54 protein-coding genes and 1 tRNA gene (1 of these 55 running past the window's edge) are annotated in these 55916 nt (G+C 67.6%); 20 read left to right on the top strand and 35 right to left on the bottom strand.

Going from position 1 to position 55916, the window contains the following annotated elements; all coding sequences use genetic code 11:
• The 5 genes from ACFWU5_RS17835 to ACFWU5_RS17815 form a co-directional block, all read right to left on the bottom strand.
• Positions 1-864, bottom strand: partial view of a lipase family protein gene (locus tag ACFWU5_RS17835; protein ID WP_379267967.1) — the 5' portion only. The gene continues 294 nt to the left of window position 1, outside the view; the window shows 864 of its 1158 coding nt (coding positions 1-864); its start codon is at positions 862-864; the stop codon falls past the left edge of the window.
• Between the two features lie 98 nt (positions 865-962).
• On the bottom strand, positions 963-2120 hold the full coding sequence (locus tag ACFWU5_RS17830; RefSeq protein ID WP_379267966.1) for a lipase family protein: 1158 nt from the start codon (positions 2118-2120) through the stop codon (positions 963-965).
• A gap of 240 nt (positions 2121-2360) precedes the next feature.
• The gene (locus tag ACFWU5_RS17825; RefSeq protein WP_379267965.1) at positions 2361-3485 is read right to left on the bottom strand and encodes an alpha/beta fold hydrolase; all 1125 of its coding nucleotides are present in this window, start codon (positions 3483-3485) and stop codon (positions 2361-2363) included.
• Positions 3486-3641: 156 nt separating this feature from the next.
• Positions 3642-4769 carry a transglycosylase family protein gene (locus ACFWU5_RS17820; RefSeq protein WP_379267964.1) on the bottom strand — a complete coding sequence of 376 codons (1128 nt, stop codon included), beginning with the start codon at positions 4767-4769 and terminating at the stop codon, positions 3642-3644.
• Positions 4770-4941: 172 nt separating this feature from the next.
• A complete protein-coding gene (locus tag ACFWU5_RS17815; protein WP_379267963.1) occupies positions 4942-5781 on the bottom strand; it encodes a TatD family hydrolase in 840 nt (279 codons plus the stop codon).
• 16 nt (positions 5782-5797) lie between these two features.
• Here ACFWU5_RS17815 and metG point away from each other — a divergent pair, with 16 nt between their 5' ends.
• Positions 5798-7366 carry a methionine--tRNA ligase gene (metG, locus tag ACFWU5_RS17810; RefSeq protein ID WP_379267962.1) on the top strand — a complete coding sequence of 523 codons (1569 nt, stop codon included), beginning with the start codon at positions 5798-5800 and terminating at the stop codon, positions 7364-7366.
• Between the two features lie 87 nt (positions 7367-7453).
• Here metG and rsmI read toward each other — a convergent pair whose 3' ends face one another.
• Positions 7454-8281, bottom strand: a complete 828-nt coding sequence (gene rsmI / locus ACFWU5_RS17805) for a 16S rRNA (cytidine(1402)-2'-O)-methyltransferase (protein ID WP_379267961.1) — start codon at positions 8279-8281, stop codon at positions 7454-7456.
• Positions 8282-8445: 164 nt separating this feature from the next.
• On the opposite strand from rsmI, the gene ACFWU5_RS17800 reads away from it, so the two are divergent.
• Entirely contained in the window at positions 8446-10050 is a 1605-nt protein-coding gene (locus ACFWU5_RS17800) for a dolichyl-phosphate-mannose--protein mannosyltransferase (protein ID WP_379267960.1), read from the top strand.
• On the opposite strand, the gene ACFWU5_RS17795 is transcribed toward ACFWU5_RS17800, so the two are convergent.
• Together ACFWU5_RS17795 and arcA are read right to left on the bottom strand one after the other, a co-directional pair.
• The gene (locus ACFWU5_RS17795) at positions 10047-10406 is read right to left on the bottom strand and encodes a GntR family transcriptional regulator (protein WP_379239828.1); all 360 of its coding nucleotides are present in this window, start codon (positions 10404-10406) and stop codon (positions 10047-10049) included. The two genes, ACFWU5_RS17800 and ACFWU5_RS17795, sit on opposite strands and share 4 nt — an antisense overlap.
• Positions 10406-11647, bottom strand: coding sequence for an arginine deiminase (arcA, locus tag ACFWU5_RS17790; RefSeq protein ID WP_379267959.1), 1242 nt, complete (start codon positions 11645-11647; stop codon positions 10406-10408). The genes ACFWU5_RS17795 and arcA overlap by 1 nt, the downstream gene beginning before the upstream one ends.
• 155 nt (positions 11648-11802) lie before the next feature.
• On the opposite strand from arcA, the gene soxR reads away from it, so the two are divergent.
• Together soxR and ACFWU5_RS17780 are read left to right on the top strand one after the other, a co-directional pair.
• Positions 11803-12288: a redox-sensitive transcriptional activator SoxR gene (soxR, locus tag ACFWU5_RS17785; RefSeq protein WP_379267958.1), complete on the top strand. Its 486-nt coding sequence runs from the start codon at positions 11803-11805 to the stop codon at positions 12286-12288.
• Between the two features lie 32 nt (positions 12289-12320).
• Entirely contained in the window at positions 12321-13073 is a 753-nt protein-coding gene (locus tag ACFWU5_RS17780; RefSeq protein WP_379267957.1) for an isocitrate lyase/phosphoenolpyruvate mutase family protein, read from the top strand.
• Between the two features lie 101 nt (positions 13074-13174).
• On the opposite strand, the gene ACFWU5_RS17775 is transcribed toward ACFWU5_RS17780, so the two are convergent.
• From ACFWU5_RS17775 to ACFWU5_RS17750, 6 genes are all read right to left on the bottom strand, one after another.
• Positions 13175-14302, bottom strand: coding sequence for a glycosyltransferase (locus ACFWU5_RS17775; protein ID WP_379267956.1), 1128 nt, complete (start codon positions 14300-14302; stop codon positions 13175-13177).
• Positions 14303-14678: 376 nt separating this feature from the next.
• Positions 14679-15677, bottom strand: coding sequence for a GAF domain-containing protein (locus ACFWU5_RS17770; protein WP_379267955.1), 999 nt, complete (start codon positions 15675-15677; stop codon positions 14679-14681).
• 8 nt (positions 15678-15685) lie between these two features.
• Entirely contained in the window at positions 15686-17503 is a 1818-nt protein-coding gene (locus ACFWU5_RS17765; RefSeq protein WP_379268001.1) for a putative bifunctional diguanylate cyclase/phosphodiesterase, read from the bottom strand.
• 68 nt (positions 17504-17571) lie between these two features.
• Entirely contained in the window at positions 17572-19716 is a 2145-nt protein-coding gene (locus ACFWU5_RS17760; protein ID WP_379268000.1) for an Rv1355c family protein, read from the bottom strand.
• Between the two features lie 333 nt (positions 19717-20049).
• Entirely contained in the window at positions 20050-20490 is a 441-nt protein-coding gene (locus ACFWU5_RS17755) for an AraC family transcriptional regulator (protein ID WP_379267954.1), read from the bottom strand.
• On the bottom strand, positions 20487-20930 hold the full coding sequence (locus tag ACFWU5_RS17750; protein ID WP_379267953.1) for a GyrI-like domain-containing protein: 444 nt from the start codon (positions 20928-20930) through the stop codon (positions 20487-20489). The genes ACFWU5_RS17755 and ACFWU5_RS17750 overlap by 4 nt, the downstream gene beginning before the upstream one ends.
• Before the next feature lie 189 nt (positions 20931-21119).
• On the opposite strand from ACFWU5_RS17750, the gene ACFWU5_RS17745 reads away from it, so the two are divergent.
• The gene (locus tag ACFWU5_RS17745; RefSeq protein ID WP_379267999.1) at positions 21120-23294 is read left to right on the top strand and encodes a hypothetical protein; all 2175 of its coding nucleotides are present in this window, start codon (positions 21120-21122) and stop codon (positions 23292-23294) included.
• 7 nt (positions 23295-23301) lie between these two features.
• Here ACFWU5_RS17745 and ACFWU5_RS17740 read toward each other — a convergent pair whose 3' ends face one another.
• On the bottom strand, positions 23302-24231 hold the full coding sequence (locus ACFWU5_RS17740; protein WP_379267952.1) for an alpha/beta hydrolase: 930 nt from the start codon (positions 24229-24231) through the stop codon (positions 23302-23304).
• Between the two features lie 326 nt (positions 24232-24557).
• Here ACFWU5_RS17740 and ACFWU5_RS17735 point away from each other — a divergent pair, with 326 nt between their 5' ends.
• Complete coding sequence (locus ACFWU5_RS17735) at positions 24558-26033, top strand: MDR family MFS transporter (protein ID WP_379267951.1); 1476 nt, start codon at positions 24558-24560, stop codon at positions 26031-26033.
• Between the two features lie 60 nt (positions 26034-26093).
• Here the strand turns inward: ACFWU5_RS17735 and ACFWU5_RS17730 are convergent, their stop codons facing one another.
• The 6 genes from ACFWU5_RS17730 to ACFWU5_RS17705 form a co-directional block, all read right to left on the bottom strand.
• Positions 26094-27683, bottom strand: a complete 1590-nt coding sequence (locus tag ACFWU5_RS17730) for a glycosyltransferase family 39 protein (RefSeq protein WP_379267950.1) — start codon at positions 27681-27683, stop codon at positions 26094-26096.
• 562 nt (positions 27684-28245) lie between these two features.
• Positions 28246-28318, bottom strand: a tRNA-Ala gene (locus ACFWU5_RS17725).
• Between the two features lie 97 nt (positions 28319-28415).
• The gene (gene glpR, locus ACFWU5_RS17720; RefSeq protein WP_379267949.1) at positions 28416-29414 is read right to left on the bottom strand and encodes a gephyrin-like molybdotransferase receptor GlpR; all 999 of its coding nucleotides are present in this window, start codon (positions 29412-29414) and stop codon (positions 28416-28418) included.
• A gap of 136 nt (positions 29415-29550) precedes the next feature.
• Positions 29551-30201 carry a GNAT family N-acetyltransferase gene (locus ACFWU5_RS17715; RefSeq protein WP_379267948.1) on the bottom strand — a complete coding sequence of 217 codons (651 nt, stop codon included), beginning with the start codon at positions 30199-30201 and terminating at the stop codon, positions 29551-29553.
• Positions 30202-30213: 12 nt separating this feature from the next.
• Complete coding sequence (glp, locus tag ACFWU5_RS17710; protein WP_379239813.1) at positions 30214-31473, bottom strand: gephyrin-like molybdotransferase Glp; 1260 nt, start codon at positions 31471-31473, stop codon at positions 30214-30216.
• Positions 31474-31512: 39 nt separating this feature from the next.
• Positions 31513-32439 (bottom strand): UTP--glucose-1-phosphate uridylyltransferase, encoded by a 927-nt coding sequence (locus tag ACFWU5_RS17705; RefSeq protein WP_379267947.1) that lies wholly within the window; start codon positions 32437-32439, stop codon positions 31513-31515.
• 138 nt (positions 32440-32577) lie between these two features.
• Here ACFWU5_RS17705 and ACFWU5_RS17700 point away from each other — a divergent pair, with 138 nt between their 5' ends.
• From ACFWU5_RS17700 to ACFWU5_RS17690, 3 genes are all read left to right on the top strand, one after another.
• Entirely contained in the window at positions 32578-33195 is a 618-nt protein-coding gene (locus ACFWU5_RS17700) for a 5-formyltetrahydrofolate cyclo-ligase (protein WP_379267946.1), read from the top strand.
• 71 nt (positions 33196-33266) lie between these two features.
• Positions 33267-33593 carry an FmdB family zinc ribbon protein gene (locus tag ACFWU5_RS17695; protein ID WP_379239810.1) on the top strand — a complete coding sequence of 109 codons (327 nt, stop codon included), beginning with the start codon at positions 33267-33269 and terminating at the stop codon, positions 33591-33593.
• An 89-nt stretch (positions 33594-33682) separates the two neighbouring features.
• Positions 33683-34351 carry an SAF domain-containing protein gene (locus tag ACFWU5_RS17690; RefSeq protein ID WP_379239809.1) on the top strand — a complete coding sequence of 223 codons (669 nt, stop codon included), beginning with the start codon at positions 33683-33685 and terminating at the stop codon, positions 34349-34351.
• 113 nt (positions 34352-34464) lie between these two features.
• Here the strand turns inward: ACFWU5_RS17690 and ACFWU5_RS17685 are convergent, their stop codons facing one another.
• The 9 genes from ACFWU5_RS17685 to ACFWU5_RS17645 all read right to left on the bottom strand — a co-directional run bounded on the left by ACFWU5_RS17685 (position 34465) and on the right by ACFWU5_RS17645 (position 42620).
• Positions 34465-35139 carry an MspA family porin gene (locus ACFWU5_RS17685; RefSeq protein ID WP_379267945.1) on the bottom strand — a complete coding sequence of 225 codons (675 nt, stop codon included), beginning with the start codon at positions 35137-35139 and terminating at the stop codon, positions 34465-34467.
• A gap of 63 nt (positions 35140-35202) precedes the next feature.
• Positions 35203-35868 (bottom strand): MspA family porin, encoded by a 666-nt coding sequence (locus tag ACFWU5_RS17680; protein ID WP_379239807.1) that lies wholly within the window; start codon positions 35866-35868, stop codon positions 35203-35205.
• A 345-nt stretch (positions 35869-36213) separates the two neighbouring features.
• The gene (locus ACFWU5_RS17675; RefSeq protein ID WP_379239806.1) at positions 36214-36873 is read right to left on the bottom strand and encodes an MspA family porin; all 660 of its coding nucleotides are present in this window, start codon (positions 36871-36873) and stop codon (positions 36214-36216) included.
• A 66-nt stretch (positions 36874-36939) separates the two neighbouring features.
• Positions 36940-37620 (bottom strand): MspA family porin, encoded by a 681-nt coding sequence (locus ACFWU5_RS17670; RefSeq protein WP_379239804.1) that lies wholly within the window; start codon positions 37618-37620, stop codon positions 36940-36942.
• Between the two features lie 524 nt (positions 37621-38144).
• A complete protein-coding gene (locus ACFWU5_RS17665; RefSeq protein WP_379267944.1) occupies positions 38145-38366 on the bottom strand; it encodes a hypothetical protein in 222 nt (73 codons plus the stop codon).
• A complete protein-coding gene (locus tag ACFWU5_RS17660; protein ID WP_379239802.1) occupies positions 38363-38905 on the bottom strand; it encodes a molybdenum cofactor biosynthesis protein B in 543 nt (180 codons plus the stop codon). The genes ACFWU5_RS17665 and ACFWU5_RS17660 overlap by 4 nt, the downstream gene beginning before the upstream one ends.
• Positions 38905-40374, bottom strand: a complete 1470-nt coding sequence (locus ACFWU5_RS17655) for a trypsin-like peptidase domain-containing protein (RefSeq protein ID WP_379267943.1) — start codon at positions 40372-40374, stop codon at positions 38905-38907. Before ACFWU5_RS17655 ends, ACFWU5_RS17660 begins: the two co-directional genes overlap by 1 nt.
• Before the next feature lie 98 nt (positions 40375-40472).
• Entirely contained in the window at positions 40473-41924 is a 1452-nt protein-coding gene (locus tag ACFWU5_RS17650) for an ATP-binding protein (protein WP_379239799.1), read from the bottom strand.
• Positions 41925-41933: 9 nt separating this feature from the next.
• Positions 41934-42620, bottom strand: coding sequence for a response regulator transcription factor (locus ACFWU5_RS17645; RefSeq protein ID WP_379239798.1), 687 nt, complete (start codon positions 42618-42620; stop codon positions 41934-41936).
• Between the two features lie 323 nt (positions 42621-42943).
• On the opposite strand from ACFWU5_RS17645, the gene ACFWU5_RS17640 reads away from it, so the two are divergent.
• The 6 genes from ACFWU5_RS17640 to ACFWU5_RS17615 all read left to right on the top strand — a co-directional run bounded on the left by ACFWU5_RS17640 (position 42944) and on the right by ACFWU5_RS17615 (position 48651).
• Positions 42944-45772, top strand: coding sequence for an ATP-binding protein (locus ACFWU5_RS17640; RefSeq protein WP_379267942.1), 2829 nt, complete (start codon positions 42944-42946; stop codon positions 45770-45772).
• Positions 45769-46173 carry a roadblock/LC7 domain-containing protein gene (locus tag ACFWU5_RS17635; RefSeq protein ID WP_019049250.1) on the top strand — a complete coding sequence of 135 codons (405 nt, stop codon included), beginning with the start codon at positions 45769-45771 and terminating at the stop codon, positions 46171-46173. The genes ACFWU5_RS17640 and ACFWU5_RS17635 overlap by 4 nt, the downstream gene beginning before the upstream one ends.
• Positions 46174-46179: 6 nt before the next feature.
• Entirely contained in the window at positions 46180-46551 is a 372-nt protein-coding gene (locus tag ACFWU5_RS17630; protein WP_379239796.1) for a DUF742 domain-containing protein, read from the top strand.
• Positions 46541-47155 carry an ATP/GTP-binding protein gene (locus ACFWU5_RS17625; RefSeq protein WP_379240924.1) on the top strand — a complete coding sequence of 205 codons (615 nt, stop codon included), beginning with the start codon at positions 46541-46543 and terminating at the stop codon, positions 47153-47155. The genes ACFWU5_RS17630 and ACFWU5_RS17625 overlap by 11 nt, the downstream gene beginning before the upstream one ends.
• Positions 47148-47924 carry a hypothetical protein gene (locus ACFWU5_RS17620; protein ID WP_379267941.1) on the top strand — a complete coding sequence of 259 codons (777 nt, stop codon included), beginning with the start codon at positions 47148-47150 and terminating at the stop codon, positions 47922-47924. The genes ACFWU5_RS17625 and ACFWU5_RS17620 overlap by 8 nt, the downstream gene beginning before the upstream one ends.
• A 502-nt stretch (positions 47925-48426) precedes the next feature.
• Entirely contained in the window at positions 48427-48651 is a 225-nt protein-coding gene (locus ACFWU5_RS17615; RefSeq protein WP_379267940.1) for a hypothetical protein, read from the top strand.
• 174 nt (positions 48652-48825) lie between these two features.
• Here ACFWU5_RS17615 and rpmF read toward each other — a convergent pair whose 3' ends face one another.
• Both rpmF and mrf read right to left on the bottom strand, forming a co-directional pair.
• Entirely contained in the window at positions 48826-48999 is a 174-nt protein-coding gene (gene rpmF, locus ACFWU5_RS17610; RefSeq protein ID WP_379267939.1) for a 50S ribosomal protein L32, read from the bottom strand.
• Between the two features lie 3 nt (positions 49000-49002).
• Complete coding sequence (gene mrf / locus ACFWU5_RS17605; RefSeq protein ID WP_379267938.1) at positions 49003-50301, bottom strand: ribosome hibernation factor-recruiting GTPase MRF; 1299 nt, start codon at positions 50299-50301, stop codon at positions 49003-49005.
• A 103-nt stretch (positions 50302-50404) separates the two neighbouring features.
• Between mrf and rpmB the strand changes: the two genes are divergently transcribed.
• The 5 genes from rpmB (at position 50405) to ACFWU5_RS17580 (ending at position 51934) form a co-directional block, all read left to right on the top strand.
• On the top strand, positions 50405-50641 hold the full coding sequence (rpmB, locus tag ACFWU5_RS17600) for a 50S ribosomal protein L28 (RefSeq protein ID WP_379238964.1): 237 nt from the start codon (positions 50405-50407) through the stop codon (positions 50639-50641).
• 9 nt (positions 50642-50650) lie between these two features.
• Complete coding sequence (gene rpmG / locus ACFWU5_RS17595; protein WP_378913387.1) at positions 50651-50821, top strand: 50S ribosomal protein L33; 171 nt, start codon at positions 50651-50653, stop codon at positions 50819-50821.
• The gene (gene rpsN / locus ACFWU5_RS17590) at positions 50821-51126 is read left to right on the top strand and encodes a 30S ribosomal protein S14 (protein WP_379239788.1); all 306 of its coding nucleotides are present in this window, start codon (positions 50821-50823) and stop codon (positions 51124-51126) included. Before rpmG ends, rpsN begins: the two co-directional genes overlap by 1 nt.
• 27 nt (positions 51127-51153) lie before the next feature.
• Complete coding sequence (gene rpsR, locus ACFWU5_RS17585; RefSeq protein ID WP_379239787.1) at positions 51154-51411, top strand: 30S ribosomal protein S18; 258 nt, start codon at positions 51154-51156, stop codon at positions 51409-51411.
• Positions 51412-51496: 85 nt separating this feature from the next.
• The gene (locus ACFWU5_RS17580) at positions 51497-51934 is read left to right on the top strand and encodes a hypothetical protein (RefSeq protein ID WP_379267937.1); all 438 of its coding nucleotides are present in this window, start codon (positions 51497-51499) and stop codon (positions 51932-51934) included.
• Between the two features lie 50 nt (positions 51935-51984).
• Here ACFWU5_RS17580 and purH read toward each other — a convergent pair whose 3' ends face one another.
• Genes purH through ACFWU5_RS17565 form a run of 3 tightly spaced genes read right to left on the bottom strand, consistent with a single transcriptional unit; the run spans position 51985 to position 55765 of the window.
• On the bottom strand, positions 51985-53550 hold the full coding sequence (purH, locus tag ACFWU5_RS17575; RefSeq protein WP_379239784.1) for a bifunctional phosphoribosylaminoimidazolecarboxamide formyltransferase/IMP cyclohydrolase: 1566 nt from the start codon (positions 53548-53550) through the stop codon (positions 51985-51987).
• Positions 53543-54202 (bottom strand): phosphoribosylglycinamide formyltransferase, encoded by a 660-nt coding sequence (gene purN / locus ACFWU5_RS17570; RefSeq protein ID WP_379267998.1) that lies wholly within the window; start codon positions 54200-54202, stop codon positions 53543-53545. Before purN ends, purH begins: the two co-directional genes overlap by 8 nt.
• A gap of 57 nt (positions 54203-54259) precedes the next feature.
• Entirely contained in the window at positions 54260-55765 is a 1506-nt protein-coding gene (locus ACFWU5_RS17565; protein ID WP_379267936.1) for a DUF6350 family protein, read from the bottom strand.
• Between the last annotated feature and the right edge of the window lie 151 nt (positions 55766-55916).

Here is a 55916-nt window from a genome sequence, read left to right as displayed (position 1 = left end):
GCCCTTGGTCGAGACGAAGATTTCGTCGAGGCACTGGCCTCCCGCGGCGTCGACGATTTCCTTGCCGCGCGGCGTCAGGTAGGAGTCGATGTCGAGCTCGGGCTTGGTGGCGCGCAGGCCGGCCAGGATGCTGACCACGAACGAGGTGGTGGCGCTGGACATGCCGGGGATCGCCGGGGTGGTGGGGCCCAGCAGCGGCAGGATCTTCTCCACGTCCGAGGCCGGGTCGATCGCGGCGACACCACGGAAGTCCAGCTCAGGGGCGTATTCGGCCTGCACGTGCGCCGCGCTCATCGCCGCGTGCCCGCCCTGCGAGACGCCGATCGCGCTCCAGGTGCTCGACAGGTCGGGGTTGGCGGCGCGGGCCGCACGGACCAGATCGATGGTCGCGGTGGCCTCGCTGCGGACCTCGAGGTAGGGGTGCGGGCCGGTGTCGAAACGGCCGAGACCCAGGTAGTCGGGGCTGACCACGGCGTAGCCCTGGTCGACCAGACGCTTCAGCAGCCGGTCCTCCGCCGCGCGGTACTGCGGCAGGCCACCCAGTTCCGGGTCGGCCTGGCCGCCGCAGCCGGGGCCCGAGCCCGAGGTGCCGTGGGCGTAGGCCACCACGGGCCAGCCGCCTTCGGGGGCGTCGCCTGCGGGCAGGAACATCGCGCCGCTGGCTTTGCGCTGCGCGCCCGCCGAGTCGGTCATCCAGTATTCGACCGAAGATCCCCGATCGAGGCCGTGGAAGCCGGGGGCTTCGGCCTGCACCGAGATCAGGGAGCCGGGCGCTTCGGCGGTGGCAGGCGCGAAGCCCGCCGCCGCCATCGTGCTCGCTGCCAGCGTGGCGACGACGGTCGCCCGGATCGGGTTCTTCAGCACAGTCGACAGTCTCTCTACCAGGCGATCAAGATCCTGGACGAGTGTACAGTTCCGCCGCTGTTCTGGACCCGAATGCCGCGGATCCTGAGCTTGGATAATTACCGCTGCGGCGGGGTGGCGTTGATTCGCTCGATGAAGCTGTCGAGCGCGGTCCACATCTCCGGCGTGAGGGTGGTGTGCTGGCCGAAACCGGTCACCGTCTCGAAGTCCACACCGCCGACCGCGAACTGCGCGATCAGCGCGGCGTGCAGCGGCGACGGCACTACGGTGTCGGTCACGTTGACCAGCAACAGGATCGGGCGGTCGTAGCCCGAGGTAGGCAGGGTCATGTACTGCGCGAGCGCGCCGCGCAACGGGCCGTCCGACAGCGACCGGGAGAACAGGTCGCCGAGGCCGAGGCCCTTCACATCGGTGACGATCTCGTCGATGCACTGGCCGCCTGCCGCGTCGAGGACCTCTCTGCCCTTGGGCGTGAGATACGAATCGACCTGTGCCTCAGGGTGCGTGGCGCGCAGACCTGCCAGGATGCTCACGGTGAAACCGGTGAGACCCGCGGTGCCCTCCATCGCCGGAATGCCAGGGCCCAGCAGCGGCAGCACCTTCTCCACATCCGAGGCCGGGTCGACCGCGGCGGTGCCACGGAAGTCCAGCTCGGGCGCGTAGCTCGCCTGCACCGACGCGGTGCTCAGCGCGGCGTGCCCGCCCTGCGAGGCGCCCACCGCACTCCAGGTGCGGGACAGGTCGGGGTTGGCGGCGCGGGCGGCGCGCACGAGGTCGATCGTGGCCGTGGCCTCGCTGGCGACCTCGAGGTACGGGTGCGGGCCGGTGTCGTAACGGCCCAGGCCCAGGTAATCGGGAGCGACCACGGCGAAACCCTGGTCGACCAGGCGCTGGATCAGCTCGTCCTCGGCGGCCCGGTTGGCAGGCAGCGGGGCGATATCGGGATCGGCCTGGCCACCGCAGCCGGGACCCGACCCCATGGTGCCGTGGTCGTAGGCGATGATCGGCCAGCCGGTGGCGGGCGCGTCACCCTCGGGCAGGAACAGCGCGCCGCTGACCGGGCGTTCGGCACCCGACGAATCGGTGGTCGTGTACTCGATGACCGAGCCGCCGAGTCCGTGATGCCAGTCCGCGGCCTGCGGTTCCGTGGCGATCAGGGCGCCCGGCACCGCCGACGCGGGCGCAAAGGTGGCGGTCACCAGCGCGGCAGCGGTGAGTGTGGCCGCAAGGGCAGCACGGTTCATGGTTTTCGGCATCTGGGTGACCTTTCGGGCCTATCGGCACAACAACCTGGACGACCGTACAGGAGCAATTTTAAGAAAGTCGGCCGCTCGCAACACTTCGGCAATCTTCGAAAACGGCACTTGCGCAGTAGGTATATCGGCATTTCGTGGAGGATCGAAATTCTTAGTAACGCTGGCAAATTGTGAGCCGACTCGCAAAGCCGCAGTCTAGTGAGCTCGGGCGAGAACCCTTCTCGACAACCGTCCGAACCCTCAGCCGCGCGCCCGATTCAGGAAGTCGTCGACCGCTGACCACATGGCTGGATTCAAATCGCAGTGGTTGCCCGTTCCGAGCACGGGCGTGTAGTTGACGCCGCCCGCGGTGAACTGGGCTGCGAGCGCCGCGTGCAACGGCGAGGGCACCGTGCGGTCAGTGACGTTGACCAGCAACAGGATCGGCGCGTCGTAACCACTGGTCGGCACCGTCATGTACTCCGCCATCGCCGACCGCATCGGTTCCTCGCCCAGCGGCTTCGCCAACAACTGCCCCAACGTCAGGCCGGCCACCCGCGCGTCGATGTCGTCCTGGCACATCGTGCCGATCTCCTCGACCACCTGCTGACCGAGCGGACTGAGAAAGCTGTCCACCTGCGCATCCGGTCGCGACGCCCGCATCCCGGCCAGAATGCTGGCCGAGAACCCGAGAATCCCACCACCGAGCTGATCCGGATTACCGGGAACCAGCAATTGCGCGACCTTCTCCACATCCGATTCCGGGTCGATCGCGATGGTCCCGCGGAAATCCAACTCCGGCGCGTAACTCGCCTGCCGATGCCCGGTCCCCAACGCCGCCTGCCCACCCTGCGACATCCCCGCCGCCACCCACACCGGCGACAGATCCGACCGCACCGAGCGGGCCGCGCGCAGCAGGTCGATGGTGGCGGTGGCCTCGGTGTCGATGTCGAGATAGGGATGCGGGCCGGTATCGAAGCGACCCAGGCCCAGATAATCCGGCGCGACGACGGCGAAGCCCTTGTTCACCGCGCGGTGCAAGAACTCGTCCTGCGTCACCGGCCATGCCGTGCCGCCTTCATTCGACATCCCGCCGCAGCCCGACGCGAGCCCAGTGGTGCCGTGGTCCCACGCGACGATCGGCCATCCGCCCGCCGGGGCCTGGCCCGCGGGCAGGAACAACGCACCGCTGGCGGGCTGCGAAACCCCGCCGACGCCGTGCGTCCAGTAGTCGATGATCTGGGTTTCGCCCATTCCGCGGAACCCGTCGGCCTGCTCGACGCCGATCACGGATCCGGGGGTGTCGGCGTGCGCGACGGTTGTCTGGCCGCCGAGCGCGATCCCCGCCGTCAACGCCCCAGCAATAGCCGCCCGCCACGCCCGCATCGCAACCACCCGTCGACTCGTCCACGAGCCGAGCCCACCGCACGAGCACAGCGAACCCGGCGAAACCCAAGCAACCTAACGCGGGGACGCTGTTCCGCGACTCCAGGCGATCAGCGTGTCGTCGGGCAGTTCAACTTTGCGCGGCAGAGTCGGTTATCAGCTCAGGCCGAGGCGGCCGGTGCAAGCCGGCCAGGCGCCCCAACCCTGGCGAGCGCGGGTTACCTCCGCGATCGCGATCTGCTCTTCGCGGGTGGCCAGGTCGGCGCGGGGGGCGTACTTCAGACCGCCCTGGCGGGCCCACGTGCTCTCGTCGAACTGGATGCCGCCGTAGTAGCCGTTGCCGGTGTTGATCGCCCAGTTGCCGGTGGACTCGCACTGCGCCAGCGCGTCCCACACGGCACCGTCGCGGACCGGCGGGACCTCGGTGCCTGGCTTGGCGCCCTTGCGGATCGTCTTGGGTTGCGCGGGGGTGAGCACGTTCGAATTGACCTGCACGCGAGAGTCTTCCGCGCCGTTGACGATCTTCACCGCGAAGGTCGCCTCGTGCAGACCGGGCGCGCCCGGGTGCTCGACCACGGTGCGGCTCATGTTCATGGTGACGTCCTCGATCACCGTTTCGGCGGGGTCGAGGGGCAGGGTCTCGGTGCGGTGTTCGGTGCGCTGCCGGGTGACCACGACCTGCATGCCCTCGGCGAGCCGGGTGTCGGCAGCGGGGCTGGTGAAGTCCTCGTCCTTCAGGGGAACGCCTGCGGCGGTGAGGAATTCGCCGATGGTCGCGGCGGCGAGGCGCACGTCGATCGGGTCGTTGGCGCCGTCGACCAGCGAGATGTTGTGCGGGGTGTACACGCTGAGCGCGGCACCGTCCAGGGGCAGCTTCTCGGTGCGGGTGGGCACCACGTGGGTGTCGGCGGGGATCTGCATCGCCACCAGGGCGTCGCCGGCGGTGGCGCCGGTGGTCCACACCTTGCGTTCGATACCGTCGATGATCACCGTGATCTCGCGACCGCGGTTGTAGGTGATGGTCGCGCCGTCGCCGACCTTGGCGTTCGCGGCGGGGATCACCTCGTCGTGCTCGCCGACCTCATAGCCCGCGTCGGCCAGGATGGCGCGCACATCGCGGGACATGGTGGTGAGCTCGGTGCGCTCGCCGTCGATGACGATCGCGACCGTCTTGTGGTTCACAATCGCAAGCGAGGCGCCGACGAGCAGAATCAGCAGCATGGCCGCCACCGCTGCGAACAGCAGCGGTGAACGTGACGAGTTGATTCGTGCGAAAGCTGACATGGTTACAGAACGATAACGACAGGTTGCCCACTAGACAACACCAACCGGTCCGATCAGCGGGACAGCAGATCACGATTCGGCATAGACGCCGCTGGTAGATAACGACCCCAGCGCCGAATTGTGAGCCGAAACACGTTTAGTGTCCAGCCCCCTTCCGACCGGACGAAACGGACTACCGAATTCGGTAGAGCCTGCGTGCGTTCGCGGTGGTGATCTCGGCCAGCTCGGACGGGTCCTGCTCGCGCACTTCCGCCAGCGCGCGCACGGTGTACGGCAGGCAGTACGACTCGTTCGGCGCCCCGCGATACGGGTGCGGGGTCAGGTAGGGAGCGTCGGTTTCGACCAGGATCTGATCGTTCGGCACCAGCTTCGCCGCCTCGCGCAGTTCGTGCGCGTTCTTGAAACTCACGGTGCCCGAGAAACTGAGCACGTACCCCTCGGCCACGCAGGCCTGCGCCATCGTGGCGTCGGAGGAGAAGCAGTGGAAGATCACCGTGTCGGGCGCGCCCTCGTCCAGCAGCACCGTGAGCAGGTCGTGGTCGGCTTCGCGGTTGTGGATCATCAGCGGTTTGCGCACGCGTTTGGCCAGGTCGATGTGCCAGCGGAAACCCTCGATCTGGGTTTCGATATCGGCGCAACCGTCGAGCTTGCCGGGCCAGTAGTAGTCGAGACCGGTCTCGCCGATCGCGACCACGCGGGGGTCGGTGGCGAGGTATTCGAGCTCGGCCTTGGCCTTGTCGTCGAGGGCGTTGGCTCGGGTCGGATGCAATGCGACGGCGGCGTACACCCGCGGATCCCACTGCGCGGCCTGCACGGCCCACTGCGCGGCGGCCAGATCGTCGGCGACGGTCACCACATGGCCCACACCAGCCGAGGCGGCGCGATCCACGATGGCCGTCGTCGACGCGGCATCGGTTGCGCCACAGGCATCCAGGTGGGTGTGTGCGTCGATCAGCGGCGCGAGCGGCGGAGGGACGGGCGGAGCCGGACGATTCGTGTTTGCCACCCGCATTACAGTAATGGGCATCATGAGTGCAGCCGAAGGCGCCGAGGCGCCCGCCTTCTACGTCACCACGGCCATCGCGTACCCGAACGGTGCGCCGCATATCGGCCACGCGTACGAGTACATCTCCACCGACGCGATCGCCCGCTTCAAGCGACTCGACGGTTACGACGTGTTCTTCCTGACCGGCACCGACGAGCACGGTCAGAAGATGCAGCAGACCGCCGCCACCGAGGGCATCGGAGTGCAGGAGCTCGCCGCGCGCAACTCCGACGTATTCGAGGCGATGGACAAGGCCCTGGACATCTCGTTCGACCGCTTCATCCGCACCACCGACGAGGACCACCGCGCGGCCAGCGTCGCCATCTGGGAGAAAATGCTCGCCAACGGCGACATCTACCTGGGCAACTACTCCGGCTGGTACTCCGTGCGCGACGAGGCCTTCTACAACGAAGACGAAACCACGCTGCTGCCCGACGGCACCCGCGAGTCCACCGAGACCAAGACCCCGGTCACCTGGACCGAGGAGTCGAACTACTTCTTCAAGTTGTCGAAGTACCAGGACAAGCTGCTGGCCCTGTACGAGGACCGCCCCGAGTTCATCGCGCCGTCCACCCGGCGCAACGAGATCGTCAGCTACGTCAAGGCCGGCCTGCGCGACCTGTCGATCTCGCGCACCACCTTCGACTGGGGCATTCCGGTGCCCGGCGAACCCGAGCACGTGATGTACGTGTGGGTCGACGCGCTCACCAATTACCTGACCGGCGTTGGCTTTCCGAACACCGACTCCGCGTCGTTCGAGAAGTTCTGGCCCGCCAGTCTGCACATCATCGGCAAGGACATCACCCGTTTCCACACGGTGTACTGGCCCGCGTTCCTGATGTCGGCGGGCATCGAACTGCCGGACCGGGTGTTCGTGCACGGGTTCCTGTACAACAAGGGCGAGAAGATGTCGAAGTCCACGGGCAACGTCGTCGACCCGCTCTCGCTGGTGAACACCTACGGCCTGGACCAGGTGCGTTTCTTCCTGCTGCGCGAGATCTCCTACGGCCAGGACGGCAGCTACAGCAACGACGCCATCGCCGGCCGCATCAACGCCGACCTGGCCAACGAGTTCGGCAACCTGGTCCAGCGCAGCCTGACCATGGTCAACAAGAACTGCGACGCCAAGTCCCCCACCCCCGGCGAGTTCACCGACGAGGACCGCGCCCTGCTCGACCGCGCGAACGCCCTGCTGGACAAGTGCCGCGCCGAATTCGACGTCCAGCAAATGCATCTCGCCCTGGAAGCCATCTGGCTCACCCTCGGCGAAACCAACCGCTACTTCTCCGCCAACGCCCCCTGGGCCCTGCGCAAATCCGGCACCGAAGAAGACCTGGCCCGCATGGCCACCGTCCTCTACGTCACCCTGGAAGTAATCCGCATCGTCGCCATCCTGGTCCAACCGGTCATGCCAGGCTCCGCCGCCAAAATCCTGGACCTCCTCGCCCAGGAAGGCCGCACCTTCGCGGACATCGCGACTCCCCTAGCCCCCGGCCTGGACCTCCCCACCCCAGAACCCATCTTCCCCCGCTACCTCGAGCCCAAGGAATAGTTGGACGAATGATCACCACGCTCTCAGCGTGGGATTTCGGACAAATCACCGCACTGAGAGCGTGGTGATCGACTGTCCAGCTGGGGCTCAGGCCTCGGAGCGGGCGGCCAGGACTGCGTCGTAGAGGTCGCGGCGGGAGGCGCCGCGACCTGCGGAGACTTCGGCGCAGGCGTCTTTGAGGCGCATTCCGCTGGCCACCAAAGTTTCGACCTCGTCGACTAATTCGTGGGGTTCGGCCGAAACCGGTTGGGAGCCTTCGAGAACCACGGTGATCTCACCTCTGGCGCCGTTGGCGGACCAGGCGGCGAGTTCGCCGAGGGTGCCACGGACTACTTCCTCGTAGGTTTTGGTGAGTTCGCGGCAGATGGCGGCGCGGCGGTCGGGGCCGAGGACCGCGACGGCGTCGGCCATGCAGTCGGCCAGGCGGTGGGGGGCTTCGAAGAAGACCACGGCGCGTTGTTCGGATGCCAAGGTGCGGAACCACTCTCGGCGTTGGCCGCCCTTGCGGGGGGCGAAACCGTCGAAGCAGAAACGTTCTACCGGCAGGCCGGACAGGGCCAGCGCTGTGGTGACGGCGGAAGGGCCGGGCAGGCACGTGACGGGGAGGTTGCGTTCCACCGCCGCGGCGACCAGACGGTACCCGGGGTCGCTCACCGACGGCATACCCGCGTCGGTCACCAGCAGGACGGTCAGCCCGCTTTCGATGTCGTCGAGCAGGGCGGGGATGCGGGCGGTTTCGACATGGTCGTAGAAGCTGACGATGCGGCCGGTGATCTCCACGCCCAACGACTTCGCCAGTGACTTCGTGCGGCGGGTGTCCTCGGCGGCGACCACGTCGGCTGAACCGAGCGCGTCGCGCAGTCGCTGAGACGCGTCGCCGATGTCGCCCATCGGGGTTGCCGCTAAGACCAACACAGTGTTGTCCCGCCTTTCCGGTGTTGTGGGCCGCAGGCGAGCGGCAGGTCATGCCCGACCATTCTGTCAGGTCGCGGGGGTGCGGCGATCGACCGCATGTGACGGGGACCAGGGGTTGCGGTGTCGAGTCGGACTTCGTCGGTGGCACCGCCTACGATCGGGGCGTGATCCCGGTGACCGATGAGCGCGCGATGCCCCCGTCGCGACCGGCGCCTGCGTTGGTCAGTCCCGCACCGCTGCGCCCGGCCCCCGATTTCGGACCGTGGGACACCGCGCGCGGCTGGGTGGTCACCGCCGTGCTCACGTTCGTCGCCGCGCTCACACGGTTCGTGAACCTGAACTATCCCACCGACGCGCGCACTCCCGTCTTCGACGAAAAGCATTACGCCCCACAGGCTTGGCAGATGGTCACCAACGGCGGCGTGGAGGACAACCCCGCGTACGGCCTGGTCGTGCACCCGCCGGTCGGCAAGCAGTTCATCGCGATCAGCGAGGCGATGTTCGGTTACAACGCGTGGGGCTGGCGCGGCACCGCGGCGCTGGCGGGCACGATCCTGGTGCTGTTGGTGATCCGGATCGTGCGTCGCATGGCCCGGTCCACGCTGATCGGCGCGTTCGCGGGCGTGCTGCTCATCGCCGAGAGTCTGACGTTCGTCTCCTCGCGGATCGGCATGCTCGACATCTTCATGTCGCTGCTGGTCACCGCCGCGTTCGGCTGTTTGATCGTGGACCGAGACGACGTCCGACAACGCATGGCCCGCGCCGATCTGGCCGGGCGTGTCGGCATCTCGGAGTGGGGACCGCGGCTGGGCGTGCGCTGGTGGCGGTTCGGCGCGGGCGTGCTGCTGGGTCTGGCGTGCGGCACGAAGTGGTCGGGCATCTACTACATCATGTTCTTCGGCCTGATGAGCGTGGCTTTCGATGTCAGCGCGCGGCGCGCGTACGGGGTGCGCAGGCCGTGGGTGGGCACGATGGTGCGCGATGTCGGGCCCGCGCTGTATGCGCTGGTGGTGGTTCCGCTGGTGGTGTACCTGTCGTCGTATTGGGCGTGGTTCGCCAGCGAGAGCGGGGTGTATCGGTACGCGGTGGGCAACCAGGTCGGCAGCGGCGGGGTGTTCTCGTTCGTGCCCGGCGCGTTGCGTTCGCTGTGGTACTACCAGGGCGAAACCCTGGACTTCCATTCCAGTCTCACCAATTCCGCGGGCAACCATCACCCGTGGGAATCCAAGCCGTGGACCTGGCCGATGGGCCTGCGCCCGATGCTGTACTACTACGCCGACGGCACGGTCACCGGCTGCGGCGAAGCGCAGTGTGTGAAGGCCGTGATGGCGGTGGGCACGCCCGCGCTGTGGTGGCTGGCGCTGCCGTTGATCGGCTGGATGGTGTGGCGCGCGGTCGTGCGGCGGGACTGGCGGTACGCGGCGATCCTGGTCGGGTACGGCGCCGGTCTGCTGCCGTGGTTCCTGACCCTGGACCGGCAGATGTACTTCTTCTACGCCGTGGTGCTCGCGCCGTTCCTGGTGATGGGGATGGCGTTGGCACTGGGTGACATTCTCGGGTCGGCCAGGCCTGCCGGGATACCGCGCAGTCCGACGGGCACCTATTTACCGGCGCCGGTAAACGAGCGGTACGCGCTCGGATTGCTGATCGTGAGCATCTATCTGGGCTTGGTGATCGCGAATTTCGTGTGGTTGTGGCCGATTCTGACCGGTCAGGCGATCACGCCACAGAACTGGCAAGACCACTTGTGGCTCCCCAGCTGGCGTTAAGAATCCAGCGCACGGTTCACGAACTCGATCGCGTCCTCGTCGTGGAGGCCGAGTCGACGGATCGTTGCCACGTAACCGACGGCGGCGCGGCTGGCGATGTCACGGGTGGGATCCCCTGACGAAGCGATGAAAGATCCTTGGCGGCCACGGGTTTCGAGGACGCCGTCGGCTTCGAGTTCGCGGTAGGCGCGGGCGACGGTGTTGGGGGCGATGCCCAGATCCGCGGCCAACGCGCGCACGGTGGGGATCTTGGTGCCCGCGGTGAGCGTGCCCGCGCGGACCTGTTCGATCACCGCCATCCGCAGTTGCTCATAGGGCGGCTGGGTGGTGTCGGTGGACAGCTCGACGTGGAACATCACACCTCGTCTCGGGACAGCGGGCAGGACATGCAGCGGGGGCCGCCGCGGCCGGAGCCCAGTTCGGAACCGCTGATCGTGAGCACCTCGATACCGGCCTCCCGCAGTCGCGAATTGGTCATCTCGTTGCGTTCGTAGGCCACCACCACACCCGGCGCGAGCGCGAGGGTGTTGTTGCCATCGTCCCACTGTTCGCGTTCGGCGTCGGGTCCGTCGCGGCCGGTGTCGATCACCCTCAGTTTCGGGATGTCCATGGCCTTCGCCGCGGCGGGCAGGAACGGTTCGGGGCCGCTGATGCTGATGCGCTCGAGATCGCCGCGACCGGTGAAACCTTCTTCGCGGCGAATAGTGAACGCCTGCAAGGTGTCTCGCACGCCGGGGTACATCACCACCGCGTCGGTGTCGACCATCGTGCAGACGGTATCGAGGTGCATGGTCGCGCGATTCTGGGCGATCGGCACCACCAGCACGGTGTGGGCGAGACCGTCGTCGAACAGGCTGCGCGCCAACGCTTCCGCGCCAGCGGGTGTCGTGCGCTCGCCGACCCCCACGGCCACAACACCTTTCGACAGCAACAGCACGTCACCGCCCTCGATCGGCGCGGTGTGCGACTGGTACGCCCTTTTGACACCGAGGAATCGGGGATGGAACGCGTAAATCAGGTCGGTGAGGGCGGTTTCGCGAGTGCGGGCAGGCAGCGCCAGCGAGGTGATCGCGACCTTCGGGCCGACCCAGAACGAGGAGTCGCGCGTGAACAACAGATTCGGCAGCGGATCGATGACGAAATCGCCGCCGTGATGCATCCGCCGCACCAGCGAGGTGGTGTTCACGCCGTCGGGCAGTTCATCGAAAGTCATTCCCGCCATGAGGATTTCGGCCAGCGCCGGGGCATCGAACTTGCGCAGTTCGGCGGCGAGCTGGTCGGCCAGGTCGTGACCGAGCCTGCGAGCGTCGACCGCCGCCGAGATGCCCTGAATCCTGGCCGCCCCACTGGCACTGAGGGTTTCGGTCAGCAGATCTGCCAGTAACAGCACTTCCACGCCGCGCTCACGCAGTACGGTGGCGAAGGCGTCATGTTCTTCCTGTGCGCGTTCGACCCAGGGGATGCCGTCGAAAAGTAGCTGGTCGTTGTTGCTCGGGGTGAGTCGGCGCAGCTCAGCGCCGGGACGGTGGAGTAGCACCGTGCGCAGTGCGCCGACCTCGGACGTGACGGCCAGAGGTGAGTCGGGGGTGGTTCCCATCTGCAAAATGTAATCCGGGAACAGCGCGTCGGCATGTTCGACCCGCAGGCGTCGGCATGAGTGACCCGTGAAGTGCGCGCCCCGGTCCGCCCATTTTTCGTACACGACACGAATACCTGAAGTATTGTTGAGGTGGAAGTGGGAGGAGTTACATGATGACGACGGCCGATTGGCAAACGAAGGAGCTGACCCCCGGGCAGCTATCCGATCGTAGTGGAGTTGCAGTGTCCGCGTTGCACTTCTACGAACGCGAAGGTCTCATATCGAGCCGTCGAACCAGCGGCAACCAACGTCGATATTCGCGCGAAACGCTGCGCCGGGTCGCGTTCATCCGCATCTCACAGCGCGTGGGCATCCCACTCAGCGAGATCCGTTCGGCACTGGACCGCCTCCCCGAAGGCCGCACCCCCACCCGTCGCGACTGGGAGAACCTGTCCACGACCTGGCGCGAGGATCTCGACGACCGCATCACCCAGTTGGTGCGCCTGCGCGACAACCTGACCGGCTGCATCGGCTGCGGTTGCCTGTCGCTGGGCTCGTGCAAACTGGTCAACGAACACGACCGACTCGGCGCGGAAGGCCCCGGCGCGCGCGTGCTCGACGTGCACGTGAACTGCCCGCCCAAATCCGGCTGCGTCTAGATGTTGTCGGACACCTCGGGCATCATCGCGGTATGACTTCTCTGGACGCCTCGGCGAAGACCCTGCTCGAACTGCACGTTCCGGGAAACCCGGTGGTGTTGCCGACCGTATGGGACGCGTGGTCGGCCGATATCGCTGTGGCCGCTGGGTTTTCGGGTCTGACGCTGGGCAGTCATCCGGTCGCGGACTCGATCGGCCGCACCGACGGTGAAGGCATGACCTTCGACGAACTGCTCACCCGCGTCGCCCAGGTCACCGCTTCGGTGCAGGTTCCGGTCTCGGTCGACATCGAATCCGGCTACGGTCTCGAGCCGCTGCAGCTCATCGACGGCCTGCTCGCCGCGGGCGCGGTCGGTCTCAATATCGAAGACACCGTCCACAGCCAAGGCAAGCGCCTGCGTTCCCCGCAGGAACACGCCGACCTGGTCCGCGGCCTGCGCGAAGCCGCCGACGCGGCCGACGTGCACGTAGTGATCAACGCCCGCACCGACCTGTTCCTCCGTCAAGACGGCGACGCCTCCGACCGCGTCGACCGCGCCATCGCCCGCCTCGCCCTGGCCGCCGAAGCAGGCGCCGACGTCCTCTACCCGGTAGGCCGCCACCCCGACGCCGACCTACGCCGCCTCGCCACCGAACTCCCCCGCCCGATCAACGCCATAGCCCAACCCAACACCCCCACCAAGTCCCACCTAGCCGACCTCGGCGTAGCCCGCATCAGCTTCGGCCCATTCCTCCAACGGACACTGGGCGCCGAAGCGACCACCCTGCTGGCCGCCTGGAAGTAGACCTACCGACCCCCACCTGAGCTGGACAGTCGATCACCACGCTCTCAGTGCGGTGATTTGTCCGAAATCCCTCGCTGAGAGCGTGGTGATCACACGTCCAGTCAGCGGGCTAGGACGGCGAGCATGCCTGCTACTGCGCGGGGCCAGCCGAATTGTTCGGCTCGGGTTCGGGCGGCTCGGCGGCGGGTGGGGGTTGGCATGGCCAGGACGTTGGTTACGGCTTGGGCGAAGGCTCGGGGGCGGTCGGCTGAGATGGCTCCGCAGTCGGTGGTGACTATGTCAGCTAGGGCTGAGGAGCGGCTGGCTACTACGGGGGTGCCTGCGGCCAGGGCTTCCAGGGCGGCTAGGCCGAAGGTTTCGTGGGGGCCGGGGGCTAGTGAAACGTCTGCGGTGGCAAGAAGTTTGGCTACCATGGCGCGTTCGTTGATGAAGCCGGTGAAGTGGACCGCGGGTTGGCCGCCGGGCAGCGGTGACAGGGTGCGGGCTCGGCGTTCGAGGGATTCTCGGCGGGGGCCGTCGCCCGCGATGACCAGGCGGGCGGGCACGCCGGCGCGGTGTAGGGCCGCGACTGCTTCGATGCTGCGGTCGACGCGTTTTTCCACCGACAACCGGCCGCAGTGCACCAGCAGGGGGTGTCCTTCGACGCCGAGGTCGGCGCGTAGGCCGAGGTCGCGGCGGCGGGGGCTGAACAGGTCGAGGTCGACACCCAGCGGGACCAGTTCTACGTTCGGCGCGCCGATGCGGAGGAACTCCTCGCGCGCGAAATCGGTTGTGCACACGACCATGTCGTAGTCGTGGGCGGTGCGTCGGTTGGCGACGTCGGCGCAGCGGCGGGCGGCGGGGCCGGGCAGGAATTGGCCGAGGAGTCGGTCGAGGCGCTCGTGCGAGATCATCACACTGGCCACCCCGCGTCGCCCCGCCCATCGACCGAAGCCGCGCAGGGTGAGCCGGTCCGACACCTCGAGCACATCCGGGGACAGGCCAGACAGCACATCGGCCACCCGCCGCGGATCAGCAGCGCGATAGCCACCGGTCCACGGAATCCCCAACGCGGGCAAGGTGATTCGCAGCGCACCCGTCGGCAAGATCTCCTCCGAACGACGCGCCCCCGGCACGATCAGCACCACTTCGTGGCCTGCCGCCACATATCCCTCACCGAGGTGGTGCAGGGCAGTGCGCAGCCCACCCGATCGCGGGCCATAGAAATTGGCTAGCTGCACGATGCGCACACTGCCGATCGTCTCGCCGCGCGGGTTACCTACGGGTCATGCCCGCCGAACGGGGGGTGAACAGCGGCGAAAGACGCGACGAACCGGCCGCTGCGACGCCCTCGCGATGTACACGGTCAGCATCGAAAGACGCGACAAGCCAGCCACTGCGACACCCTCGCGACATACACGGTCAGCATCGAAAGACGCGACAAGCCAGCCACTGCGACACCCTCGCGACATACACGGTCAGCATCGAAAGACGCGACAAGCCAGCCACTGCGACGCTGTCGGGATGTACGCGGTCAACGCGTGGTGGGATCGTCGGGGCCCACGAAAAGGCCAGAATGCAGCCGCGATAACGATCAACCCTGAACCAAGGGTCGCAGCGATGAGATCAGAGGGCGTCGGTGGCCCCGGCATCGACTGCCCGGACTCGCAGTAGCCCGTGCCCGGTGGCAGCCGTGGTGATCGTCACCAGCTCGGCCTGCGCGCGGATCCACTCGCCCTCGGCGAACCGGACCCGCAGGTCGAGCCGCCGGGTGGCACCCGGGTCCGCGGCGGCGGCAGCGCAGGCGACCCGCAGCGCGGCGAAATCGGCGGGGTCGATGGTCGGGCGCTCCACCGCCCACCGGTCGAGGGGCGGTGGCGGATCCGCGGCCCATTCGTAGATGACCCCGCTGGACAACAGGATGATGCCGACACCGACACCGCTGCGTTGCGACACCGCGCGCAACATGGCGACGTCGAGGTCGACGGCCGTGGTGTCGTCGCGGAGTTCGGGGATGGCGTGCATCAGCGCGCTCACCCTGCGCTGGTCGGGCCGTGCCCTTGTCACCATCTGGAATCTGCGAACGCCGTCGTCGTCGCCGAGCATGTCGACCTCGCCCTGCCAGTGCCCGCCCGGTTCCAGCCGGGTAGCCATCTCGAAGTAGTCGACCCTGCCGTCGAAGCGAGCCATCCGCCCGAACGCGTCCGGTGGCGTACGCACCACCCGCACCTGATCGGACTCCCTCGCGAAGACGAGTTCCTCCAAACCCGGCCCGTGGTGGGCGAGTTCGGTGACCACGTCCCAGTCCCACGCCGCTACCCGCCGTCTCGGCCGCACCGGCGCGTACGCTGGACCCAGCCAGATCTGGACACCGTGGATTCCGTCGAATGCGCACCGAACCGGCTCGGCCACGACCACGCTGTCACCTACTTCGACGCGCTCGGAGTCCCCGCCGGCCGCGCATCGCCGGACCGCGTCGAGCACGACGCGGGCGCGCGCCGGACCGACGCTGCGGTGCAGTCGCGCGGCCTCGGTCCACGGTTTGGCGTGGGCGTCGTCAGCGACGAGTGTGGGCTCATGATCCCCGGTGAGGGACTCGAACAGCAGCCATCTACCGTGCGACATGTCCGCGATCAGCTCGGCGTGACGCCGCGTCCGGCGCGTGGCAGGTCGAGGTCGAGCGGGATGCGGCCCTCCCGTAATTGCGCTTCGACTTCCTCGGCGGGCATCGGCCGGGCGATCAGGAAGCCCTGTGCGCGATAGCAACCGAGCCCGACGAGCGTGCGCGCGGCCATCGCCGTTTCGACGCCCTCGCCGACCACGCCGAGTCCGAACGAACCGGCAAGGCCGATAATGGATTTCACGATCGCGAGGTCGTCGTTGCTGTCGCCGAGGCGCTGCACGAACCCGCGGTCGATCTTCACCGCGTCCACCGGCAGCGCCTTGAGGTGCGACAGCGAGCTGTAGCCGGTGCCGAAATCGTCGATGGCGATCTGCACGCCCATCCGCTTGAGCCCGCGCAGGGTCAGGCGGGTGCGGACCAGGTCTTGCACCACCACGTGTTCGGTGATTTCCAGGCACACCGAACTGCCGTCGATATCGAACAGGCGAAGGACATCTTCGATGCGTTCGACGAAATCCACCGAAACCAGCTGCACCGGTGAGACATTGATCCGGATCACCACGTTCGAGGCCAGCCCGCGCCTGCGCCAGTCGGCGAATTGCGAACAGGCGGAACGGATCACCCACCGGCCGAGTTCGCCCGCCAGGTTGGTGGCCTCGGCCACGGAGACGAACGCGCCGGGCGGCAGCAGCCCACGGGTGGGGTGTTGCCAGCGCACCAGCGCTTCCAACGCCACTATCCGGCCGGTGCGCAGGTCGACTTCGGGCTGATAGTGCAGCACCAGCGACCCGTCCGACACCGCGCTGCGCAGATTCAGCTCCACATCGTCCTGCAGTTCGAATTGGGCGCGCATGGCGTCGGTGAACACCGCGACCCCGTTGCCGCCGCCGGACTTGGCCGACAACAGCGCGTGATCGGCGCGGCGCAACACGTCCGAGACCAGAGTCTTTCCCGGAATGCCCAGTGCCACACCGACACTCACACCCCGGCTGACCGATTCGCGCCCCACCGAGACGCGCCGTCCGATGAGCTCCTGGATGCGGGCGGCCTCGAGTTCGGCGGCGACGGCCTCCATCGGCGCCGCGGGCACGATCACGAACTCGTCGCCGCCGAGGCGCGCGATCATGTCGCCGGGTTCCAGATTCTCGCGCAACCGGTGGGCCAGCGTGCGGATGAAGTTGTCGCCCGCGCTGTGGCCGAGGAAGTCGTTGAGCGCCTTGAGCCGGTCCAGGTCGAGGAAGAAGGTGGCGATCGGTCCGGGATTGCCCGGCTGCAGCCGCTGCTCCATGTATTCGAGCAGGGCGCGACGGTTGGCCAGGCCGGTGAGGTCGTCGTGCAGGGCGATGTAGCGCAACTTCTCCTCGGCCACCACGCGCGCCTGCAACTGCGCGAACAGCGCGGCGATCGCCTTGAGGACGTTGAGCTCGCGCTTGGTCCAAGCCCGGTCGCCCATCTTCACGAACCCGAGCACGCCGGTCGACTCACCGCGCGAGACCAACGGCACGCAGGCCATGGCCACCTCGGGGATGCCGGAGGACTTGCGGATCGTCTCCTGATAGTCGGCGCTGTCGGTGTCGGGTCGCACGATGATCGGTTCGACGGCGTGCTCGAGGGCACCGAAGACCGAATCGGCGTGCTCGAATTCGACCTCGCGCAGCGGATCGGGGTCGGGAATGTCGGCGCGCGGCGGCCACTCGGCGATGAGGACGGTCGAGCGCCGTGCACGGTCGGTATGGCGCAAATAGCTCACATCGACATCGAAGTGCTCGACCAGGGAGGCGAGCACACGCTCGCTCGCCGCCACCATGGTCGTGGCGTCGACACCCATCAACTCGGAGGCGACCTGGGTCACCAGTGAGTCGAGCGTTTGCCGAGGCACGTTGTCTCCGATCCGAGCTATGCGTCGTTGCTACTGCCGGGCACCGGCACAGTCCTACTGCCGGGCACCGGCAACCGTCGACTGCGAACGCTCGCAGCCGCGGCGTAGCTCAGACGAAGAACCAATGCCACGTTCTCATCCTCAGCGATTCCCAGCAGGTCCAGGAAACGTCTCTGAATGCTGGCAAGTGTATCTGTGAACTCGGGAGAAACGCTGCGCAAATCATCGGCCCGGTCGGCATAGAGGAACACCGGCGACACCGGCTGCACCGCGAGACCGAGCAGTTGCGCACGTAGCCACACTCTTTCCACCGCGGCACCGGCACGCGCATAGGCGGCCAGATCCGGTCTGCCGTCGCCGGTACCGAAGGTGATCGCCACCAGTGCTGAGCTGGCCAGTACCCGGTCGACGGTGAACTCTCCCAGTGCCGAACCCGCCGACCATTCACGCAATCGATCCATCACATCGGTGCGGCGACCGACCTGCATCTTCGCCAGTTCATCCGGGGCGGGTTCGAGCGTACGCACATCGATTCCCGTGCTGAGATCCTCACCCGGCCAACGCAATTCGGCGTAGATCTGTTCGTGTAGCTGCGGTGTGAGGTAGCGGACGCGGTCGCTGGCACCCAGCAGCAGCGCCGCCTCTGCCAACGCGTCGGCGCCGGTGATCGCGTGCACGCTCGCCCGCTCTGCCGCCGCGGCGACGGCCAGCGCGGGCAGCACCGTTGTCGGCAACGGCATCGCCATGCCGAGGCGGCGGTTGGTGTGTCGGGCCAGCGCGAGCGGATAGTCGGCGGCCAGGTCGGGGTCGGTGCCCGCGCGCAGTCGCAAGCGGGCGATCAAGGGTGCCGTCGGGTCGTCGACGATCAGTTCCGGATCCGCGAGCAGGTTGTGCGCGGCGGCGGCCGCCCTGGCGTTGTGCAGCGCGGCGCCCACCGCGACGGCGCTGCCACGCAGGTGCAGGTCCATGGCGGTGGTCGCGGCGGGATCGAGGGTGATGTCGATCGTCGCGGCGTCGCCGCGCAGCCGCCACGGCTGGACATTGCCGCCGGACGGCGCGCGCTGGGCGCAGGCGAGGATCGCCTCGACCGGGTCCGAGGGCGGCGGTTCGACGGGTTCGTCGACGAGGGAGTCGATGCCGTCGTCGAGGTAGCCGGGTTCGGCGAGGGAGTCCAGCGTGGCGTCGAGGTCGACGCGGGTGCGGCCCGACGACAGCTTGGCGCCCAGCCCGATCCGGCGCACGGCGGCGGTGACGATCGCGGCGCCCAACTGCACGTCGCTGCCCAATTGCGGCCAGGTGGTGATCGTCTCGCCGATCTCGGCGAGGCTGGCCGCCATCCGCGACGACAGCTGCCCGGGATCGAGGATGCGCAGCACGTGCGGCGCCTTGGCCTTGGTGTCGAGGTCGGCCAGCTGCGCACCGGTGGTCGCACCGAGCAGGCCGTGGAAGGGTTCGCGGTCGGGTTCGAGGTCGTAGCGTTCGACGTCGAACAGGCCGCGGTCGCTGGTCTCCATCAGCAGCGGCAGTCGGCGTCTGCGCGCGGCCTCGCGGACCGCGAACTTGATGTCGAGGGAATCGCATTCCTCCACCACCACCGACAGCCCGTCGAGGAACTCGTCGACCGTGTCGGTCAGCACGCCCGCGGGCCAGATCTCGACCGGCAGGAAGGGGTCGAGTTCGGCGATGCGGCGCGCGGTGACGATCGCCTTGTTCACGCCTACGTCGAACAGCCCGCCGGGCACCCGATTCAGATTCGACAGTTCGATCGTGTCGAAGTCGGCAAGGCGCAGCAGCCCGCAGGCCCCTTCGAGAGCGAGGGTGTAGGCGATCGAGTGGCCGACGCTCTGCCCGACGACGCCGACGGTCAACTGGGCCAGGCGCTGCTGCTCGTGCCTGGTGAGTTTGTTGCGGTTGCGGTCCGAGCGGATCGCCTGGAACGCGGCGGGCCCGAGGACCGCGACCAGCGCGCGCCGCCACGGGTAGTAGATCCAGCGTTCCTCGCGTGCGTCGATGCCGGGCGGCACGCCGATGAGCCGGTCCAGCTCGGCGCGCAGCCCCGCGCGCAGGTCTTCGGTGCGGATGTCGGCCCGGCCTGCCAGCTGCCGCAGAGTTGCCGCGTCGGCGGGGTCGGCCGGATCGAGGACGAGGGGGCGGTGGTCCATCGCCGGATAGTCGGGGCCGGTCACCGAGCGTGCCGCTCCCGCGCCGGGAACACCTCAGCCGATTCGGTGCGACGGTGAATGCTGCGCAACCACACTCCAGCCAATTTCACTTCGACAGCCATCGTGCTTCCTACTCCGTGCTCTACGCCCGCGCGCGGTCGGCTTCCTACCGATGCCAACGGGTGAAGTATCCGCCATTTGGAACGAATGCACCATACGAGTGGCTAATTTTCCGGAAACCTTCTGAGCCAGTTGAAATAAGCGCAGGTCAGACCCGTTGGCCGCACAGGAGTCGAGCAATTCCAAACCGATCGGTTCGAATTCGGCTAACTCTCAGCTATCGACAGTGATCGACACGAACAACTCCACCGCGTCCGGCCCGTGCCAGACCTCGATCTCCTCGCGGTAGGCGCGCGAGATCTCCGCCGACGCCGTCGCGTCGTCGACCTGCGCCCACACGTCTTCGACCGGGTCGTGATAGTCGCCGTTGGGTGCGAACCGAGCGTAGATGCCCTTGGGTACGCGCAGCATGAGATCGCCGACCGGCACCTGCTCGGGGTCGGTGAATTCGCGGGCGACCAGCGCGTTCCAGTTGCCCGCGGGGTCGGGGACGTACACGGTCTGCAGCGGTTCGCCGCCGACCGGGCGCTCGCGCAGCCTGCCTTTGAGGAACTCGATCAGGTCGCTGTTACTCACCTTGAAACTGGGGTGCACGCGCGGCACCACCAGGCCGCCGTACAGCGCGGCGCCACGCACCACGATCGAATAGGTCATCGCGCGTCGACCGCCAGGTACAGGTCGATCTTGTAGGCGTGCGGGTAGCACTCGAAATCGCCGGTGAAGGTGCGCTTGATCTGGTTGTGCTCCTCGGCGTAGGCGATCTGGGTCCACAGGTCGGTCATCACCTGGGGGAAGTTACCCACCGAGGAGAAGCGCGCGTACGTGCCGCGCGGCAGGCGCACCGCCAGGTGTCCGCGCGTGACCTGCTCCAGCGAATCGCACTGGTAGCCCACGATCTGGGTGTTGTAGGTACTCAGCTCACCGGTGTAGTCGGTGTACGCGCTGGCCAGCGGCCCGCCCAGGTCCTGATGCAGGACCGCCGACCAGGCCGCTTCGAGGTCTCGGTCGCGCAGCTCACCGAGCGCGCGTTTGGGACTGCGGACCGGGAGACCGGCCACCCAGGTCTGGTCCCGCTCGACGATTTCGAACTGCAATTGATGACTCTCTCGAAGGGTCCTGCTCGGTTGCGCCATGCTATCAAACCCCACCCTAACCACATCTGAGCTGGACAAACGTCCACCTTTGTGTGCGGGATAGCCATTGTTACTGCCCGATTCACCTCGAACCCGTATGCTCCCGCGATCGTGTGGGTACGCGCGGAGCTCGGACCGCGAAAACAAGTGATGCAGTGGGCAGGCATTGTCGTTGCCGCCGTGGCGGTCGGCTATCTGGCGGTATTGCTCGGGGATTCGCGACATTTCTATACCGATGACACCGAGGCGCAATACGTGCCGATGTGGCAGCTGCTGGGCAACGAACTGCGCGCGGGGCGGTTCCCGGCGATGGTGCCGTGGGAATGGATGGCGGGCAACTACAGCCTCGAGGAAGCCGGGCTCTACAACCCCGCGCAGCTGCTGGTGTACCTGCTCGCGCCCTCGTTCGACAATCTCGCGCTGTACGCGACCGCGGTGAAGTTCGTGTTCTCCGCGATCGCCGCGATCGGCGTGTTCCGCATCTGCCTGGCCTACGGGGCGCGTGCGCCGTGGGCAGCGGTGGCGGGCGTGGCGTTTCCGTTCAGCGGCTGGTTCCTGTTCTTCGACACCGCCAGCTGGTTCACCTCGCAGACCGGCACCGCGTGGCTGGTGAACGCCTGGGCCAGCGCGGTGCTGTACACGCGCGGACGCACCGGGCCGATTCCGATGTTCGTGTTCCTGTACCTGGCGCTGACCATCCAATATGCCTTTCCCGCAGTCGAATCCGGGTTGATGATCGCCGCCGTGGCCGCAGGTGAGTATCTGTATCAGCGCACGTGGGCGCCGGTGTTGCGGATGATGGCGGCGGCGGGCCTTGCGGTGCTCGCGTCGATGATCGCGAATCTGCCGATCCTGCTGTCCTCGCAGGCCACCTGGCGCGGTGACGTGTCCACCATCCACAACGATCCCTTCCTGACCGTGCCGTGGTCGGAATCGCTGAACGCGAGCCTGCCCAGCACGGTGCCGGCGTTCACGGGCTGGTGGGGGCATGTGCAGCCGCTGCCGATGGTCTACATCGCGTGGTTCGTGATTCCGGCGCTGGCGTTCATCGACTGGAAGGCCGCGGCGCGTCACGCCGCGCAGTGGAGTGGGATCGCGCTGTTCGCGGTGGCGACGCTGATGTGGACGGCGGGGCCGGGCGCGATCGGACCGCTGCGGTGGCCCGCGCGGGTGTTGCCGATGGTGGCGATCGCGGCGCTCGTGCTGGTGTGTGTGCTGATCAGTCGCTACGGGGACTTCGCCTGGTCGCGTCGGCGGTACGCGGCGGCGGGGGCGTTGATCGGGTTGCTGTTCCTCCGATCGTTCTCCGCCGCACCCGAACTCGTCGAGCGGCACGCGCTCGCGGTGTTCGTGGTGGTCGGACTCGGTGCCGCGGTGGTGTGGCTGGCGCGCACGCGCGGGACCGCCGCCGCGGCCGCGTTGACGATCTGCGCGACGTTCCCGATCGCGTTCGCGCAGGTGGTGGCGGCGCCGATGACGCCGCTGTCCTACGGTTTTCCCGAACGGCGGTCGGAGATGACCGCGGCGTTCCCCGACTTCGACGGGCGCACACTGCAATTGGCGGATCGGATCATGGTCCGCAACGAAGAGCGCACGCTCGCAGGAACTTACGGTTCCATCGCGTTGGGCAGTTACGCCAAGAACCTCGGGCTGCAGTATGTGAACGGGTACACGCCCGTCGGACATGCGGCTTTCGCGGGGATGCTGTGCATGGCGTGGGATGGCGGGACCTGTCCGGATGCGTACCGGCGGGCGTTCGCGGTCGAACCTTCCACCGACACACCGATTGTCGATTTGATGCGGCTGGATCGTGTTGTCCTGCAACGCAGTCAGTATCCGCATGCGGACCAAGATCCGGCTCCCGCCGGGTGGCGCTTCGTCCACTACCCCGGGCACGAGCATCAGATCTCGGTGCTGGAACGGGTGAACCCACTGCCCTCCCCCGGCGACCTGATCGCCCACGAATCCGGCGTGCACGCCACCGTCATGCCCGAAGCGGGACTGACCAATCGCGCCACCGTGTCCTCGGGCACCGGCGGTCGAATCGTGTTGTCGCGCTTGGCCTGGCCGGGTTACACCGCCACGCTGGGTGGCGACGAGATCCCGATCAGGGCCGTGGCGGGGACCTTCGTCGCGGTCGATATTCCGCCCGGCACCAAGAACGCGCAGCTCACGGTGACCTGGCGGCCGCCGGGCCTGTCCATCAGCCTCACCGCGGCGCTGGTGGCGCTGCTCGGTGTCGGCGGGCTGCAGTGGTGGTATCGAATGCGCAAGCGCGACAACGAGATCGGCGCTACGCCCGCGGTCGTGCCGGTGCGGGCGTAGCGGCGGGTCAGCTGATCGCGGCGGCCAGGTGCGGCCAGGCCTCGTGCAGGTCGGCCTCGAACTGGCCCCAGGTGTGCGAGCCGGTCGGCCGGTGCACGTGGATGGCGGGGATACCCAGTTGGCCGAGGCGCCCGGCGAACGCGGCGGTGCACGCCCCCGCCAGGGTTTCGATCGGGGGCATGGGCAGGCCGCGGTCGGCGGGGCCGGGGAAACCGGTCGCCGCCGACAGGAACACGGTCTTGCCCGCCAGGCGACCGGCGTTGGCGAACACGTCGTGTTCCTGCCAGCCGGGGCCGCCCGGAATGCCCCACATGTTTCCCGGGTTTCCGCCGCCACGCACCGCCTGCGCGCTGGCCATCGCGATCCCCAACGGATCCGACGCCCACGGGCAACCGCTCAGCGCGGCGACCGCGGAAAACCGCGACCCGCTCTGGATCGCCAGGTCCAGCGCCGACGACGCGCTCATCGACACACCCGCGATCGCATTGCGGCCGCTGGCGTCGAGCGCGCCATCGATCACGCCCGGCAATTCCTGGGTCAGATACGTTTCCCACCGCACCCGACCGATCGCGGGATCATCGGAGATCCAGTCGGTGTACAGCGTGAACGCGCCGCCGACCGGCATCACCACATTGACGAACTTGTCGGCGAAGAAATTGCGCACGTCGGTGTTGTCCCACCAGGAGATCCCGTCGGCCCCGCCGCCCGCCCCGGTGAGCAGATACAGCGTGGGCGCACCGGCTCCGGCGGCCTTGATGACCTTGTTCTGGATCACCCGGCCCATCGCGGGCGAGTACACGTCGATCTGCGCGGCCCGGCCACCCAGCGGCGCCTCCCCCGCCACATATGCCCCCGGATCCGCCGTTGCCTGGACGGAACCGCCGAGCACAGCCACGATCGCGCACACCACAGCAAGCCACGTTCTCGATGCAGTCACCCTCCCGTTGTACCCCTCGAACGAGGCGATGTATCCCGAAACACGCGACCAGTTATCAGTCGGGATCGGGCAGTGACCAGGCTCACCCTCGGGTGTGTGATTCGTTTCGATACCGCTGTGACCTGGTGCTTTCACCCCGTATCTACCGGTGCGAACCGGGAAAACCAGGTGATTTGTGTCGTACCCACCCGGAATACTCGACCGCGCCCGATGAGTTGGACCGACGGAAACCGTCTTTTCTCGTGTGATGCCGCCGACGCAGTCGACTCGGCATCGGGCCACGCAACGCCCTGCCGAATCCACCACGCTTCCCGGAGGTACCACCGATGCCAGCCGATATATCCCCACCGATGACGAAGGGCAAGACACCGATCGTCGTCCGCGTGCTGGTCCTGGCGACCTTCGTGGTCATCCTCAACGAGACCATCATGATCAACGCCATCCCAGCGCTGATGGACTACTTCCAGGTCACCGAGGTCGCCGCGCAGTGGGTCTCCACCGCGTTCATGCTGACGATGGCCGCGATCATCCCCACCACCGGCTGGTTCCTGCAGCGGGTCACCACCCGCCAGGCCTACGCCACCGCCATGGGCGTGTTCATCGCGGGCACCGTCATCTGTGCCCTCGCACCGACCTTCGCGGTACTGCTGATCGGCCGGATCATTCAGGCCGGCGGCACCGCGGTGATGATGCCGCTGCTGATGACCACCCTGATGACCGTGGTCGCCGAACGGGACCGCGGTCGCGTGATGGGCAACGTCACCCTGGCCATCTCGGTCGCGCCCGCCATGGGCCCGGTCGTGTCCGGCCTGATCCTGCAGATCGAAGGCCCGCACGCGTGGCGCCTGCTGTTCGTGATGATGCTGCCGATCACCGGTCTGGTGACCTGGCTGGGGCTGCGACAGCTGGACAACGTCGGCGAACCGCAGCCCAGCGAGCTCGACCTGCCCAGCGTGGCACTGGCGGGCCTCGGCTTCGGCGGACTGGTGTTCGGCCTGAGCAAGTTCCACGGTGACAGCTACACCGTCGCGGCGCTGATCACCGCGGGCGGCATCGCGCTGATCGCGGCGTTCGCACTGCGTCAGGTGTGGTTGCAGCGCAACGGAACTCCGCTGCTGGACCTGCGGGTGCTGTTGCAGGGCACCTACACCAAGGCACTGGTGCTGATGTCGCTGGCGTTCCTGGCGATGATGGGTTCGATGATCCTGCTGCCGCTGTACCTGCAGAATCTACGCGGGCTGTCCGCGTTCCAGACCGGCCTGCTGGTGATGCCCGGTGGCCTGGCGATGGGTCTGCTCGGTCCCACCGTGGGCAAGCTGTTCGACAAGTTCGGTGGCCGCATACTGGTGATCTCCGGCTCGATCGGTATCGCCGCCTCACTCGCCGGTTTCACCCAGATCTCGATGACCATGCCGTACTGGCAACTGCTGGGCCTGCACATCGTGCTGATGGTGTCGCTGGCCGCGGCCTTCACCCCGGTGTTCACCCTGGGTCTCGGCGCGCTGCCGATGCACCTGTACTCGCATGGCAGCTCGATGCTGGGCACCATCCAGCAGGTGGCCGCCGCGTTCGGCACCGCCCTGGTGGTCACCGTGATGTCCGCGCGCAGCACCTCGCTCATCGACGAGGGCACCCCGGTCGCGGTCGCCACCCTCGACGGCATGCGCCTGTCCTTCATGATCATCGCCGGCCTGGCGCTGATCGTGATCGCCATGGCAGTGTTGCTGCCCAACCGCGCGGCGGTCGATCCGCACGCCGCGCCGGTGGACGAATCGGATGCACCGGAGCTGGTCAAGCACTGACCGTAGTTCTCCGCACATAACAGAACGGCCCGGTCGATGACCGGGCCGTTCTGTTGTCACTCAGCGGGTGGGGCGGGTGGTGGTGTTGGGGTCTCGCCACAGGCCCAGGTCGAAGTACAGCGTGGTCATGGTGTCCCACGCGGTCGACCACGGCTGCTTGGGACCCTTGCAGACCCAGACCGCGGTCATGCGGTCGATGCCGGGCGTGCCCATGGGGTCGTCGAGGTGCACCACGCGCTGCACCTCGGTGAAACGGGAGCGCAGGTCGGGTTCGGCGGTGTCGAGGCCGACGTAGACCACTGTGGTCGCGGAGTCCGGCGGCGGGCCGAAGAAACCGAAGCCGCGGCTGGGGCTGAAGGTGGCGGGCAGGCCGTACTGACGGCCGAACTGCTCGACCGCGCCTGCCTGCGGGTAGCCCTGCGCGAGGATGACGGCGTTCGCCTTCTCGGCCGGCGTCAGCGTGGCGTAGCCGTCGTTGACCGCGTCGACCATCAACGCCCAGTTGGTGTTTCCGAAGAACGCCGTCTTGAGTCCGAGATCGAGCGCGTTCTCCGACTGGGTACGCCAGCTGGGCGACAGCGGAATCACGGTGAGCGTGACCACGGTCGTCAGCACCGAGGCCGCGGCGATGGGCACCAGCGCGAGGTTCATCCACCGTTTGCGGTCGTACTGCCACAGGCCGACGGCACCGAAGGCGAAGATGGCCGGGAACAGGCCACCGGGGTAATAGGGCCGGCCGTGGGTGATCATGACGACCGCGGTCATGATCAGCAGCGCCACCGGCAGGAAACGGTAGGGGCGCAGCGATTCCTGTTTGAACGCCGCCCACATGCCGATCGCCAGCAGCAGGGTGCCCATGATGCCGGCCAGGATCGGGAACTGCGGCAGGAAGCCGATCGGGCCGTAGCCGGTGGCATCCTGCTCCGCGCCGATGACCGAGCCCATGGCCAGCTGCGGCCAGTTGTGCTGGGACTGCCAGTACAGAATCGGGATCAGCGACGAGGCGAGGATGCCGGTGGCCACCCACAGCGCGGGGCGGCGCAGCACTTCGCGGGGACCGCACACGATGACCGCGAGGCCCAGGCACGCCCACACGATCGGGATCATCCACTTCACCTGCATGTCAAGGGCGGCGACCAGACCCGCCGCGATGATCAGCCAGTCCTGGCGGGTGCGCACCCAGCGGATGAACAGCCAGGTGATCACGGCGGTGAGGGTGGCGTCGAACGAGAACGTGCTCAGCACAACTTGATTGGCTGCCAGCCCCGACAGCGCGTACGCGGCCGCGGCCAGCATCTGCACCCGGTGGTTGCCGCGCAGTTCGTAGGCGATCAGCGCCGCCACCACGATCGCGCCCACGCACATCAACACCGACGGGAACCGCAGCGCGGTCACCGATCCGGGCGCGAGCTGGTCGGCGATCCAGGCGAACATGGGCACGATCACGCCCTGGTCGGCATAGGTGAAGTCCAGGCGCCTGCCGGCGGAAAGGAAGTAGAGCTCGTCGCCGAAGTAGTCGTAACGCGCCGCCGTCGCCGTGAACATGATCCCGGCGATCGCGGCGATCAACGCGACTGCGCGAAAGGCGAACGTCGGGTGGGTATTCGGAATGCTTTCGGGCTCGGTACGAACCTCTACGACCGCTGTCATGAACTGCCCCTGATGCTTTCCGACAGACCCGAGCGACGACCCCCTCCCGAAGGTGCGTCGTCATCTGTTCGCTGGTGAACCGATTCCTCCCCGGCAGCGAACTTGTCGAGCGCGAGCGCTCGTGGTCCTGCTCGGATAATTCATCTTTATCAAAACGTTAGTGCCTACCCAGCGGGTCCGCAAATAAACTTCACACCAATAGCTGATGGCTGTAAATCAACGTGACGCAGTGGTCATCACCACTTTGACCTGCGCTAAGAATTGCAAGGGCACGAAATGTGATGAACAACTCTGCCGGAATCGGTAACGCCGCCACTAAACCCGAGTTCGTCACCGCGCGTGCCCCCGAAACAATGGGCAGCCGCACATGCATATGTGAAGAATGAATATTTCACTCTGTAATCCGACACATATCACGTCGCAACGTAAATACCCCTTGCGCGCAAGCGCTTATTCACCTGCCGTTAGGACAGGGCACAGGCCCCGGATCGTCTCGGGCCCATGGCCTCGGAGCGATACGACGAACGCCGCCCGACCGGGGTGGTCGAGCGGCGTCGTGATGTGGAGCTAAGGGGAATCGAACCCCTGACCTTCTCGATGCGAACGAGACGCGCTACCAACTGCGCTATAGCCCCGTGCGGCTCTGGTGAACCGCGCTGTGACACTGTATCAGGGGTTGCGCCCGGATACCGAATCGGTACTGTGACCTGCGGATTTGCGTGGTTTCACCAGTTACTCGCCGACGGCGTGGCCGAGGTCTTCGACCCGGTTGCGCAGGGCGCGAGAAGTGGCGGGGTCGAAGATTTCGAGGTACTCGAACCTCGGGTCCTCGTCGTCGGTGTCCAGCAGGGTGGAGCGGCGACGCAGGGCGCGTGCGGTGTCGCGGTCCATGGTGCGCTGGGTGGTGGCGGCCTCGGGGGCCGCTTCCGTGGCTTCGGGACGCTTCCCGCGGTGCAGGCGGGCCGCGCGCCTGCGACGGATCTCCTCCTCCACGTGGACCTGCTTGCGCAGGTAGGCCAGGTAGCCGACCAGGACGGCGGCCGACAGGCCACAGGCCCACCAGAACATCGCGTTGAGTAGCAGGCCGATCGTGGCGAACAGGATCATCGCCACGATCAAGCCCATGACCGCGCGCTGACGGAAGCTGTAGCGGGCGGCGCGGGCGATCGCGTCGGCCTCGGGGTCGTAGCCGCCGCGACCGCGACGCGAGGGGATGAAATCCTCGCCGTCGTCGTCGTATTCGGCGTCGTCGGCCACCAGGTCGTCCAGACGTGCCGGCGGCGCGGCCGGGATGCGCGCGGCGACAGGCGGTTCGTTCTCGACCTGGGCCGAAACCGGTTCCACCACATCATCTTCTGTCGCGTCGTCGTCGAGAGCCCCAGGTTCGGTGGGGTTCTCGATGTCGACGGTCTCGGCAGCTTCGAGTTCGACTGCGGGGGTGATCTTTTCGTCGTCGTCTTCGGTAACAGGTTCTTCGGATGTCATCCGATCCTCCGAATCAGTACGGTGGGAGCGCTTGCGCAGCACACGGGGTCGATAGTTGGGGTCACTGTCGTGACCGCCCGCCGCGCCGATGCGGATCCGTCGTTCGGCCCCGCCACGGTGCAGCACGCGGGTGGCGAGCGCGGCATCGGTGGTGCGGCGGATGCGGGGATGACGGTCCGCCATGATCGGGAACAGGACGAAAACCCACAGCACTACCAGTCCGATCCACAGGATCGAGTTCGGCATCGCGGTCATCACCTCCCGTCCCCACCTACGTGTTGGCTATCTGTGGACGCACCACTGACGTCCGTAGGTTAATTCGGGCACGCGCGCTCATGTGGCAGGCGCGCCGAACACACCTGCCACATGAGTAACAGAATTTTCACGGCAGCGCCGCTCGACCTTCCCTGACAAGGCGATCCACCACGGTGCCCAGCACTTCTTCGACGGTGAGTCCGACCAGCAGATGATCGCGCCACGCACCGTCGACATCGAGATAACGCTGCATCAGACCTTCCTCGCGGAAGCCGACATTGCGCAGAACCGCTTGGCTGGCAAGGTTTTCCGGCCGCACGGTCGCCTCCACGCGATGCAGACCGACCGGACCGAAGCAATGATCCAGACCCAGCGCGAGCGCGGCCGTGGCCACACCCTGCCCGCCCAGATCCTTGGCCACCCAGTACCCGATCCAGCCCGAACGCAGCGCGCCGCGCACGATATTGCCGATGGTCAGCTGACCGCTGAACTGCCCGTCGACCTCGATGACCAGCGGGATCATCGCCCCGCGGCGGGCTTCGGCCTTCAAACTGGTCCATAGCGACGGCCAGTTCGACGCGTGATTGCGCGCCTCCCAGCTGCCGCGCCCGGTCGGCTCCCACGGTTCGAGGTGGTCGCGGTCGCGCAGCCGGATCCGACTCCACGCGGCGGCATCGCGAAAACGCACCGGCCGCAAGGTAACTCGACCACCCGCCACCTGGACCGGGCCCAGACGAGCCGGCCAGCCGGGATGCTGTCCGGCCCGGAAAACGTTCATGGACTCCATTGTTCAGCCGCGCTGCGCCAGGAACGCGACTTGCACTTCGTCACCGGTGCGGAAGTCGGTGTCGTCGGGCTCCACCACGATCAGACTGTTCGCCTCGGCCAACGTCACCAGCAGATGCGAGGAGCCGCCGTTGCCGTTGCCCAGCGGCTGCACCAGGTACTCGCCGGTCGCCTCGTCGCGCAGCAGTTGCGCGCGCAGGTAGCCCTTGCGGCCGGGCATCGAGGTGATGCCGGTGATGGTGCGGGCGGTGACAATTCGACGCATCGGCTGCCGACGACCCAGCGCGATCCGGATCAGCGGACGCACCATCACCTCGAACACCACCAGCGCGCTCACGGGGTTGGAGGGCAGCAGGAACGTGGGCACCTCGTCGCGGCCCAGTCGACCGAAACCCTGCACCGAACCCGGGTGCATCGCGACCCGGTCCACTTCCAGCTCACCGAGTCCGTCCAGCGCCTCGCGGATCTGATCCGACGCCCAGCCGCCGACCGCACCCGCGATCACCACGACCTCCGAGCGCACCAGTTGCCCTTCGACCACATCGCGCAGCCGACGCGGATCGGCACTGACGATGCCGACCCGGTTCACATCGGCGCCCGCGTCGCGTGCCGCGGCGGCCAGTGCGTAGGAATTCACGTCGTAGACCTGGCCGGGGCCCGGCGTGCGGTCGATGTCGATGAGTTCGCCGCCGATCGAGATCACCGACAGGCGCGGGCGCGGATGGACCAAAACCTTGTCCTGACCGACCGCGGCCAGCAAACCCACCTGAGCCGCGCCGATGATGGTGCCCGCGCGCACGGCCACGTCACCGGGCTGCACGTCGTCACCGACCCGGCGCACGTAATCGCCGGAGCGTACGGGCTCGAAAACCTTGATCCTGGCCCGGCCGCCGTCGGTGAACTCCACCGGCAACACCGCGTCGGCCAGGGTCGGCATGGGCGCACCGGTATCGACTCGCACGGTCTGCCGCGGCTGCAGGCGAATGGGCTGGCGCGAACCGGCCACCACCTCGCCGACCACCGGCAGGGTGAGGTCGATCAGCTCGCCCTCCTCGTCGCGCACATCGGTGCCCGCGGCGGTCACGTCGACGCTGCGCACCGCGTACCCGTCGATGGCGGCCTGGTCGAAACCGGGCAGCGGGCGTTCGGTGACCACGTCCTCCGCACACAGCAAGCCCTGGGCTTCCGAAATCGCCACCCGGACCGGCCGGGGTGCGACCGCGGCGGCGGTGACCTTGATCAGCTGATCCTCAACCGAGCGCATCGAGCTCCTGAATCTATGGCGGCGGCGTACCTACCGCATTTAGGCGACGGGCGACTGCGGATCCCACGCGGGACTGAGCCGGAAGTTCAGCCACTCGCGCAATTGCGGGCCGTATTCCTCCCGCTCGAGGGCGAAATCCACAGCAGCTCGAAGATAACCGCCCGGGTTGCCCAAGTCGTGGCGCGACCCACGGTGGACCACCACGTGCACCGGGTGACCTTCCTCGATCAGCAGCGCGATCGCGTCGGTGAGCTGCAGTTCGCCGCCCGCGCCCGGGGTGATCCGGCGCAGCGCGTCGAAGATGACCCGGTCCAGCAGGTAGCGCCCGGCGGCGGCCAGGGTCGACGGCGCGTCGGCGAGGTCGGGCTTCTCGACCATGCCCTTCACCCGCAGCACATCGGTTTCCGCGCCCTCGGCGCATTCCTCGACATCGAACACGCCATAGGCGCTGACCTGCGACTTCGGCACGTCGATGGCACACAGCACCGAACCGCCGCGCTCGCGACGCACCCGGCTCATCGTGTCGAGCACGCCGCACGGCAGCACCAGATCGTCGGGCAGCAGCACCGCGATGGCCAGCTCGTCGTCGTCGAGGACGGCTTCGGCCTGGGCGACCGCGTGGCCCAGACCCAGCGGCTCTTCCTGCACGACCGACGTCACGTTGAGCAGGCCGGGCGCCTTGCGCACCTTCTCCAGCAGCGCGAACTTGCCGCGCTCCTCGAGCGTGCTCTCCAGCACCAGGTCCTCGACGAAGTGCGCGACGACGCCGTCCTTGCCCGGCGAGGTCACGATCACCAGGCGGTCGGCGCCGCAATCGGCGGCCTCCGCGGCGACCAGTTCGATACCGGGGGTGTCGACCACGGGCAGCAATTCCTTGGGCACCGTTTTGGTGGCAGGCAGAAACCTCGTCCCGAGTCCGGCCGCGGGTACCACCGCAGTGCGGAAACCGGAAGTCTTGTCTGTCATGCGCATACCCTATCCATTCGGTGCCGTCCGATCGTGCCTCGCGACGATCCGGCGTCGGCAAGAGCTTAGAGGCGACGTCGCGCCGATGCTGCGGCCGTGCGTTCGCGACGTCGGACCGCTGCGTGCCTAGTGCAGACTATGGTGGTCGCTGTGGAGATGCCCGGTGAGCGCACCAAATATGCGTGGCGCGGCGAGATCCTGGCCACTCGGGCACAAGTCGACCCCGCTGAACACGCCGTCGACGCGGCCGCGCTCGCCCGCGCGGCGAGCGGTCTGGCCACTGCCGACGAGGTCGTGTGCGCCTATGTCCCGGTTCGCGGGGAACCCGGCGATCTGCGGATGCTGGACGCGCTGCGCGAACGCGGCGCCACGGTGTTGCTGCCGGTCACCGGCGAGCCGGGGCCGCTGAGCTGGGCGCGGTACGAGGGTGCGGATTCGTTGCGCAAGGCCCGGTACGGACTGCTCGAGCCGGCGACCGAGACCTTACCGCCCGCGGTGGTCGCCGAGGCGGTGACGATCTTGGTTCCGGCGCTGGCGGTGGATCGGCGCGGGGTGCGGCTCGGGCGCGGCGCGGGGTATTACGACCGGACCCTGGGCGCCGCACGTGCGGACGTTCGACTGATCGCGGTTGTGCGCGATAATGAACTGGTCGACCGGCTTCCCGAAGAACCGCACGATCGGCGAATGGGTTGGGTGCTCACGCCCAGTGACGGCCTGGAACAGCTGGGACGCGACCTGCCCGTTTCGCCGGAATGAAACGGCGATTCGCGACGTTGGCAGTGTCGGCGGTAGAGTGCTAGATCGACGAGAGACTTGCGGAGGATCCTGTGCCAACTTATTCGTACGCGTGCACCGAGTGTGACAACCGCTTCGACATCGTTCAGTCCTTCTCCGACGACACCCTGACGGAATGCCCGCAGTGCTCCGGGAAGCTGCGCAAGCTGTTCAACTCGGTCGGCATCGTGTTCAAGGGCAGCGGCTTCTACCGCACCGACAGCCGTGGTGGCGCGTCCACCGCGAGTGAACCGGCGAAGACTTCGACCGATGGCGGCAGCAGCAGCACCAACGGTTCCAGTGGTTCCAACGGATCTGCCGGAAGCGGGAATTCGTCGTCGAGCACGCCGAGCAGCTCTGCTCCGGCCGCCGCCAGCTGACTTTTTCACAGTTATCCACAGGCCTGTAGTTATCCACAGGCGGGGTTTTTCGCGGCTTTTCCGCGCGCCGACAGTTCTACGCTTTCGGCATGACTCGCAGTCTTGCCGATCTGGGACGTGGCAGTTCCTGGCGCTTCGTCCTCGGTAATCGTCCGGCCTGGGCCGATGCGCTGCTCGCGCGACGCATCGCCGCCGCCGTGCTGGCCGTTGCCGCGGTGGTGTTGTTCGTGCGTGGTGATCCCGGCGGTGCCAGGGTCGCGGTGGTCGTCGCGGCTCGCGATCTCGCGCCGGGGCGGCTGCTCACCGCCGACGACCTACGGGTGGATCAACACGAATCTCGTTCGCTGCCAACAGGATCCATGCGCGAGACCGCTCCCCTGCTCGGGGCGACGCTGACCGGGGCCATGCACGCCGGGGAGACTTTCACCGATCTGCGTATCGTCGGGCCACGTCTGGCCGCGGCTGCCGCGGGCAGTGCCGATGCGCGGATCGTGCCGATTCGACTGGCTGACGCGGCGGTGGCCGATGTTCTGCGGGCGGGCGATCGGGTGGATGTGGTCGGGGTCGAGGACGCGGGCGGGCCGGGGGCGACGAAGCCGGCGCGGACGTTGGCCACCGATGCGGCGGTCGTGCTCGTCACCGCGACGGGTGATCGGCGTGGGGCCGAGCGGGTGGTGTTGCTCGCGTTGGATACCGAGTACGCGACCGCCGTGGCCGGTGCGTCGCTGCGTACCGCGTTGACGGTGGTGTTCCATTGATGAACTCGTTGAAACGACTGTCGCGCTGGGTTATCGGCGGGTTGTGCGCCGTGACAAATCGGGGCCCGCTCCGAGAGCGAACCCCGATCGTGTTGTCCTGTAGTGCTATCGGGTCAGCCGAGACTGAACGGGGCGCCCCACAGGGTCACCCAGCTCATGACGTTGTCGGTTTCGACCTCGACGCTGACGAAGGCGCGGGCCTGGGCGTAGCCGCCGCAGCCGGACAGGCCGATGGTTTCGTCGGCCCAGGTCACCGAGCCCGAACCGCCCTTGAAAGCGTTACGGGTCTTGTGGGTTTCGTTGCCGAAGTCGTCGGCCATTTCCAGGTCGAGGACGTAGAAGGACTTCGACTGGCCGGGGCCCAACGACAGTTCACCGCCGGTGCTGACGCCACCTTCTGCCGGAGGAGTGACCCCTTCCTTCGGCGGTGCCTGGGAGCCCTCGGCCTTGCCGGTGACGCCGCCGCCGGCGATATTGACCTGGCAGCCCACGGTGTAGCCCGGGAAGATCTTTCCGCTCCCACCGCCCGAGACCGACACTTGTGCGCTGCCCGAAACCCACGCATTGCGGTGAGCGGGAGTGGCACCCATCGACGGATTGATGTTGGCCGACTCACCGACCAGGCTGATATCGACCACGGTGCCGTCGGACAGCGTCTTGCTGATGTGGCCGCCCGGCAGCGGAACGAAGGTGTCGGCGTTTGCCGCACCCGTGGAAAGCAAACCCAACGCCACGGTCGCCGCTGCCGTGAAACCGGCTGCGCGCGCCATGCTCTTACGGTTGATCATCACAGTGACCCCTCGAGGGTTAATTCGTGTGAAAGAGAAAGAGTTTCGATTCCGGACGCACGATCAGCCGATGCTGAACGGTGCACCGTACAGCGTGGTCTTGGAGTAGTGGTCACCGATGATCTCGACCACCGTGTACGAGCGCGCCTGTGCGTAGCCCGCGCACCCCTGGATCTGGATCTCGGCATCCTGGTACTCGACCGAGTAGACGCCCGGCTTCAGAATGTCTTTGGCGTCGATCTGCACGAAGGCGACCTGACCCGGTCCGAGGTTCAGACCGATCGATCCGCCCGCGCTCACACCACCCGTCGACACCCCACCCGACAGCCCAGCGCTGACAGCGTCATCGCCAATGCTCACCTGGCATCCGACGAGGTAACCCGTATTCAGCTGCGACGCACCGTGCGTCGACGAATTGTTGGAGCCGGGACGGTTCGACGCCCCATTGTTCGGCCCGACCTCGCCCTTCGGCGTAGCCGTCACGTCGGCACGGGCATTGCCCGACACCCACACGACACGGCCGGCGCCGTTGGCGGCCAGCGACGGGGAGATGATGGCGTGCTCGCCGGTGCGGCTCACAGTGACTCCGGGGCCCATCTTCTGGCCGTCCGGCAGCGGTACGAAGGTGTCCGCGTTGGCAGCACCGGCCGACAGCAGGCCGATCGTCACGGCCACTGCGCCGGCGCTGTAGGCGCCGCGACGCACGCGGTTGGTGCGGTTCAAGCTCATTGTTCCCCTCGAGGTATACGCAAATCCGACCTCGACCATCGAGGTCGATATCTGTGTTGCGCCCGGACCCAGCTGGGGTGTGTCGCAAGGGACATGGCACCGCTGGCAACAGGACGTAGACGCCCTGCCGGGAGGTGGATCGAGGATCTTGTCGTCACCGGACCGGCGCGAGCTCAGCCGATCGGCGAACGGAAACGCAATGGTGACTCCGGCTGCGTGAGCAGTCGATTCGGGTTCAACATAGTGAGACGGGACCGTAATGTCCAGCGCTACATCGTTGAAGACACAACAAAACGGGCCGGTCGCGTGAAGCGACCGACCCGTCTAGTTGGGGATGCGAACAGATCAGCCGAGGCTGAACGGAGCGCCCCACAGGGTCACCCAGGAGATGACGTTGTCGGTCTCGACCTCGACGGACACGAAGGCACGCGCCTGCGCGTAGCCGGCGCAGCCGGTCAGGCCGATGGTGGTGTCGGACCAGGTCACCGAGCCGGAGCCGTTCTTGAAACGGTTCGAGCTGCTGTGTGCCTCGCTGCCGAAGTCGTCCGCGATTTCGCGGTCGAGGATCTTGAACGTGGCTGCCTGGCCGGGGCCGAGCGACAGCTCGCCGCCGGAGTTGACGCCCGCGTCGACGTTGCCTTCCCAGTCGGAGCCCACGTCGCCGCCGCCGGAGACGCCGCCGCCCGCGATGTTGACCTGGCAACCCACGGTGTAGCCCGGGACGATCCGGCCGGAGCCGCCGTCGGAGACGGACACCTGAGCGCTACCCGAGACCCACGCGTTGCGGTGGACCGGGGTGGCACCCATGGACGGGCTGATCAGAGCGGACTCGCCGACCAGGGCGATGTCGACGACGGTGCCGTCGGACAGCACCTTGGTGATGTGTCCACCCGGCAGGGGAACGAAGGTGTCGGCGTTGGCCGCGCCCGTCGAGAACAGGCCGACGGCCACGGTGGCCGCAGCGCTGACGCCCGCCACCTTCGCCATGAACTTACGGTTGATCATAGGATTTGTCCCTCGAGGATTGAGTTCGCCGCAGCGAGAAGAAGATTCGTGCCGGATCGAAAGACGTCAGCCGATGCTGAACGGCGCGCCGTACAGGGTGGTCTTCGAGTAGTTGTTGCCGATGATCTCGACCACGGTGTACGCCCGAGCCTGCGCGTAGCCGGCGCAGCCCTGGATCTCGATTTCCGCGTCCTGGTAATCGATGGCGTACGTGCCGGCCTTCAGGATGTCCTTCGAGGTGATCTGCACGAACTTCACTTCACCCGGGCCGAGGTTGACGCCGATGGAGCCGCCCGCGGAGACGCCGCTGGTGCTGACACCACCGGAGACACCCGCGCCGATGGCGTCATCGGCGATGCTCACCTGGCAACCGACGATGTAGCCGGTGTTCAGCTGCGAGGCGCCGTGGGTGGAGGAGTTGTTGGAGCCGGGACGGCCGGTCGGGCCATTCCACGGGCCGACCTCGCCCTCGGGGGTTTCGGTGACTTCGGCAATGGCGGTGCCCGAGACCCAGACGACGCGACCCGCGCCGTTGGCGGCCATCGACGGCGAAATCAGCGCGGACTCATGGGTGCGGGTGATGGTCACGCCAGCAGGGCTGACCTTCTGGCCGTCCGGCAACGGCACGAAGGTATCGGCGTTGGCGGCACCGGTCGACAGCAGGCCGAAGGCCATGGCTGCCGCGGCAGCGCCGACGCCCGCGGCACGTGCGCCACGGCGCACACCGGTGGTGCGGTTCTCGCTCATACTTCCCCTCATCAGGTGTCTAACAGCCGATCTCGACTTTCGAGACCGGACAAAGTGGCCCTCACAGGCCTCGCTCAGTGTGTCGCCCCTTTGTTGCCGTTACGTAACTAACTGTTATTTCGACGATACGGCGGGGCCGGTGTGATGAGCCCGAGCCGGGGCTCCACCGGGTGGTTCAACGCACAGAGTTGAGAGTTCTGCGAGTACCGATAGTTGGTGGCTCAATGGCGAACATTAAACGCCCGTCAGGGGACCCGGCAATGAAAGTGTTCGTAAATTTCACTGTGAACCCACCCACATATTCGTACATCGCCACATGGTTTGACGTGCATTAATACCGTTGGAGTACATCACGTCAAGGGGGATAGACAGAAGTGCCTCGCAGGTAACGATCCGACCCCTGGAACGACAAAAGACCACGCTTTCGCGTGGTCTCGAGTATTTGTCGGCATTGCACCGAAGGCGCGGAAACACCTTTCCGCGGGGGTCGCTATTACGTAGCTGCTACGTAGATAACGGCGCAATCACCCATGATGCGGTGGCACCTGCGACCGTAACCATTCGTCTACATCACCACCGCGCGAGCCCTCGCCGCGCTCGTCGCCGGTGGTTTCGGGCAGCACCTCGCCGAAAATCCTTGCCAGCCGCGCGGCCTCGGCCGACTTGCGCCGAAGCTCCTGCGCCGCAGCGGTTTCCCGGCTCGAATCCTGCGAGCCGGGGACCGCGTCGTCGGGGTGTGAGGTCATTCGTCCAGACCGGACAGTTCGCCGATCACCTTGCTGGCCAACGGACCCAGCGTGGACATGCCGTCGCGCACCGAGGTCCTGGTACCCGGCAGGTTCACTACCAGCGTGCTACCGGAAATGCCCGCCACACCGCGCGACAGACCCGCGTCCAGCGAGCCCGCCACCCGGCCCGACGCGCGCAACGCCTCGGTGATTCCGGGCAGTTCCCGATCCAGCACCTGCGCGGTGGCCTCGGGGGTGACGTCGCGCGGCGACATGCCGGTGCCGCCGACCGAGATCACCAGGTCGACACCGCCGATCACCGCGGTGTTGAGGGCGTTGCGGATCTCGACCTCGTCGGCCTGCACCGTCACCGACGCGTCGACGAGGAACCCGGCCTCGTTGAGCAGTTCGGTCACGAGCGGGCCGAGCGAATCGACGCCGCCATGCGCCGTCCGATCGTCGACGACAACAACCAGTGCGCGCCCTGCCACGGGAGCATCGATGTCCATGGTCATCACCGTAGCGCCTACGCACGACAGACTCGCGTTCGATCGCATCATCGGCCGCCTTCCGCTGCCGCGGCGGTCAGCGTGACCTCGACGGTCTTGGAGTTACCGCCCTGTTCGTCGGTGTATGTCACCTTCACCTTGTCTCCTGGCTGGTGGGAGCGGACGGCTGCGATCAGCGCGTCGCCGGAATCGATGGGACGGTCGTCCAGTCGCGTGATCACCGCGCCGGCCGGGATGCCGGCCTTGGCGGCGGGTCCGTCGGGGGTGGCTTCGAGCACGCGCGCGGCGGTGTCCTGCGGGCGCAGTTTGATGCCGATCTGGGCGTAGGTGGCGTGGCCGGTCTTGATCAGTTCGTCGGCCACGCGACGCGCCTGGTCCACGGGGATCGCGAAGCCGAGACCGATCGAACCGCTCTGCGTGCCGCCCGCGGCCTCGCCGCCCAGGCTGGCGATGGCGGTGTTGATGCCGATCAGCTTGCCCTGCCCGTCGACCAGCGCGCCGCCGGAATTGCCCGGATTGATCGCGGCGTCGGTCTGGATCGCGTCGATCACCGGGTTGACCTGGCTGGGCGCGCCCTCGCCGCTGGTGGAGACCGGGCGATTGAGCGCGGAGACGATGCCGGTGGTGACCGTGCCCGCAAGGCCCAGCGGCGAGCCGATCGCGATCACCGGCTGACCAACGGCCAGTCCGTCGGAGGTGCCAAGTTCGATCGGCGTGAGCCCGGTCTTGCCGGTGACCTTGATGACGGCCAGGTCGGAAACAGGATCCGCGCCGATCATGGTCGCGGGCGCGGTGCTGCCGTCGCTGAACACCACTTCCATCTTCGCCGCGGAACCGGCACCGGCGGCGACGTGATTGTTGGTCAGGATCAGCCCGTCGGAAGACAACACGACCCCGGAACCCTCCCCGGAAGCCCTGGCACCCGCGACCTTGATCATCACGACACTGGGCAACACCCGCTGCGCGACCGCCTGCGTGGATCCGGCGGGCGCGTTGGCGACATTGTTGACCTCGGGCTTGGGCACCTCGAGCGCATTGGTCACCGGCGTCGAAGCGGAGTCGGTGGCCATCGCCCCGACCACGCCACCGATACCACCACTGACCAGCGCCAACGCCGCCGCACCCGCAATCAGCCCCAGCCGCACCGGCTTTCGCTGCGGAGCAGGCGCGACACCGAATCCCTGCGACGCGGTAGCGAATGCCTGCGGTGCGGCCCCGAACGCCTGTGTCGCAGGATCGTGCGGCGCAGGGCCCTGCGGATACGACGCCTGACCACCGTGGGGAGCCGGACCCTGCTGATGCTGATCACCGAACGACGAGTGGCCGTGCGGCGCAGGACCCCCGAAGGGCGCCTGCTGCCCGCCGAACGGGGCCTGCCCGCCGTAACCAGCGGGCCCCTGCGCAGTGGCTGCCTCCGACCGGTCGGATGCGCCTGGCTGCCCGACTGTCTCGGCAGACGTCTCCGGGTGCCCGTCGACGGGACGGTCGGCGGGGTGCTGCTGGGGATCGTCGGTCATGGTGTCTGTCTCCTCACGCTTGCGGACCAGCTTCGCTTCGGCTACTGAGAAGGGCCTGAGATCGGACTATCAGTTCGCCGAGACTCCGGCGGTGCTCGCTAGGGTTCGGATTCGTCGAGCAGGGTGGGCGCTTCGCCCGGCAGCACGATGCGCACCAGCGCGCCGCCGCGGTCGGAGGTGTCCACCGCGATGGTGCCGCCGTGCTTGGTCACCACCTGTTTGACGATGGCAAGCCCGAGCCCGGAGCCGGGCATCGATCGCGAGGATGTCGTGCGGTAGAAGCGTTCGAACACCAGCTCGCGTTCGCCGCTGGGGATGCCGGGGCCCGCGTCGCCGACGGCCAGTTCCATCAGGCCGGGTCCGACCGGGCGCATGCTGATCCGCACGACCGCGTCGGGCGGACTCCACTTGGCGGCGTTGTCGAGCACGTTGAGCACGGCCCTTTCCAGGCCCGCCTCGTGCCCGTAGACGAACCAGGGCGCCAGATCGGCCTCGAAGGTAATGCCCACCCGTCGGCGCCGGGCACGCTCGAGCGCACGCTCGGCCACTTCGCCCAGATCCACCCGCTCGTAGACGGTTTCGGGTGCGTCCTCGCGGGCCAGGTCGACCAGGTCACCGACCAGCGTGGACAGCTCACCGATCTGCGCGACCACATCGGCACGCAATTCGGCCATGTCCTCGTCGGGCAGTTGGGGTGCGCCCGGTCGGCCCGACGCGATGAGCAGTTCCATGTTGGTGCGCAGCGACGTCAGCGGGGTGCGCAGTTCGTGGCCCGCGTCGGCGACCAGGCGACGCTGACGGTCGCGTGATTCGGTCAACGCCCGCAGCATCGTGTTGAAACTCTCGGTGAGCGAGGCCAGTTCGTCGTCGCCGGTGACCGGGATCGGGGTCAGGTCGTCGGTGCGCGCGATCCGTTCAGTCGCCGCGGTGAGCCGGGCGATCGGGCGAAGACCGGTGCGACCCACCGCGGTGCCCGCCGCGGCCGCGAGCACGACGCCGCACGCGCCGACCACGAACAGCAGCCAGGCCAGCTGGTCGAGCACCTCGCGGGTGCGGTACAGCTTCTGCGAGATGATCAGCGTCGCGCCACTGTTGGTGCGCGCGGCCAAGACCCGCTGGTCACCCACGGTGCGCAGCGAGGAGTTGATCTTGCCGTCGGCGACCGCGAGTTCCTGCGCCCCGACCGGCGGAATCGTCTGCTGGGGCGGCATATACGGCTTGTGCCCGGCGTAGATCAGCGCGACGCCGACATCGTTGGAGAACAGCCCCGCCAGCACGATCGACTGGAAGCCCGCGGTCTCGAAGTTGTTGTTGATCATGGTGGCCGCGCGGGCCTCGAGCTGGCCGTCGACATCGGCGTACAGCGCCCGCGCCACCATCGCGTAGGCGGCGATCGAGGTCAGCGCGACCGCGATCAGCACCACCGACGCCGCCAGCAATGTCACGCGCCAGCGCAACGACACCGACCGCGTCAACGGCGTCGGCGGACGCATCTCGCTCGCGTCCAACGGCCTGCCGAGAACGGCGACCACGGGTTCCTTCCCAGCCATGCCGCCCGCCTACGGAGGGGTCTCGCGCAGCACGTAGCCCACGCCACGCACGGTATGGATCAGCCGCAGCTCGCCGTCGGCCTCGGTCTTGCGTCGCAAATAGCCGATGTAGACCTCGAGCGCGTTGCCCGATGTCGGAAAGTCGTAGCCCCAGACCTCTTCCAGGATTCGCCCGCGAGTCAGCACGCGACGCGGATTGGCCATCAACATCTCGAGCAATGAGAACTCGGTGCGGGTGAGGCTGATCGCGCGTTCGCCGCGCGAAACCTCACGGGTGACCGGATCCAGCGACAGATCGGCGAACACCATCGCCTCGGAATCCTCACCGGGATCGGGTGTTCGCCGACGCAGCAGCGCCCGTAAACGCGCCAGCAATTCCTCCAACGCGAAAGGTTTGGGCAAATAGTCGTCGGCGCCCGCGTCCAGTCCGGCCACGCGTTCGGACACCGAATCGCGTGCGGTCAAAACGAGAATCGGCAGATCGTCGCCGGTGCTGCGCAGCCTGCGGCACACTTCAAGGCCGTCCAGGCGCGGCATCATCACGTCCAGGACCAGGGCATCGGGCCTGGCCGCGGTCACTTTCTCCAGTGCGTCCAGACCGTCTACGGCCAGGTCGACGGTGTAGCCGTTGAAGCTCAGTGACCGGCGCAGTGATTCCCGCACCGCGCGATCGTCGTCGACTACCAGAATGCGCATGCGCTGTAGTTTGCCGTGATCGACTGAGAACGCACTGAGAGGACCGCCGGGCGCGTCGAGGTGTTGCGCGCACGCCGCCCAGGTGTCAACGCACAGCACTTCGGGAGATCCGTTGTAGGTCTTGACAAAATCGCGCGAATCGTCGTTGTGTCACGGGCTATTCGGAGAATTATCCAAGGTGCCGCCCGGATTGCCGTTGCCCACCCAGCACGGTATCTTTCCTGCGGTAAAAGAAGACCTCCAGTTGGTTCTGCGCTCGCATCGCTCCGCGACCTCCCCGCGCGGGCCGGGGTCACACGTGGAAGCAGAGGCAACGCACGCGGATGGAACCTGCATCGCGCTCCTGGCAATTCAGCCTGTCCAACTGGTCGGTCACGCGCAAGGTCGGTGTGGTGCTGGTGCTGCCGGTGATGCTCGCGACCGCCTTCGCCGTGCTGCGGATCAACAACGAACTGCAGACGATGACGCAGCTCAGCGCAGCCACCGAACAGGCAACCGTCATCCGTCCCGTCATCAAATTCGCCACCGCGACCGAGCAACTGGCCGTCGCCGCGACCGCCAACTGGGGTGCCATCGCCGACCCGCAGACCGACGCCGCGCTCACCACGTACGACCAGGCACTGGCCGAGGTGCAAAGCGCGCTGCGCACCGCCCGCATCGACCCGGCGGTGGCCAGTGAACTCACCGCCGCCACCGTCACCGGCGCCACCCTGCGCAACACCGTGCGCGGCGGATCGCCCGCCATGGTCGGCGAGCAGACCGACGAGATCGGCGAGCGCATCGGCAACGCGCTGTCCAAGACCCCCCAGGTCGAGGACTTCACCGTGCAGCGCTACTTCCTGCAGCTGACCTCGCTGCACCAGGCCCGCCGCGTGCTCACCCGCGAACGCACGCTGGTGGTCTCACCCGAATCGGGTCGCAGTCAGAGCGCGCGCTCGCGCATGCTGGTCGAGCTCGGTTCCGAAGCGAACATGATCAAGACCTACGGCATGATCCTGCCCGAACACTCGGGCAGCATGGCCGCGCTGCTGGACGCGGTGCAGACCCGCATCAGCGTGTTCAGCCAGAACAACGGCGACCCGACCACCAATGCCGCGGTGCTGAACACCCTGCAGGTCAGCGCCGACACCTACTCCTCGACCATCTCCGCGCTGCTGGACAACATCGACCACACCCTGGACTCCAACACCGCCACCGCCCAGACCGCGGCCCTGCGCGAGACCACCCTGGTTCTCGGCATGCTGCTGGCGGGCCTGGCGCTGGCGCTGGCCGTGGCCCGCACGCTGGTGGTGCCGGTGCGCAGGCTGCGTCGCGACGCGCTCGAGGTCGCGCACGTGAAGCTGCCCGACGAGCTGGCCGTGGTCCGCAGTGGCGGCGCCACACCGGAGATCACCCCGGTGGGTATCCATTCCACCGACGAGATCGGTCAGCTGGCTCGCGCGGTCGACGAGATCCACGAGCAGGCCCTGAATCTGGCCGGTGACCAGGCGCGCCTTCGCCTGCAGATCGGCAACATGTTCGAGACGCTGTCGCGGCGCAGCCAGTCGCTGGTCGAACAGCAGCTGTCGCTGATCGAGGAACTCGAGCACGACGAGGACAACCCGTCGCGGCTGCAGACCCTGTTCCGCCTGGACCACCTCGCCACCCGCATGCGCCGCAACGGCGACAACCTGCTGGTGCTGGCGGGCACGGTGCTGCGCCGCGGTCACCTGCCGCCGGTGCCGCTGTCGGACATGCTGTGGAGCGCGGTCTCGCAGGTGGAGGACTACCAGCGCGTCGAGATCGGCAATGTGCCCGACGGTGTCGTGGCCGGTGAGTCCGCGGTCGATATCGAGCACCTGCTCGCCGAGCTCATCGACAACGCGCTGCGCTACTCCCCGCCCAGCACCTCGGTGGCGGTCATCGTCGGCCGGGCGGTGGACAGCGGGTACCTGATCGAGATCACCGACCGGGGCCTGGGCATGTCGGCCGACGAACTGAAAACGACCAACGAGCGGCTGGCGTCGGGTGGCGAGGTCACCGTCGAAACTGCCCGTCGGATGGGTCTTTTCGTGGTCGGCAGGCTCGCCAAGCGGCACACCATCACGGTCAGTCTGCGGCGCACCAACGGTGCGACACCGCAGCCCGGCATCACCGCCAGCGTGCACCTGCCCAGCGCCCTGGTCGCGCCCGCGCCGCCGGTGTCGTCGGCACCGGCCACCGGTCCGAATCCGCTGGTGTCCTCGGGCCCGATCCCGATCGCGCCCACCGGCATCGGCCCGTACGCGCTGACTCCGGCCGATATCACCGGCCCGAACCCGATCGTGGCCACCGGTCCGCACCTGCTGGTGCCGGCTCCGGCGAGCCCGGCGACCAGCCTGAATCTGCCGAACTCGCCGCTGTTCGCGCCCGTTCCGGCACCATCCAACGGGGCGAGCTCGGACTACCCGAGAACCCCGCTGACCAGCGTCGGCCTGCCGCAACGTGTTCCGGCCGCGGTGCCCGCGCCGCCGTCGGAACCGGTGCCGGTCGAAGACGAGAAGCCGGTCGGCATGTGGGCCGAACACGAGCACGACACCGACGATCTCCCGGTGCCGAGCCCGCCCGCCGACGCACGTCCGTTCGACCTGCCCCGTCGCATCCCCGCGTCGGCACTGGCCGGGCTCGCCGCACCCGCGGAACCCTCGCCGGCCGTCGAACCTTCGCCGGTAGCCGAGCCGAAACGGCCCGAACCCGAACCGCGCGAACCCGAACCGCGAGAACCGGCTCCGCGCGCCGCCGAGGTCGACCCCTCGCCGACCACCAGCCTCCGGCTGCAGCCGGTCGCCGGTCCCGCACCGACCCCGATCTACCAGCGGATGGTCTCGGAATGGCTGGTCGAACCGACCACCGCCGCTGCCGAATCCTACGGCAACGGCGCCGCCTGGAGCTCCCCCGGCGACGCGGGCTGGACCGCGGCCGCGGAGGCCGACCACCCGCCCACGTCCTCACGCACTGTCGGCGGCTTGCCGATACGCAAACCGGGCGCCCAACTCGTTCCGGGTGGTCTGCACCCGGCCGAGGAGGCGGGCGATCGCGATCCCGAGGAGATCCGCAACAACTTGACCAGACATCTCAGCGGCGTCCGCAGCGGTCGTGCCGAGATCCAGTACAACGACGGAGGCCTCGAATGAGCAACGCGCACCCCACAGACGAGAATCTGAACTGGTTGGTCGCCCGCTTCACCCGCGATGTTCCCGGCGTCTCGCACGCGGTGCTCGTGTCCGCCGACGGACTGTTGCAGGCCACCAGCCCGCATCTGCCGTCGGATCGCGCCGAGCAGCTGGCCGCGGTCACCGCGGGTCTGGCGAGCCTGTCGATGGGGGCCGCGCATCTATTCGACGGCGGCAAGGTGATGCAGTCGATCGTGGAGATGCAGCGCGGCTATCTGCTGGTGATGAGCGTCGGAAACGGTTCGCACCTGGCGGTTCTGGCGAACAAGAGTCACGACATCGGCCGCATCGGCTACGAGATGGCGTTGCTCGTTGACCGAGTGGGCTCGGCGGTCACCGCCACCGCCCGCTCCGCCGGCTGAGGTGAGATGTCGAGCCCTTACGGATCCGACCAACGGCCGACTACCCGGGTCAGGCCCTATGCCCTGACCTCCGGCCGCACCGAACCCGCGATCGCCCTTCCCCTGGAAGCGGTCGTGGAAACGGTTGCTTATACCGCGAACAACGAGTGGTCCGCAGGCGATCTGCGGATCGAAATCGTGCGTCTGGCCACACATCGGCTGTCTGTCGTCGAGATAGCCGCATACCTGGGACGCCCACTGGGTATGGTCCGGGTGATGATCGGCGATCTCGTAGTGGGCGGGATCCTTCGAGTGCATTCGACGCTGACCGAGCAGGCGAGCTATGACGAACGCCGATCACTGATGGAGAGGACTTTGCGTGGACTCCGTGGCCTCTGATGGCACACGCCCGCCGACACCGGAACAACGGGTAGCGTCGACCAAGATCGTGGTCGCCGGTGGATTCGGCGCCGGCAAAACGACTTTCGTCGGTGCGGTGTCGGAGATCGTGCCGCTGCGCACCGAGGCGATGGTGACCCATTTCTCCGACGGCATCGACGATCTCGCCGAGACGCCGGAGAAGGAAACCACCACCGTGGCCATGGACTTCGGTCGCATCGTGCTGCCGGGCAACCTGGTGCTGTACCTGTTCGGCACGCCGGGCCAGAAGCGTTTCTGGTTCATGTGGGACGACCTGATCCGTGGCGCCATCGGTGCCGTGGTGCTGATCGATACCCGCAGGCTGGAAGACAGTTTCGCCGCCGTGGACTTCTTCGAGGCGCGCGGGCTGCCGTTCCTGATCGCGGTGAACCGCTTCCCCAACGCGCCCCGCTTCCCCATCGCCGAACTGCGCGAAGCGTTGTCGGTGCGCGAGGGCATTCCGATCGTCGACATCGACGCGCGCAATGCCGTCGAGGTCCGTCAGGCGCTGGCGGCGGTGACCGAGTACGCCATCGCCCAGCTGGAGCCGCAGCAGTTGGAAGGGGCGGCACGGCGTGCCTGATCTGTTCGCCGCGACCGGTGCCGAGACTTTCGCGCACGGCACCGGCATCGCCTGGCTGGCCCTTGACCTGTCGGCGCTGGGCGCGCTGGTGGCGTTCGCCTGCATCCGGCACGGGAAGTATTCGATCAAGTACCGGCTGTTGTGGCTGACCATGGCCGCGGTCTCGCTGGGCGGGGTCGGGCTGTGGTTGGCGAATTCGGTGGCGCTGCTTGCCATGCGGGTCAACGACAGCGCCATGCGCTACAACGTGGCGCTGGGCACGGCGGCGGCGGCCATCGCGGTGGTCGGGGTGCTGGCCGGACTGCTGATCAGTGGCCGGACCCTGCAGGTGCCGCGGCTGATCGTCGGCGGGCTGACGATGGGTCTGAGCGTGGGTCTGTCGACCTATCTGACCTTGGACGCGGTCGCGGTGCAGGGCACTGTCGACCAGTCGCTGGGCCTGATCGGGGCGGCGCTGCTGGTGTCGATGGCGGTGTCCACTGCGACGCTGTGGGTTTCGCACGTGGTGCGCCGGGTGGCCTTGCGGGTGGTGATGTCGGTGCTGTTCGCGATGGGCGTGGCGGCGGTGTACTACACGGCGGTCGCGGCGCTGAGGTTCTCGATCGATCCGGGTATCCGGACACCGACCGGGATGCCGCTGTTCGATCTGGTGTTCCCGATGTTCGTGATCGGTGCGCTGGGTCTGACGGTGCCGATCACCGCGGTGCTGGTGGCGCCGGATCGACGCGAGGCGGCGGCGGCACCGCGGCAGCCGGTTTCGGCCTACTGAGGGCAACCAGCTAACGTCCGGTTTGTCCGGATCTTTCCGGTCTTCCGCCCCGCTGTGTCGAGGGCTGCCGACCTGCGGCGATCTGCGGAAAAACCGCCCTTGAAGTGGCGATGGGCGGGTTCCCCCAACTCGGAGAACCCGCCCTCCCGCATGAGAGTACATACCCGTGAACGACTGCGCATCAGTCGTTCAGGAATTTTCTTGTGGCGAAAAACAAACCGGTCGTTGGTAATTCGCTTGTCAGCAAACCTTCCGCAAGCCGTTCGGGACGTTCGCGCCAAGTGGTGTGCATCACACCGTTAACCGGGTGATAGCCCCGGACCGGTTCTCATGGCTCTGAGCAGGCACAACAGTGCCACCGCAAGACCCCTGGACAGCCGACCGTCCAGAACATACCGCCGACCCCACCGAACCCCACCACGAGCGCCGGAACCGAGTTATGGTCGCTGCAGGGCGCATTCGTCTCGCCCGGCACATCCAAGGTTCGTTCGAAGGAGTTCGCATGGCCGTCACAGTGGTGCTCGACAAAGTCCTCGACAAGGCTTTCGAAGACAAGACGCTCGCGGAAATTCTCGCCGCGCCCCCCTCGGCGCTGGCAGGCCTGAACGAGGCCCACGACAAACAACTGCTCGAGGCGCTGAAGATCAAGACCATCGCCGACCTGGGCAACAACAAGTTCTTCCAGCTCGCCGCCACCCTCGTAAAGCTCGCAGAGCGCGAAGGCTGAGTCTTTCAGCGGCTGGCGCCGCGGGGTTTGCGGCCCCCGGTTGCCTCGAATCCGAGGGGCGATACTGCGCCTTCGGCGTTCCGTCTCGCCCCTCGGATCCGAGGCGGGCCGCAAACCCAGAACGTAGAGACACGACGATGGCCTGTCAGGATTCCTGGCAGGCCATCGTCGCATTCAGAGGCGGGCGGGGTCGATCATGCCCTTGCGAACGGCGTTGATGATCCGTCGCGGGACGCGATATTCGACGCCGGCAACAGTGACCTGGACCAGTTGCGGGACTTCCGCTTTCCACTGGGCGCGCCTGCTTCGCGTGTTCGAGCGCGACATTCTGCGCTTGGGGACCGCCATGATTCAGCCTTCCTTCCGGTTGGTGCGCTCGCTCGCCGACGCCGTGGCCTCGGTGGGATCGGCGCAGGGTTCTTCGTGCCAGTCGCCGAAGGGGTCCTCCCACAACGCGACTCGTTCGGGGGCGTGGTCGACCAGCAGCAGCTCGTCGTCCTCGACCAACGCCCAGTGCAGGGCGTGCCGGATCTCGGCGGGATCGGCGTCGTGCGCCAGGATCACCAGCGACACCGCGCGATCACCGAATCGGTCGTCCCATCCCAATCCGGCCATCGCCCGCCGAGTCGGGTCCGCGGCGGCCTGTTCCTGCGCCGTCATCGCGGCCAGCCAGCGACCCGCGCCGCCCACGCGCAGCCCGCCGCCCGCGGATTCCAGCCACACCACCTGATCGGGTTGCGTTGCCAGCCAGACCCTTCCGCGCGCGGTGACCACGCCGTCGAGCAGCACGTCCAACGCTTCGTGCAGGCGGGCCGGGTGAAATGGTCGGCGCGCGGCGAATTCGACGAGCGTGACACCACAGTCTGTGTTCAGGGGCGGCTGGCCACGCAGCAGCGGGGCGTGCGCGTCGAAGATCCGGCCGCGCCGGGAGTCCTCGAGCACGCGGGTGAGCAGGGCGCCGATCTCGATGGCGTCGAAGCCGGAAAGCTCGGGCAACCACGCGACCGGCGCACCGGGGGCGAGCCTGGTCAGCACGGCTTCGAGGCGTTCGTGGTCGAGCGCGTCGGACCCCGCGGTGAGCACGACCAGCGCGTCGGCGAAGTCGACCTGGCCGACGGCGACCTGGGCGACCGTGCGCTCGTCATCGGCCGAAGCGAGGCCGCGATCGGCGAGGACCTCGTCGCCGGTGGCGTCAGCGAGCCACTGCTGTCCCTCGACGCAGGTCAATACCGCCTCGATCCGCACCGTGCGTCCCGCGGGTCCGTCGACGCGATCCGCGACCCCGCTGACCACGACGTTCTCGATCGCATGGCACAGCGCCTCCGCCTCGATGCCCGGATCCAGCGCGAGCACCACCCGCGTGACGTGCTCGCGAGCCGCCAGCGTGCACAGCATCGGCAGCAGATCCGCGCGCAGCGTGCACGACACACACCCGTGCGCCAGTTCGAGCACGGTCGTCGTGGAGTTACCCGCGGTGCGCACCGTGCGACGCACCACGCCTTCGCGCAGCTCGGCGAGGTCGTGGTGCACCACCACGGTGCCCGGCTGTTGGCTCAGCGTCGCCGCGATGTGCTCGACGCCGTCCATGGCGGGTCCGGCGAATCCGGCCAGCAGCACCACGGGCGTTCTCCGGTCTGTCTGGTCCAGCACCCGATACCCCTTTCGACAATGATTTTCATTTACCTGACGGCGACTGTACAGTGCGGAATAATCGTTGTCGAAAATGGTTGTCATAACCATGGAAGGAGGTCGCATGTCGGCCCACTGCCAGGTCACCGGTCGCAAGCCCGGCTTCGGAAAAGCCGTCTCGCACTCGCACCGGCGCACCAACCGACGCTGGAACCCCAACATCCAGCACAAGACCTACTACCTGCCCAGCGAGGGCCGCCGCGTCACGCTGACGGTCTCCGCCAAGGGCATCAAGACCATCGACCGCGACGGGATCGAGGCTGTCGTAGCCCGCATCCGCGCCCGTGGAGACAAGATCTAGGAGCTGAGCATGGCCTCGAAGTCCACCGATATCCGACCGATCGTGAAACTGAAGTCCACCGCGGACACCGGCTTCACCTACGTCACCCGCAAGAACCGCCGCAACGACCCCGACCGGCTGATCCTGCGCAAATACGACCCCGTCGTGCGCAGGCACGTGGACTTCCGCGAGGAGCGCTGATGGCCAAGACGTCCAAGATCGCCCGCAACGAACAGCGGCGCGAGATCGTCGAACGGTTCGCCGCGCGACGCACCGAACTCAAACAGCTCATCCGTAAACCGGGCACCAGCGAGACCGATCGGGCCGCCGCACAGGCCGAACTGCGCAAACAGCCGCGCGATGCCAGTCCGGTACGATTGCGGAATCGGGACGCTGCAGACGGTCGACCTCGCGGTTACCTTCGCAAGTTCGGCCTCTCCCGGATTCGTGTGCGCGAGATGGCCCACCGGGGCGAGCTCCCCGGGGTCCACAAATCGAGCTGGTAGAGACACCCTCGTGAGAAGGAATATCCCATGGCTGTGAAGCGAGCACCGTCCAAGAAGGCACGCGCCGATCAGGGGCGCAAGCCGAAGAAGAACCCGCTGATCGCCGCGGGCATCACCCACGTCGACTACAAAGACGTCAACCTGCTGCGCACGTTCATCTCCGATCGCGGCAAGATCCGCAGCCGCCGCGTCACCGGCCTGACCCCGCAGCAGCAGCGTCAGGTCGCTGTGGCGGTGAAGAACGCGCGCGAGATGGCGCTGCTGCCCTTCACCACCACCAAGTAGGACCGTCGAGAAGTGGCCCCGGGCAAGTTGCCTCGGGGCCACTGTCGTCTGCGCCCCCGGGGTCGCGCGGGCTAGGGTCGAGACCATGAGAACGATGTCGCGCTACACCCTCGCCGCGGCAGCCTTCGGCGTGCTGATCGCACCCATGTCCGGCTGCGCGACCTCGGATGAACCTGCGATCCTACCGGTTCAGACCGACCTTCGCCCCGAGGACGCCAACCCGAGCATCCGCACCCCGCTCACCGCCGATCCCACCCTCGTCAACCCGCACCCGATTCCCTTCACGTCCTGGAATCGCCTGGGCGAGAACAAGATCGGCGTCAACTTCGAGACCGGTAATCCGGAGTGCTTCGCCGTCGACGCCACCGTCACCGAAACCCCCGAGACGGTCACCGTCGCCCTACGCTCGGGCACCCGAGCGGACTCCGTGAACAAGATGTGCACCATGAACATGGTCCTCGGAACCCTCGAAATCACCCTGGATTCCCCGCTGGGCGACCGCGAGGTATTCGACGCCGCATAGACGAAAAAGGGTGCCGCACCGAGTGATTCGGCGCGGCACCCGGTCTACGCTCAGTGTGCGAAGTGGCGGGCACCCGTCAGGTACAGGGTGACGCCGGCTTCCTTGCACAGTTCGACGGTGTCGGCGTCGCGGATCGAACCGCCGGGCTGCACGATCGCGCGCACGCCCGCGGCCACCAGGATCTCCGGGCCGTCCGAGAACGGGAAGAACGCGTCGGAGGCGGCCACCGAACCCTTGGCCCGCTCCCCCGCCCGCTCGACGGCGAGCTTGCAGGAGTCCACGCGGTTGACCTGCCCCATGCCCACGCCGACCGCTGCGCCGTCTTCGGCGAGCAGGATCGCGTTCGACTTCACCGAACGACATGCACGCCAGGCGAATTCGAGATCGGCGAGAGTCGTGACGTCGGCCGGGTCGCCCGCGGCCAGGGTCCAGTTGACCGGGTCGTCGCCCGCGGCGTCGAGCACGTCACGGTCCTGCAGCAGCGCACCGCCGCTGATCGGACGCAGCTCCACACCCTTGCGCTGCGGCGCTTCGGCCACCAACACGCGCACATTCTTCTTGCGCTGCAACACTTCCACCGCACCGGGCGCGTAGCCGGGCGCGATGATGACCTCGGTGAAGATCTCGGCGACCTGCTCGGCCATCTCGACGCTGACCTCACGGTTGGCCGCGATCACGCCACCGTAGGCGCTGACCGGGTCGGTCGCGTGCGCCTTGCGGTGCGCCTCGGCGATGTCTGCACCCACGGCGATGCCGCACGGGTTGGCGTGCTTGATCACCGCGACGGCGGGCTCGTCGAAGTCGAACGCGGCGCGCCAGGCGGCGTCACCGTCGGTGTAGTTGTTGTACGACATCTCCTTGCCGTGCAACTGCTTCGCCTGCGCGATGCCGACCGTGCCGTCGTTGCTGGTGTACAGCGCGGCGGCCTGGTGCGGGTTCTCGCCGTAGCGCAGCACCGCGGCGCGCTCCCACGAACCGGCGACCCAGTCCGGGAACTGTTCGGTTTCCTCGGCCACGGCGGGCACGGCCACCGAGCCCATCCAGCTCGCGACGGCCACGTCGTAGCTCGCGGTGTGCTGGAAGGCCTTGGCCGCCAACGCGGTTCGTTCGGCGAGGGTGAACCCGCCGGACTTCACCGCGGCGAGCACGTCGTCGTAATCGGTGACGTCCACGACCACGCCCACCGACGGATGGTTCTTCGCGGCGGCGCGCACCATCGACGGCCCGCCGATGTCGATCTGCTCGACGCACTCGTCCACGCTCGCGCCGCTGGCCACGGTCTGGGTGAACGGGTACAGGTTCACCACCACCAGCTGGAACGCCTCGACACCCAGCTCCACGAGCTGATCGACGTGCTCGGCGCGACGCGTGTCGGCCAGGATGCCTGCGTGCACGCGCGGGTGCAGCGTCTTGACGCGCCCGTCGAGGGTCTCCGGGAACCCGGTCAGATCCTCGACCTTGGTGACCGGAATCCCGGCCTCGGCGATCTTGCCCGCGGTCGACCCGGTCGACACCAGCTCCACACCGGCGGCGTGCAGCCCGGTGGCGAGCTCGATCAGCCCGGTCTTGTCGTAGACGCTGACCAGCGCCCTCTGGATCGCCTTACGTTCACTCACCGGCGTGCTCGCTCACTGGTATTTCTGCCTTTCGTCCGTCGGAGACAATGCCTCGCGTCGCGACGGCGGCGATGACCTGCGCCAATAACCGTCGCTCGACAACCTTGATGCGCTCGTGCAGGGTGTCCTCGTCGTCGCCGGGCAGTACTGCGACCGCCTCCTGCGCGAGGATGGGACCGGTGTCGACGCCGCCGTCGACCAGGTGCACGGTGGTGCCGGTCACCTTGGCGCCGTAGGCGAGTGCGTCACGCACGCCGTGCGCGCCGGGGAACGCGGGTAGCAGCGCGGGATGGGTGTTGATGAATCGGCCGCCGAAACGCTCGAGGAACGCGGGGCCCACGATCTTCATGAAGCCCGCGGACACGACCAGGTCGGGCGCGAAGGCGTCGACGGCTTCGGTCAGCGCGAGGTCCCACGCGGCACGGTCGGGGTAGTCCTGCACCGCGACACGGAAGTGTTCGATTCCGGCGGTCTCGGCGTGGTCGGTGGCCTGGCAGACGCGGTCGACGCCGACGGCGACGATCTTCGCCGGGTACCCGGGCTCGCGCGCGGCGGCCAGCAGCGCGTTGAGCAGCGAGCCGGTGCCCGAGGCCAGCACGACGACGGTGGCCGGGTTTCTGGCGGGCTTCCACGGGGCAAACGAGGACGTCAGCGCTCTACTCCTGCGTGTGATCGGGTGGCGGCGGGGGCGATAGGCGCCGGGTCGAGCTTAGCGACCGGGGGTCTTGTCCTGATCCGGCAGGTCCGACTCGACCACTTCGACGTCGACGATGTCGTCGGCGGGTTCGGCTTCGGAGCCCGGCGCGGCGATGCTCACTTCGAGGTCGTCGTCGATGTCCTCGACCAGTTCGCCGTCGACTTCGACTGCGGGATCGTGGTATTCGACCGGATCGTCGTCGTACTCGTCGGTGTCGTCGTAGTCGTCATCGTCGTCGTAGTCGTCATCCTCGGCGTACTCGTCGGTCTCGTACTCGTCGTAGTCGGCGGGCGATTCGGTCGGCGCCAGGAACCGATGGGCGAACACCATGCCGACGAAACCACCGAAGGCCAGCCAGGTGATCATCAGCACGACCAGCATCAGCAGATCGACGCCGACCCAGCCGACGGCACCGAGCTGACCGCTGCCCAGAATCGCCAGCACCAGGAACGTCAGCGTGGACAATGCGGCGCAGGTCAGTGTCGCCCACGGCGCGCCGGGACGGTCGTCGCTGGTGCGGCCCAGTTCGATCCCGGCGAGCACGCCGACGCCCAGCGGCACCAGCAGCAGCACCGACCACCACACCGACGCGGGGCCTTCGGGCACCGGGATCAACGCGGGCAGCACGGGCATATGACCGCCGGTCACCCCGAACAGACCGACCGATCCGGCACCGAACAGCACCGTTGCCCCGCACAGGATTCCGGCCGCGCCGATCACCACATTGGGCAGGTACAGCAGCGACACCAGGACCATGCCGAGCACGTCGGTGACGTTGTGGGCCTGCCGGAAAGCGTCGTCCAGACGCGAAAGATGAGTGAAGAACGAGATCACGGTGGCCAGCGCCGCACAGCCGAGCATCCGCAACACGGTGCGACGCGCGGCGCGGGCGCCCAGCACCGCCCATTCCGGGATCTCGATCGGGAGCAGCGCGTACAGCGAACCCCATGCTCGACTCGCGATCCCCGCGGCGGCCGCGCCCAGATACAGCACCAGCACCCAGCCGAAAGCCGAGACCGGACCCGGTGATTCCAGCGGCGTGACGCCCGCGGCATCGCCGGTGACCGCCAGGCACACCGCGGTCATCAGCATCGGTCCGGCCAGCACCGCACCGGCCAACCAACCCAGTTCGACCGGCGTCGGGCGCTTGGGCACCGCGCGTGCGCACTCGCGAGCGGCCAACCAGACCAGCACGGCGGTGGGCACCAGCGGGAGCAGGCCGAGCGTGGTCCGGCCGACGGTGAGCGGAATCTGATGGGCGGCAAGCCACGTGGCGGCGACCGCGGCGGGCGCGTTGTTGAGATCGGTGCCGGTGGTGAGCATGACCACCAGCACGAGCAGCACCGTGGCCGCCAGGGCGCAGATGGTGGGTCGGGCCGCGACCAACAGCAGGGTCCGTGCCCGCTCGGGCGACAGCGACCACCAGGCCTGCTCGGGACCCGACGGTGGTGGCGAGACTGCCTCCCCTGCGCCGCGTGACCCGGAGGTCCGGCGCACGAGGGAGTTACGGGAGCTCATGACGATTCAGCGTGGCAGCTTCCCCGGCGGCCGCGGGTCAGGCGCGCCGCGGGGGCCCCGGGGGGACGGGGGGGGGGCGGACCCCCCCCAAAGACAACCCCGCGGGCCGAGACAGATGTTGTGGGATAAAAAAAAAAAGCGGCCCCCGCAA

It is taken from the genome of Nocardia sp. NPDC058640, from assembly GCF_042716995.1.
GTDB lineage: Bacteria > Actinomycetota > Actinomycetes > Mycobacteriales > Mycobacteriaceae > Nocardia.
This window is presented reverse-complemented; position numbering and strand designations above follow the sequence as displayed.

What these genes read in the sequence shown, in the direction of transcription:
- ACFWU5_RS17830 (WP_379267966.1), bottom strand. Translation starts at nt 2,120, where the DNA reads ATGCCGAAAACCATGAACCGTGCTGCCCTTGCGGCCACACTCACCGCT.
- ACFWU5_RS17825 (WP_379267965.1), bottom strand. Translation starts at nt 3,485, where the DNA reads ATGCGGGCGTGGCGGGCGGCTATTGCTGGGGCGTTGACGGCGGGGATC.
- ACFWU5_RS17820 (WP_379267964.1), bottom strand. Translation starts at nt 4,769, where the DNA reads ATGTCAGCTTTCGCACGAATCAACTCGTCACGTTCACCGCTGCTGTTC.
- ACFWU5_RS17815 (WP_379267963.1), bottom strand. Translation starts at nt 5,781, where the DNA reads ATGCGGGTGGCAAACACGAATCGTCCGGCTCCGCCCGTCCCTCCGCCG.
- metG (WP_379267962.1), top strand. Translation starts at nt 5,798, where the DNA reads ATGAGTGCAGCCGAAGGCGCCGAGGCGCCCGCCTTCTACGTCACCACG.
- ACFWU5_RS17795 (WP_379239828.1), bottom strand. Translation starts at nt 10,406, where the DNA reads ATGTTCCACGTCGAGCTGTCCACCGACACCACCCAGCCGCCCTATGAG.
- arcA (WP_379267959.1), bottom strand. Translation starts at nt 11,647, where the DNA reads ATGGGAACCACCCCCGACTCACCTCTGGCCGTCACGTCCGAGGTCGGC.
- soxR (WP_379267958.1), top strand. Translation starts at nt 11,803, where the DNA reads ATGACGACGGCCGATTGGCAAACGAAGGAGCTGACCCCCGGGCAGCTA.
- ACFWU5_RS17780 (WP_379267957.1), top strand. Translation starts at nt 12,321, where the DNA reads ATGACTTCTCTGGACGCCTCGGCGAAGACCCTGCTCGAACTGCACGTT.
- ACFWU5_RS17770 (WP_379267955.1), bottom strand. Translation starts at nt 15,677, where the DNA reads ATGTCGCACGGTAGATGGCTGCTGTTCGAGTCCCTCACCGGGGATCAT.
- ACFWU5_RS17765 (WP_379268001.1), bottom strand. Translation starts at nt 17,503, where the DNA reads ATGGGTGTCGACGCCACGACCATGGTGGCGGCGAGCGAGCGTGTGCTC.
- ACFWU5_RS17760 (WP_379268000.1), bottom strand. Translation starts at nt 19,716, where the DNA reads ATGGACCACCGCCCCCTCGTCCTCGATCCGGCCGACCCCGCCGACGCG.
- ACFWU5_RS17755 (WP_379267954.1), bottom strand. Translation starts at nt 20,490, where the DNA reads ATGACCTATTCGATCGTGGTGCGTGGCGCCGCGCTGTACGGCGGCCTG.
- ACFWU5_RS17745 (WP_379267999.1), top strand. Translation starts at nt 21,120, where the DNA reads ATGCAGTGGGCAGGCATTGTCGTTGCCGCCGTGGCGGTCGGCTATCTG.
- ACFWU5_RS17735 (WP_379267951.1), top strand. Translation starts at nt 24,558, where the DNA reads ATGCCAGCCGATATATCCCCACCGATGACGAAGGGCAAGACACCGATC.
- ACFWU5_RS17730 (WP_379267950.1), bottom strand. Translation starts at nt 27,683, where the DNA reads ATGACAGCGGTCGTAGAGGTTCGTACCGAGCCCGAAAGCATTCCGAAT.
- glpR (WP_379267949.1), bottom strand. Translation starts at nt 29,414, where the DNA reads ATGCCGAACTCGATCCTGTGGATCGGACTGGTAGTGCTGTGGGTTTTC.
- ACFWU5_RS17715 (WP_379267948.1), bottom strand. Translation starts at nt 30,201, where the DNA reads ATGAACGTTTTCCGGGCCGGACAGCATCCCGGCTGGCCGGCTCGTCTG.
- glp (WP_379239813.1), bottom strand. Translation starts at nt 31,473, where the DNA reads ATGCGCTCGGTTGAGGATCAGCTGATCAAGGTCACCGCCGCCGCGGTC.
- ACFWU5_RS17705 (WP_379267947.1), bottom strand. Translation starts at nt 32,439, where the DNA reads ATGACAGACAAGACTTCCGGTTTCCGCACTGCGGTGGTACCCGCGGCC.
- ACFWU5_RS17700 (WP_379267946.1), top strand. Translation starts at nt 32,578, where the DNA reads ATGGTGGTCGCTGTGGAGATGCCCGGTGAGCGCACCAAATATGCGTGG.
- ACFWU5_RS17690 (WP_379239809.1), top strand. Translation starts at nt 33,683, where the DNA reads ATGACTCGCAGTCTTGCCGATCTGGGACGTGGCAGTTCCTGGCGCTTC.
- ACFWU5_RS17685 (WP_379267945.1), bottom strand. Translation starts at nt 35,139, where the DNA reads ATGATCAACCGTAAGAGCATGGCGCGCGCAGCCGGTTTCACGGCAGCG.
- ACFWU5_RS17680 (WP_379239807.1), bottom strand. Translation starts at nt 35,868, where the DNA reads ATGAGCTTGAACCGCACCAACCGCGTGCGTCGCGGCGCCTACAGCGCC.
- ACFWU5_RS17675 (WP_379239806.1), bottom strand. Translation starts at nt 36,873, where the DNA reads ATGATCAACCGTAAGTTCATGGCGAAGGTGGCGGGCGTCAGCGCTGCG.
- ACFWU5_RS17670 (WP_379239804.1), bottom strand. Translation starts at nt 37,620, where the DNA reads ATGAGCGAGAACCGCACCACCGGTGTGCGCCGTGGCGCACGTGCCGCG.
- ACFWU5_RS17665 (WP_379267944.1), bottom strand. Translation starts at nt 38,366, where the DNA reads ATGACCTCACACCCCGACGACGCGGTCCCCGGCTCGCAGGATTCGAGC.
- ACFWU5_RS17660 (WP_379239802.1), bottom strand. Translation starts at nt 38,905, where the DNA reads ATGCGATCGAACGCGAGTCTGTCGTGCGTAGGCGCTACGGTGATGACC.
- ACFWU5_RS17655 (WP_379267943.1), bottom strand. Translation starts at nt 40,374, where the DNA reads ATGACCGACGATCCCCAGCAGCACCCCGCCGACCGTCCCGTCGACGGG.
- ACFWU5_RS17650 (WP_379239799.1), bottom strand. Translation starts at nt 41,924, where the DNA reads ATGGCTGGGAAGGAACCCGTGGTCGCCGTTCTCGGCAGGCCGTTGGAC.
- ACFWU5_RS17645 (WP_379239798.1), bottom strand. Translation starts at nt 42,620, where the DNA reads ATGCGCATTCTGGTAGTCGACGACGATCGCGCGGTGCGGGAATCACTG.
- ACFWU5_RS17640 (WP_379267942.1), top strand. Translation starts at nt 42,944, where the DNA reads ATGGAACCTGCATCGCGCTCCTGGCAATTCAGCCTGTCCAACTGGTCG.
- ACFWU5_RS17635 (WP_019049250.1), top strand. Translation starts at nt 45,769, where the DNA reads ATGAGCAACGCGCACCCCACAGACGAGAATCTGAACTGGTTGGTCGCC.
- ACFWU5_RS17630 (WP_379239796.1), top strand. Translation starts at nt 46,180, where the DNA reads ATGTCGAGCCCTTACGGATCCGACCAACGGCCGACTACCCGGGTCAGG.
- ACFWU5_RS17615 (WP_379267940.1), top strand. Translation starts at nt 48,427, where the DNA reads ATGGCCGTCACAGTGGTGCTCGACAAAGTCCTCGACAAGGCTTTCGAA.
- rpmF (WP_379267939.1), bottom strand. Translation starts at nt 48,999, where the DNA reads ATGGCGGTCCCCAAGCGCAGAATGTCGCGCTCGAACACGCGAAGCAGG.
- rpmB (WP_379238964.1), top strand. Translation starts at nt 50,405, where the DNA reads ATGTCGGCCCACTGCCAGGTCACCGGTCGCAAGCCCGGCTTCGGAAAA.
- rpmG (WP_378913387.1), top strand. Translation starts at nt 50,651, where the DNA reads ATGGCCTCGAAGTCCACCGATATCCGACCGATCGTGAAACTGAAGTCC.
- rpsN (WP_379239788.1), top strand. Translation starts at nt 50,821, where the DNA reads ATGGCCAAGACGTCCAAGATCGCCCGCAACGAACAGCGGCGCGAGATC.
- rpsR (WP_379239787.1), top strand. Translation starts at nt 51,154, where the DNA reads ATGGCTGTGAAGCGAGCACCGTCCAAGAAGGCACGCGCCGATCAGGGG.
- ACFWU5_RS17580 (WP_379267937.1), top strand. Translation starts at nt 51,497, where the DNA reads ATGAGAACGATGTCGCGCTACACCCTCGCCGCGGCAGCCTTCGGCGTG.
- ACFWU5_RS17565 (WP_379267936.1), bottom strand. Translation starts at nt 55,765, where the DNA reads ATGAGCTCCCGTAACTCCCTCGTGCGCCGGACCTCCGGGTCACGCGGC.